This is a genomic window from Streptococcus merionis DSM 19192 (assembly GCF_000380085.1).
In the GTDB taxonomy this organism is placed as follows: domain Bacteria; phylum Bacillota; class Bacilli; order Lactobacillales; family Streptococcaceae; genus Streptococcus; species Streptococcus merionis.
This window is the reverse complement of sequence record NZ_KB904555.1, coordinates 57,672-115,342: the sequence shown is the minus strand read 5'-3', so window position 1 is coordinate 115,342 and position 57,671 is coordinate 57,672. Positions and strand designations below refer to the sequence as shown.

At 40.0% G+C, this 57,671-nt stretch carries 54 protein-coding genes (2 of these 54 cut by a window edge); 31 read left to right on the top strand and 23 right to left on the bottom strand.

Going from position 1 to position 57,671, the window contains the following annotated elements; translation table 11 throughout:
- A protein-coding gene (rpsD, locus tag A3I5_RS0107640) for a 30S ribosomal protein S4 (protein ID WP_018374015.1) crosses the window boundary here: on the top strand, positions 1 to 155 show its end. 457 nt of this gene lie to the left of the window's left edge; only the last 155 of its 612 coding nucleotides appear in the window; the start codon falls outside the window, past its left edge; its stop codon occupies positions 153 to 155.
- 155 nt (positions 156 to 310) lie between these two features.
- Here rpsD and A3I5_RS0107635 read toward each other — a convergent pair whose 3' ends face one another.
- The 3 genes from A3I5_RS0107635 to A3I5_RS0107625 form a co-directional block, all read right to left on the bottom strand.
- Complete coding sequence (locus A3I5_RS0107635; protein ID WP_018374014.1) at positions 311 to 1,480, bottom strand: site-specific integrase; 1,170 nt, start codon at positions 1,478 to 1,480, stop codon at positions 311 to 313.
- 694 nt (positions 1,481 to 2,174) lie between these two features.
- The gene (locus tag A3I5_RS0107630; protein WP_018374013.1) at positions 2,175 to 2,462 is read right to left on the bottom strand and encodes a hypothetical protein; all 288 of its coding nucleotides are present in this window, start codon (positions 2,460 to 2,462) and stop codon (positions 2,175 to 2,177) included.
- 84 nt (positions 2,463 to 2,546) lie between these two features.
- Positions 2,547 to 2,972 carry a helix-turn-helix domain-containing protein gene (locus A3I5_RS0107625; RefSeq protein WP_018374012.1) on the bottom strand — a complete coding sequence of 142 codons (426 nt, stop codon included), beginning with the start codon at positions 2,970 to 2,972 and terminating at the stop codon, positions 2,547 to 2,549.
- A gap of 156 nt (positions 2,973 to 3,128) precedes the next feature.
- Here A3I5_RS0107625 and A3I5_RS0107620 point away from each other — a divergent pair, with 156 nt between their 5' ends.
- From A3I5_RS0107620 to A3I5_RS12110, 26 genes are all read left to right on the top strand, one after another.
- Positions 3,129 to 3,314, top strand: a complete 186-nt coding sequence (locus A3I5_RS0107620) for a hypothetical protein (protein ID WP_018374011.1) — start codon at positions 3,129 to 3,131, stop codon at positions 3,312 to 3,314.
- A 12-nt stretch (positions 3,315 to 3,326) separates the two neighbouring features.
- On the top strand, positions 3,327 to 3,737 hold the full coding sequence (locus tag A3I5_RS0107615; RefSeq protein WP_018374010.1) for a hypothetical protein: 411 nt from the start codon (positions 3,327 to 3,329) through the stop codon (positions 3,735 to 3,737).
- Between the two features lie 421 nt (positions 3,738 to 4,158).
- Positions 4,159 to 4,476, top strand: coding sequence for a hypothetical protein (locus A3I5_RS0107610; RefSeq protein ID WP_018374009.1), 318 nt, complete (start codon positions 4,159 to 4,161; stop codon positions 4,474 to 4,476).
- Positions 4,466 to 4,669, top strand: a complete 204-nt coding sequence (locus A3I5_RS0107605) for a hypothetical protein (RefSeq protein ID WP_018374008.1) — start codon at positions 4,466 to 4,468, stop codon at positions 4,667 to 4,669. Before A3I5_RS0107610 ends, A3I5_RS0107605 begins: the two co-directional genes overlap by 11 nt.
- A 184-nt stretch (positions 4,670 to 4,853) precedes the next feature.
- Complete coding sequence (locus A3I5_RS0107595) at positions 4,854 to 5,120, top strand: MerR family transcriptional regulator (protein WP_018374006.1); 267 nt, start codon at positions 4,854 to 4,856, stop codon at positions 5,118 to 5,120.
- A gap of 11 nt (positions 5,121 to 5,131) precedes the next feature.
- Complete coding sequence (locus tag A3I5_RS12755; protein WP_018374005.1) at positions 5,132 to 5,272, top strand: hypothetical protein; 141 nt, start codon at positions 5,132 to 5,134, stop codon at positions 5,270 to 5,272.
- 4 nt (positions 5,273 to 5,276) lie between these two features.
- A complete protein-coding gene (locus A3I5_RS0107585) occupies positions 5,277 to 5,795 on the top strand; it encodes a hypothetical protein (protein WP_018374004.1) in 519 nt (172 codons plus the stop codon).
- Positions 5,788 to 7,509 (top strand): DNA primase family protein, encoded by a 1,722-nt coding sequence (locus A3I5_RS0107580; RefSeq protein WP_018374003.1) that lies wholly within the window; start codon positions 5,788 to 5,790, stop codon positions 7,507 to 7,509. Before A3I5_RS0107585 ends, A3I5_RS0107580 begins: the two co-directional genes overlap by 8 nt.
- A 362-nt stretch (positions 7,510 to 7,871) precedes the next feature.
- The gene (locus tag A3I5_RS0107575) at positions 7,872 to 8,108 is read left to right on the top strand and encodes a hypothetical protein (RefSeq protein ID WP_018374002.1); all 237 of its coding nucleotides are present in this window, start codon (positions 7,872 to 7,874) and stop codon (positions 8,106 to 8,108) included.
- A 463-nt stretch (positions 8,109 to 8,571) separates the two neighbouring features.
- A complete protein-coding gene (locus A3I5_RS12750) occupies positions 8,572 to 8,739 on the top strand; it encodes a hypothetical protein (RefSeq protein WP_018374000.1) in 168 nt (55 codons plus the stop codon).
- 158 nt (positions 8,740 to 8,897) lie between these two features.
- Entirely contained in the window at positions 8,898 to 9,905 is a 1,008-nt protein-coding gene (locus A3I5_RS0107560) for a hypothetical protein (protein WP_018373999.1), read from the top strand.
- Positions 9,898 to 10,152 (top strand): hypothetical protein, encoded by a 255-nt coding sequence (locus tag A3I5_RS0107555; RefSeq protein WP_018373998.1) that lies wholly within the window; start codon positions 9,898 to 9,900, stop codon positions 10,150 to 10,152. Before A3I5_RS0107560 ends, A3I5_RS0107555 begins: the two co-directional genes overlap by 8 nt.
- Complete coding sequence (locus A3I5_RS0107550; RefSeq protein ID WP_018373997.1) at positions 10,139 to 10,525, top strand: hypothetical protein; 387 nt, start codon at positions 10,139 to 10,141, stop codon at positions 10,523 to 10,525. Before A3I5_RS0107555 ends, A3I5_RS0107550 begins: the two co-directional genes overlap by 14 nt.
- The gene (locus A3I5_RS0107545) at positions 10,509 to 10,739 is read left to right on the top strand and encodes a hypothetical protein (protein WP_018373996.1); all 231 of its coding nucleotides are present in this window, start codon (positions 10,509 to 10,511) and stop codon (positions 10,737 to 10,739) included. The genes A3I5_RS0107550 and A3I5_RS0107545 overlap by 17 nt, the downstream gene beginning before the upstream one ends.
- Before the next feature lie 707 nt (positions 10,740 to 11,446).
- Positions 11,447 to 13,219 (top strand): sensor histidine kinase, encoded by a 1,773-nt coding sequence (locus A3I5_RS0107540; protein ID WP_018373995.1) that lies wholly within the window; start codon positions 11,447 to 11,449, stop codon positions 13,217 to 13,219.
- Entirely contained in the window at positions 13,216 to 13,941 is a 726-nt protein-coding gene (locus A3I5_RS0107535; protein ID WP_018373994.1) for a LytR/AlgR family response regulator transcription factor, read from the top strand. The genes A3I5_RS0107540 and A3I5_RS0107535 overlap by 4 nt, the downstream gene beginning before the upstream one ends.
- A gap of 196 nt (positions 13,942 to 14,137) precedes the next feature.
- A complete protein-coding gene (locus A3I5_RS0107530) occupies positions 14,138 to 15,628 on the top strand; it encodes a carbon starvation CstA family protein (RefSeq protein WP_018373993.1) in 1,491 nt (496 codons plus the stop codon).
- A gap of 586 nt (positions 15,629 to 16,214) precedes the next feature.
- Positions 16,215 to 18,716 carry a leucine--tRNA ligase gene (leuS, locus tag A3I5_RS0107525; protein ID WP_018373992.1) on the top strand — a complete coding sequence of 834 codons (2,502 nt, stop codon included), beginning with the start codon at positions 16,215 to 16,217 and terminating at the stop codon, positions 18,714 to 18,716.
- A 584-nt stretch (positions 18,717 to 19,300) separates the two neighbouring features.
- Positions 19,301 to 20,596 (top strand): ABC transporter permease, encoded by a 1,296-nt coding sequence (locus tag A3I5_RS0107520; RefSeq protein ID WP_018373991.1) that lies wholly within the window; start codon positions 19,301 to 19,303, stop codon positions 20,594 to 20,596.
- Between the two features lie 60 nt (positions 20,597 to 20,656).
- A complete protein-coding gene (locus A3I5_RS0107515; protein WP_018373990.1) occupies positions 20,657 to 22,024 on the top strand; it encodes an ABC transporter permease in 1,368 nt (455 codons plus the stop codon).
- 15 nt (positions 22,025 to 22,039) lie between these two features.
- The gene (locus tag A3I5_RS0107510; RefSeq protein ID WP_018373989.1) at positions 22,040 to 22,669 is read left to right on the top strand and encodes an ABC transporter ATP-binding protein; all 630 of its coding nucleotides are present in this window, start codon (positions 22,040 to 22,042) and stop codon (positions 22,667 to 22,669) included.
- Between the two features lie 106 nt (positions 22,670 to 22,775).
- Positions 22,776 to 23,444 carry a CPBP family intramembrane glutamic endopeptidase gene (locus A3I5_RS0107505; RefSeq protein WP_018373988.1) on the top strand — a complete coding sequence of 223 codons (669 nt, stop codon included), beginning with the start codon at positions 22,776 to 22,778 and terminating at the stop codon, positions 23,442 to 23,444.
- A gap of 100 nt (positions 23,445 to 23,544) precedes the next feature.
- Positions 23,545 to 24,321, top strand: coding sequence for a trypsin-like serine peptidase (locus A3I5_RS12115; protein WP_018373987.1), 777 nt, complete (start codon positions 23,545 to 23,547; stop codon positions 24,319 to 24,321).
- Between the two features lie 90 nt (positions 24,322 to 24,411).
- A complete protein-coding gene (locus A3I5_RS0107495; RefSeq protein ID WP_018373986.1) occupies positions 24,412 to 25,062 on the top strand; it encodes a response regulator transcription factor in 651 nt (216 codons plus the stop codon).
- A gap of 43 nt (positions 25,063 to 25,105) precedes the next feature.
- Positions 25,106 to 26,404 carry a HAMP domain-containing sensor histidine kinase gene (locus A3I5_RS0107490; protein WP_169850524.1) on the top strand — a complete coding sequence of 433 codons (1,299 nt, stop codon included), beginning with the start codon at positions 25,106 to 25,108 and terminating at the stop codon, positions 26,402 to 26,404.
- A gap of 319 nt (positions 26,405 to 26,723) precedes the next feature.
- Positions 26,724 to 29,249, top strand: coding sequence for a Cna B-type domain-containing protein (locus tag A3I5_RS12110; protein ID WP_018373984.1), 2,526 nt, complete (start codon positions 26,724 to 26,726; stop codon positions 29,247 to 29,249).
- 209 nt (positions 29,250 to 29,458) lie between these two features.
- On the opposite strand, the gene ftsX is transcribed toward A3I5_RS12110, so the two are convergent.
- The 12 genes from ftsX to A3I5_RS0107420 form a co-directional block, all read right to left on the bottom strand.
- Entirely contained in the window at positions 29,459 to 30,388 is a 930-nt protein-coding gene (gene ftsX / locus A3I5_RS0107480; protein WP_018373983.1) for a permease-like cell division protein FtsX, read from the bottom strand.
- On the bottom strand, positions 30,381 to 31,073 hold the full coding sequence (ftsE, locus tag A3I5_RS0107475; RefSeq protein ID WP_018373982.1) for a cell division ATP-binding protein FtsE: 693 nt from the start codon (positions 31,071 to 31,073) through the stop codon (positions 30,381 to 30,383). The genes ftsX and ftsE overlap by 8 nt, the downstream gene beginning before the upstream one ends.
- A gap of 50 nt (positions 31,074 to 31,123) precedes the next feature.
- A protein-coding gene (gene prfB / locus A3I5_RS0107470) for a peptide chain release factor 2 (protein WP_145955180.1) occupies positions 31,124 to 32,219 on the bottom strand; the annotation gives its coding sequence in 2 pieces (ribosomal slippage) (positions 31,124 to 32,146 and positions 32,148 to 32,219; 1,095 coding nt in all).
- A gap of 33 nt (positions 32,220 to 32,252) precedes the next feature.
- Complete coding sequence (queG, locus tag A3I5_RS0107465) at positions 32,253 to 33,374, bottom strand: tRNA epoxyqueuosine(34) reductase QueG (protein ID WP_018373980.1); 1,122 nt, start codon at positions 33,372 to 33,374, stop codon at positions 32,253 to 32,255.
- Positions 33,375 to 34,404: 1,030 nt separating this feature from the next.
- Positions 34,405 to 35,631 (bottom strand): MFS transporter, encoded by a 1,227-nt coding sequence (locus A3I5_RS0107455; RefSeq protein WP_018373978.1) that lies wholly within the window; start codon positions 35,629 to 35,631, stop codon positions 34,405 to 34,407.
- 334 nt (positions 35,632 to 35,965) lie between these two features.
- Complete coding sequence (locus tag A3I5_RS0107450; protein ID WP_018373977.1) at positions 35,966 to 36,832, bottom strand: helix-turn-helix domain-containing protein; 867 nt, start codon at positions 36,830 to 36,832, stop codon at positions 35,966 to 35,968.
- Between the two features lie 84 nt (positions 36,833 to 36,916).
- The gene (locus tag A3I5_RS0107445) at positions 36,917 to 38,341 is read right to left on the bottom strand and encodes an ABC transporter ATP-binding protein (RefSeq protein WP_018373976.1); all 1,425 of its coding nucleotides are present in this window, start codon (positions 38,339 to 38,341) and stop codon (positions 36,917 to 36,919) included.
- A complete protein-coding gene (locus A3I5_RS0107440) occupies positions 38,329 to 39,021 on the bottom strand; it encodes an energy-coupling factor transporter transmembrane component T (protein ID WP_018373975.1) in 693 nt (230 codons plus the stop codon). The genes A3I5_RS0107445 and A3I5_RS0107440 overlap by 13 nt, the downstream gene beginning before the upstream one ends.
- On the bottom strand, positions 39,021 to 39,602 hold the full coding sequence (locus A3I5_RS0107435; protein WP_018373974.1) for an MptD family putative ECF transporter S component: 582 nt from the start codon (positions 39,600 to 39,602) through the stop codon (positions 39,021 to 39,023). The genes A3I5_RS0107440 and A3I5_RS0107435 overlap by 1 nt, the downstream gene beginning before the upstream one ends.
- 10 nt (positions 39,603 to 39,612) lie before the next feature.
- Entirely contained in the window at positions 39,613 to 41,334 is a 1,722-nt protein-coding gene (locus tag A3I5_RS0107430) for an ABC transporter ATP-binding protein (protein WP_018373973.1), read from the bottom strand.
- Positions 41,318 to 43,072, bottom strand: coding sequence for an ABC transporter ATP-binding protein (locus A3I5_RS0107425; RefSeq protein ID WP_018373972.1), 1,755 nt, complete (start codon positions 43,070 to 43,072; stop codon positions 41,318 to 41,320). Before A3I5_RS0107425 ends, A3I5_RS0107430 begins: the two co-directional genes overlap by 17 nt.
- The gene (locus A3I5_RS0107420; RefSeq protein WP_018373971.1) at positions 43,059 to 43,667 is read right to left on the bottom strand and encodes a TetR/AcrR family transcriptional regulator; all 609 of its coding nucleotides are present in this window, start codon (positions 43,665 to 43,667) and stop codon (positions 43,059 to 43,061) included. The genes A3I5_RS0107425 and A3I5_RS0107420 overlap by 14 nt, the downstream gene beginning before the upstream one ends.
- Before the next feature lie 752 nt (positions 43,668 to 44,419).
- Between A3I5_RS0107420 and A3I5_RS0107410 the strand changes: the two genes are divergently transcribed.
- From A3I5_RS0107410 to trhA, 3 genes are read left to right on the top strand one after another with little or no spacing between them, the layout of a single operon-like run.
- Complete coding sequence (locus A3I5_RS0107410; RefSeq protein ID WP_018373969.1) at positions 44,420 to 45,271, top strand: metallophosphoesterase; 852 nt, start codon at positions 44,420 to 44,422, stop codon at positions 45,269 to 45,271.
- A gap of 60 nt (positions 45,272 to 45,331) precedes the next feature.
- A complete protein-coding gene (locus A3I5_RS0107405) occupies positions 45,332 to 45,805 on the top strand; it encodes a DUF1836 domain-containing protein (RefSeq protein WP_231869681.1) in 474 nt (157 codons plus the stop codon).
- Complete coding sequence (gene trhA, locus A3I5_RS0107400) at positions 45,792 to 46,439, top strand: PAQR family membrane homeostasis protein TrhA (RefSeq protein WP_018373967.1); 648 nt, start codon at positions 45,792 to 45,794, stop codon at positions 46,437 to 46,439. The genes A3I5_RS0107405 and trhA overlap by 14 nt, the downstream gene beginning before the upstream one ends.
- Positions 46,440 to 46,688: 249 nt before the next feature.
- On the opposite strand, the gene A3I5_RS11805 is transcribed toward trhA, so the two are convergent.
- From A3I5_RS11805 to tgt, 6 genes are all read right to left on the bottom strand, one after another.
- Positions 46,689 to 47,483, bottom strand: coding sequence for a DUF2785 domain-containing protein (locus A3I5_RS11805; protein ID WP_018373966.1), 795 nt, complete (start codon positions 47,481 to 47,483; stop codon positions 46,689 to 46,691).
- A 72-nt stretch (positions 47,484 to 47,555) separates the two neighbouring features.
- Entirely contained in the window at positions 47,556 to 50,243 is a 2,688-nt protein-coding gene (locus tag A3I5_RS0107390; RefSeq protein ID WP_018373965.1) for a cation-translocating P-type ATPase, read from the bottom strand.
- A 225-nt stretch (positions 50,244 to 50,468) separates the two neighbouring features.
- Positions 50,469 to 50,855, bottom strand: coding sequence for a YwiB family protein (locus A3I5_RS0107385; RefSeq protein ID WP_018373964.1), 387 nt, complete (start codon positions 50,853 to 50,855; stop codon positions 50,469 to 50,471).
- Between the two features lies 1 nt (position 50,856).
- Positions 50,857 to 52,563, bottom strand: a complete 1,707-nt coding sequence (gene dnaX, locus A3I5_RS0107380; RefSeq protein ID WP_018373963.1) for a DNA polymerase III subunit gamma/tau — start codon at positions 52,561 to 52,563, stop codon at positions 50,857 to 50,859.
- Complete coding sequence (locus A3I5_RS0107375) at positions 52,563 to 53,063, bottom strand: GAF domain-containing protein (protein ID WP_018373962.1); 501 nt, start codon at positions 53,061 to 53,063, stop codon at positions 52,563 to 52,565. The genes dnaX and A3I5_RS0107375 overlap by 1 nt, the downstream gene beginning before the upstream one ends.
- 49 nt (positions 53,064 to 53,112) lie before the next feature.
- On the bottom strand, positions 53,113 to 54,255 hold the full coding sequence (tgt, locus tag A3I5_RS0107370; protein WP_018373961.1) for a tRNA guanosine(34) transglycosylase Tgt: 1,143 nt from the start codon (positions 54,253 to 54,255) through the stop codon (positions 53,113 to 53,115).
- A gap of 335 nt (positions 54,256 to 54,590) precedes the next feature.
- Here tgt and A3I5_RS0107365 point away from each other — a divergent pair, with 335 nt between their 5' ends.
- The gene (locus A3I5_RS0107365) at positions 54,591 to 55,439 is read left to right on the top strand and encodes a DUF975 family protein (RefSeq protein WP_018373960.1); all 849 of its coding nucleotides are present in this window, start codon (positions 54,591 to 54,593) and stop codon (positions 55,437 to 55,439) included.
- Between the two features lie 301 nt (positions 55,440 to 55,740).
- Here the strand turns inward: A3I5_RS0107365 and A3I5_RS0107360 are convergent, their stop codons facing one another.
- Together A3I5_RS0107360 and A3I5_RS0107355 are read right to left on the bottom strand one after the other, a co-directional pair.
- Positions 55,741 to 56,490: a PHP domain-containing protein gene (locus A3I5_RS0107360; RefSeq protein WP_018373959.1), complete on the bottom strand. Its 750-nt coding sequence runs from the start codon at positions 56,488 to 56,490 to the stop codon at positions 55,741 to 55,743.
- Between the two features lie 11 nt (positions 56,491 to 56,501).
- Positions 56,502 to 57,671, bottom strand: partial view of a hypothetical protein gene (locus A3I5_RS0107355; RefSeq protein ID WP_018373958.1) — the 3' portion only. 465 nt of this gene lie beyond the right edge of the window; the window shows 1,170 of its 1,635 coding nt (coding positions 466-1,635); its start codon lies beyond the right edge, outside the window — the gene reads right to left on this strand; it ends in the stop codon at positions 56,502 to 56,504.

Here is a 57,671-nt window from a genome sequence, read left to right as displayed (position 1 = left end):
TTGAAGCCGTTGAAGCAACTCTTGGACGTCCAGCTTTTGTATCTTTCGATGCTGAAAAACTGGAAGGTTCATTGACTCGCTTGCCAGAACGCGACGAAATCAACCCAGAAATCAACGAAGCCCTTGTCGTAGAATTCTACAACAAAATGTTGTAATACTTATTTGGGTAAGATGGGCTGTAAAGCCTTGATATTAAGCACTTTGGAGCGTTATTCCAATGTGCTTTTTTAATTTTACTACCCTTTTTGTTACCCTTTGCTGAATTTTTGTATAGTAAGAGGGTAGTCCCAAGGTGGAACACCCTTACTATTTATAAATTGCTGATAGCTGTCTCAAAGATAGAGACGGCTTTTTTTGCGCCCTCTTGTGTGGCGTGGACGTAAGTATTTAAGGTCATAGAGATATTGGAGTGACCTAATCTATACTGTAAGTCTTTAGCTTCTATACCAGCATAAAGCATGATGGTAGCGTGAGTATGGCGGAAACCGTGGAAACCAATATCAGGTACGTTAGCAGCCTTAAAATGCTTTTGTAGTCTCTTTCTAAGATTGCAAGCATAAGCGTATTTGGTAGTAAAGACTGAGAAGACCACTTTTTCATACCGCCCTAGTTGCATGGACTGGATACGCTGGCGTTTTTGATATTGTTTCAGCATTAACACGGTAGCTTTGTCTATTTCAATATTTCTTAGCCCTGCCTTTGATTTAGGAGTGTTTGTCTCCAGGTATCGATTGAGGGTCTTAGTGATGCTTACTGTACCGCTCTTTAGGTCAATATCAGACCATTCAAGGGCTAAGGCTTCACCGATACGGCAACCGGTGGCCAGTAGTAGCTTGTATAGGGTGACATCAAAGAGATTCTGATAATCTGATTGATCCAATGTGTCTAAGTAGCCAAGAAACTGTTTTAGTTCCTGATTACTGAAATACTTGACCTTATCTTTTTTCTGCTGTTGCTTACGCGGCACAATAACATCACGGGCTGGATTGTATGGTAATAGTTGCATAGTCACGCCATACTGAAGAATACGCTTATTGATATTGTTATTGTTTAGAAAGCTATAGTTAGCGTATGCTCCTTTAATGCCCTGATTAGCGCTATCAGCCCACTTATTAACTTGTTTTTGGATAACTGGGGTAGTTAGCTTATCCAGCTTGTAAGCGCCAAATACAGGCAATATATGCAGTCTCACGATACCTTCCATGGATTGCTGAGAGTTTGGCTTAATGGTGTTTTTGTAACTTTCCCACCACAGGGAGACAAGCTCCTTATAAGTGGTTGCTATGGGCTTTTCTTTGGTTGTGTGGCCATTCTTAGTAAAAGTATTGATGGCTTCCCTAGCCTTTAATTTAATACCCTTTTTAGTGTTTGCTGTAACTGTTGTTCTTGCTTTCTTACCTGTTACCTGGTCAATGCCTAAGTAGACACTGGCACGGTAGACAGTATCTCCGTTTTTCTTGGTGATTTGTTTGATATTCATGATATAACCTCTTTCTACTATCAGCAGGCAAGCTATTATTAAAGGGGATTTTAGATTGAGGGTTTTCATGAATTTTGGTATAATATCCGTAATCGGATTAATGTCCGAAAATAAAACAATAGAAATTGTGGTATAATAATCTATTTTTTAAAGTCCTGGAGCGTGGAAAACTCTAAGGGCTTTTTTTGCGTCCCAGAAGCTACGAGAATGCCCTATTTCGTTTGTTTTGGGTTGGATGGGGGAAATGTGCCAGGGCAGTCTGAAACGGCTTAGAAGACTTTTTAGAGCCTTGTCAGTTAGTGGGGTTTTGGTATAATGGCTTTGCCCCTTTGGGATAGAAAGGGGGTGAATGCGGATGCAACAACTCATCACATTGTTTCTTGCACCTTTGCTTGTGGCTATCCTCACAGCATTGTTTGAGTATTGGCTCAACTCACGCAAGAAATGAGCCCAAGGCGATAGCTAGAGATAGCTAAAGAGCCAAAAGAAAACCCTCAACGCTGGAACGTTGGGGTTTTTTTGTTTGCAGATGCAAACTCTCATCACTTGTGAGATTATTATAACCCTAGCAAGTCCCCAAAGTCAAGTATGAATGCGCAGATAAACGCAAAATGTGGGAAAAATATGATAGTACCAGAAAAATGGTTCACTGATAGGCGTAGTGAAAAGTAGAACTGTACCCGTATAGATAGGGTTAGATTTTAAGTAATTTCCGAGCCTTCAATAACCTATCACGGAAATAAGATAGATCAGTCTTATGGAATTCTTTACTTTTAGGGATTTCAACAATTGCTAATTCTAACAATTTGACTTCCTTATTGTATTCTTTCTGTTTTCTGTAAAGCGTAGCAAGTTTTCTAACGGCCCCTGGAGAAACAAAGCCAAGTGATATAGCAGTATTTAATTCTTTTTCTGCTAGTGAAAAATTTTTATCAGAGTAGGCTTGTAAGCCTTTTTGTTGGTGTAAAAACCCTTTTTCCATTTCTTTTTCCTCTTTAGACCGCCTTATCCACCTCGATAAGGGCGAAAATCTTGATTTGTTTATCGCCTGATGATGGGAAGGGGGTTAGTTGTCTGTATCTTCTTTTTTAGGTAAATCACGGACAATTTGATTAATAGCTTTTAAATTATCAAATGACAAAAAATCTAAATTATATATAATCTCATTCTTTAATATAGGGATATTGGACATTTCGGTTAAAGCGATTTTGATTTTTGAAGTGTAGTCTTGTGCTAGCAAGTCTTCTTCTGTTAATCCTAGGTATTCTTCAGCCTCTTTTAGTATATTCTCCAGAGTATCAGCTTCCTCATAACCCAACAAATACGCCACACTCACTCCAAAATAATCAGCCAGTGTTTGGGCTTTGTCTGGTTTAATTTGACTTTCTCCATTTTCCCAACGGGATATAGTCATAGCTGATACGCTGGCAACTTCTGCTAAGTCTTCTTGCTTAGCATTTTTTTCTTGTCTCAATTCTTTTAATCTATTCATAACTTATTACCTCAAATTCATTATATAGTAAAAAGATATTATTTTCAATATTTTTAACATTTTTTGTTATTTAGGGGTTGACAATAACAAATAAAGTTAGTAAAATACAATCACTAACAAAAAATGTTAGTTATTATTTAGAAAGGAGTTACCAACATGCTTATTACCTCAAAACAAGCAAAAGCAATCCGCCGAAAACAAGCAGACAAGCGATTGACTGCTAAAGAAGCCGGCGAAGAAATTGGAGTGACGCAGGTTACCTATCGCAAATTGTGCGAGGGTGGCGAAGTCAAGAACAGTGTCTACGCTAAAGCTATGGAATGGCTAGCAGAAGATTATTAAGGAGAGCGACAAATGACACGAACACCATTCACACAAAAGCTACTAGCCCAGATTTACGATGCTAACGGCTTTATTATCTTAGAAGACCTTGAAAATAGTCTAATGGGTTGGGATATCGCAGATATTAAGCAACGGCTAGCGGTATGGCGTAGCCGTGGGGCTATCTCGTACAAGCTAGACAATGAGACGGGCGAGCTGACTAATTTCAAAATGCGAAACAAAGAAATCGAAGAGAAAGAAATCAGCGAGGGCAAGCGCCTGAAGCTAGATACTTACTTTAAGCAGGTACTGGCTACACAGGAAATCATAGAAAAAGCAACCGCTAAAGATAGCGACCGCTTGAAAGCTATGGAATTACAGCAAAAAGCTATGAATAAAACCCCTGATCAAGTCTTTAAGGAGCTGACAGAAATTTACGCATAGACAACAAAAAAAGCCTTATGCAGACGACCAAATCAGCAAGGCTTTAAGACATAACTAAAAACCACAAATAGCAGGCAAGCTATTATTAAAGGGATTTTAGTACAACCATTATACCATATCCAGACGGAGGGCGCTACCCCTTAAAAATGGGAAGAATAAAAGTACTAGGTGCTGGTATTGCCATTAGTGAAAACTAAACCACCCTAAGAAAATTACACACAGCTAGGCTATTATTTTGGCGCAGGCTTACACGACCACGGGGCAACCTGGTAAGTCTGAGGTGGCTAGACCACTGGGGATAGTCTAGGCTATTAAAATCTGTATAAGAAAATCGAGTATAGCAAGAAACAAGTCTTTAAAATCAGGAAAAAGCCCCTAGGGCCATTACACAGATCATTAAAATATAGCGAGGTAAAGCAACATGACAGATACAACTAAATCAACTAAGACAAAACCAGAACAACCTAGGACAGTACTACTCAGCCCCAAACAGTTAGAGGGCTTGGGCGATGAATTAACAGGCATCATGAACAGTCTAGAGATGAATAACATAGTTTTAGATGGCCCAGAGTTTGCTATGGGTAAAGATTCAACTGTGGCGCTTTGGATGATGAGGAAGTACATCGATACTGCTTATTCTCAGAACAAAAAACTTTTCAAAAAATTAGATGAAATCGCCTTTTTATTGTTGAACAATGACAACGCTAGAGAACTGGAGGCTTTGAAGCATGACAAATAAAGCTAATGATATTCTAGTCGATTACGAGGGCTTGCTTGGTCAGTTAGCGGATCTTCAGGGAACTCTTGACTTAGTTGGTACAGGTTTTGGGAATGCTACTGACATGGCCATTATTAACACTGTACGATATGCATTGAAAGACTTAAAGGCAGAGCATGAAAGCCTAAGCAAGAAACACCGTGAGGAGATTTGACATGCAAGAACTCAACCTAACCCCAGAACAGTATATCATACTGTTTTCGGTACTGATCCCGTTAGTCATCTATTTATGGACACGGCCAATTATGCTAACGATTGAGCAACCAGAGGCCGAACCAGTGCAGGAAATGCCACAGGTTACACCGTGGATCATTCATAGTTTTTTGAGGAGGTAAAGCATGCATATATTATCGCGAGAAGCCGAATTGGAGTTTTTAGCCAAAGTTGATGCTCATCTTGAAAAGAGGCTAGAGCTAGAACGCCAACATAATGATGGTTGGGACTTAATTGCTCATGATGACTTAAAGAAAAAACTTGGAATTAGTGCAACGACATTGAACAGATGGGTCAAGCGGGGATTAAGGCCATATCAGTCACCATTTGATAAAAGCAAGAAAATTTATTACCGCAAAAGTGATGTTTATAACTTTCTAACGGTAGACTAAAGGAGTGGAAAATGACTAGATACTTAAAACACCCTGCATTGCGTAATCTGAAGATTGGCCAAGAGAGCAACATTAAGGATAGGCGCTTGACAATTGAGGAAGTAGAAAGGCGTAAAGCTCAAAAGCGTTTGCAAAAGAAGCGTAAGAGGTGATGACATGTACAGAATTATTGAACTCATTATCTCACAGGATAAATTACAGCTATTTAGCTTTCTCAAACAGACACCGACTAGGGTTTTAAAGAATGGCCAGCACTTCAAATTTTTGTATCTTGAACCGCTGGATAGCTGTTTAGTAGATTTCTATTACAAGGGCTTGATGGTCAAGGTTGTAGATAGATTAATCAAGCTGAATAGCTGGCAAGTGGTTAGAGATTATCCGATAGCTTTGGCAAGTGGTGACTTGATAGGTATATTAGACGACTTAGAGGGTAACAAGCTAACCAAGACTAGAGAAGGCCAGTACTTGCCATTTAACGGCTGGTTATTTGATACCATCACCACAGGGCTATACACCAAGCAGGACACGACAGCACTCATTAAGCTGATGTTTTTACACGGCTATGACTTTGAGCAGGTCACACAGGTATTTAGTGCTATTGTTAGACGGAAAGGCCTAGCAGGGCATTTTCTAGCAACAATGAAAAGGATATATAAGGAGGTAGAGCTTGGATAAGGAAGAAATTGTTAATAAAATTTTAAAGGATGACGAACTGCCCAAAACGGTAGATGGCAATCAAGTCCCAGAAAAAGAAAAGGTTGAGACATATTTTAAGACTTTTAAAAATGTAAAGGGACAGCTCTATAATGAGATTGAGCGTCTGAGAAAAGAAGCTTATGACCAGGCTTATGAGGAAGCCAAGAATGACCCTGACTATATCATTAAGATTAAGGAAATTGAACAGGATGAAAAGGACTATGCCAATGGGGAGAGGCGACAACATCCGCACGGCGATCTGAGACGGCAGAAGGCTGAGAACGACATTAAGAAAAAAGCTCAAGAAGCCGAAAAGAAAGCTATTCCTAAAGATCCGCTAGGGGTTGCCCTGATGCTTAAAAAATCCATCCGTTTCATCCGTATTCAACCAGCAACCAAAAACCAGCGTGCGCCACTGTATTTTTACAATCCAGACAAAGGTTATTACTTAGAGGATAATGAGCTGATGAAGGATTTAATCAGCTTAATAAATCCAGTCTTTAGCGAAAGACAAGCCGAAGATGTATTATATAAGATTGGCCGTAAAAGTCCACTGAGGACGAATCAGAATGAATTTACAGCGTTTGGCAATTGTCTCTATAATCACCGTACTAATCAATTCAGTGAATTTAATCCAACAGTTGCGGTCATCCGAAAAATTGACACAAATTACAACCCGAATGCCCAGCAACCAAATATTAACGGCTGGACGCCTGAAGGGTGGTTACTAGAGCTATTTGACCAAGATGAAGAAAGTTATCAGTTAGCTTTACAAATGATTAGGGCATGTGTGACTGGTTTACCGCTTAAAAAAATCTTTTGGCTCTATGGAGAGGGTGGAACTGGTAAGGGAACGCTTCAGCAACTGATCATCAACTTGGTAGGCTTGGACAATGTGGCCAGTCTGAAAATCACAGGACTAGAAAAAAGCCGGTTTACGACATCCATTTTACTAGGCAAGTCCGTTGTGATTGGGGATGACGTGCAGAAAGATGCTATTATCAAAGATACGTCTGAGCTATTCAGCTTGACTACTGAGGATCTTTTGACCATTGAAGAAAAAGGCAAGAAGCCCTATAGTCTTAATTTACAGATGACGGTTATTCAATCGTCAAACGGTTTTCCACGTATGGATGGGGACAAAGGGGCAATAGATAGACGTTTCAGGGTGTTACCGTTTACTAACGCCTTCAAAGGCAAACCTAACAAGGCTATCCGAGAGGATTATATCAAACGTAAAGAAGTTCTGGAGTATCTTCTAAAACTAGCTATTGAAACGCCAGTCATGGACATCAACCCAAAAGCCAGCAGGGAACTGCTTCACCAATTCCAGCAGGATATGAATCCCGTTATTAGTTTTGTAGATGAATTTTTCACGGACGAACTAGAAAGCGAGTTCCTACCCAACTATTTCATCTGGTGGCTATGGGGTGAATACCTAGAATATTATAAACACCATTCTAGCCTGAAGGTGAACGCTTTGCATCGGGAGATTAGGAAGCATTTACCGTCTACGTTTGTGGTGCATTCCAAGATGACACCAGCGGGCAGGGAGTTGCCTCTAGGATTTCAACCAAAGGATGATATACCAGGGTGGGCAAACCATAACTTATTTAAAAGTGGTAGGACACGCCCAGAGCAACAAAGAAAACCCAGACTTGAACGGGGGTACCTTAAAATCAAGAGGGAATGACTTTATACGGTTATTAGTTTACTTTAGCACCTTTTTAAAAAAGGCGATAAAATCAAAACTCAGTCATATCAAGGGTTTAGCTTATACTTTATACGGTTTATCATGTTTATACAGTTATTTTTGATATTAAGAAAAAATAGCCAAGAGAAAGGCCGAGAGCTTAATAAATAAAAAAGCGCTCAAAAAACCGTAATACTGTATAAACCTGATAAAACCCTTGGGGCGCAAGGGGTTGAAAAGAGCTAGTTTTCAAATAACCGAATAAAACAACCGTATAAAAATAGATAGGTATGCTGTCGTTCTTTTTTCAAGAATGTCACAAAATCGTAAAATTTTACATAATTAAAAAATGGAGGGACGAAATGAAGAAATATCACTATCAGACAGGAGCAAAGCAGTTTGACATAATCGATAAAATCAAACTAGGAATTCAAGGCTATATTATTGGTTTATATCCACAGCCCGATGTTGAAATCACGCTGACCAAATTGTCCACAGGCTGGCGACTGGTTGCTGAATATGAGGCAGACAAGGATCTGACCGAAAGCCTAGAAAGAATTGCAATCACATACAAAAGAAATGGAGGACTGACATGGTAACAAATCGCTACCACAGGCATTTTAGATTTGTCGCGGATATGTTGGCTTGTAAACCATGCGATTATAGGCTATATGGTGGGTACATTTAAAGACCCGCAGTATCAGATAGACTACCGTAAGGGTCAGTTATCCGTTACATACCAGCACAGGCGCAATCTGAACAGTATTTTTGAGCGGATAGCTGAAGCATGCGATACAGCGAAAATGAACAAAACTAACCAAAACGAAACACATAGGAGGGGTTGAAAGTGAAACGATTTACGTATGAGGTAATATTACCGAAGTCAAGCCAGGTGAGAAATTTTATAAATGAAGTTGAAAATTATATACAAAAAAATTGTGGTGAAGAGGCTAAACCTACAACATTCACTAAGCTAATTGCTAGAGAATACCGAGTACGGTTTTCCTATTCTTTTACAGAGAATATCAATGACGAACTAGATAAAATAAAGGAGCGGTACTGATGGATCATGAGGGATATCTAAAAGGATTATTGAAAAAAGGCTTTATTTTGTACCCTAAAAATGATATAATAGGAACAGCTGAAATCCCAAGGTTTGGTGAGGTCACCATTAAATATAAAAATGGCCAGCCCTACCAAGTTTTGACGACAATTAGCAGAAATTTATAATAAATTGCAAAAGAGGAAGAACCTGACGCAATCGATAAAGCAGATCAAGTCTGTTTTATTTGATATACGTCGGGTTCTTTTTTGGAGCTAGGAGGTGTTGAAAATGTAGCGAGTTAAAATCGATGCAGTAAATCAGTAAAAAAAGAGAGGTAAAAAGAATGGTTGAACTAGGATTTACAAAAACAAAAGAGTATAAGAAGATTTTGGAAACTTATTTGGAGGCTTTGAATCAGCTTTCTAAATATCAGCAGTGGAGTACCATCACGGATAAAGTAAACGAAGATATGGAGCGGCGTCAAGGGGTACTTGCAAAAATGTACAAAGAATACAAGGCAAATAGAATCGCCGAAAACGAAGGGAAGTTAACGGAGATTGAGAAACGCTTTAAAAATAGCCGTAATGTTTACGACAATCCACAGGCGGAGCTATTACGTCGGCAAGATTTTGATATGGAATTATCCTTGATGGACACCTACCAAGTCAAAGAGATGTTAGAAGACCCTAATCGTGATTTGTCTAGGTATGAGCTGAAAAAGATTGAAACAGCTTATAGAGACAACATAAGCATCCTTTCCGCTTTACAAAAACGAGTACCAGAGGAAGACGCTTTTTATTTAAACGATCCTGAGTACAGCAGAATGGCTGAAGAAAATAACGTTATAAGAGCGATAAATCATATGGGGCTAAGCTTTTTCTATGTGCCTGATAGTGAACAACCCAATGGTTATCAGTACTTAAATTTGACCCTTGTAAAGCAGCCTTACAATATTATTGCAGGTTATAAACGCATTGAAGAGGTTAACCGTCTATTGGGCGAGTTGGATAAGGCAATTTCTTCTGCTCGTTCTGGTTTGTTAAGCCTGACCAAACGCGAGGTACAAGCACCAAAATATGAGTTTGAAGAATTTGATGAACGTATTTTCAGAGATAGTGAAAATTTTGATATAACTATTCGTTTTAAGTATCTAAAAGAACGTTATGATGACAAGACTACAGACCGTTGGGACTTTAGACGAGATGATTATAACCCTACAGCACATTTACAATTCTTAGAACGTCGGTTAGCATCGAAGTTGAAACGCGATCCAGAGTTTGCACATAGATATAGACAGGCCGAAAACGCGGCAACTTACAAACCGTCAGAAAGTGGGGTAGTAGATGAATGAGCAAGCACTCTTAAAACGACTGAAAAAGTTGAGGCAGCAGTTGGAACAAGAACAGACGGAGAGTACGGAAGAAATCATACAACAATGGTTTGACTTCTTACCTATGCTTCTCTTAAATGATGAAATTGCTGGTAAATTGGAAGATTTTCCACACCGCCTAGATTATGAGACATTTAGGGCTAGCAAGGAGTGTAGGCAGGCTATTCAAACGATTTTAGAGGAGGTGGCAGGAAGTGGGGACAACTGACAAGCTGACACCCAAACAAGAAAAGTTTCTCTTAGCATTGATGACTTCTAAGACGATTGATGAGGCAACTCAAAAAGCTGGTATAGCTCGTACAACAGGATATAATTATATGAAATCCCTGACGTTCCGAAGAGCTTATCGAAAAGCGCGGACGGACGTTGTACAACAAACCACAGCCCTTTTACAATCTGCTAGCGTTGAGGCGGTAGAGGTGCTAAGGGAAATCATGCTAGATAAGTCTGTCAGTCCTTATGCACGCCAGCAATCAGCCCAAACAGTTCTTACCATGGCATATAAAGCCCATGAGGTTGAAAATGTCTTGGAGGTTGTGGAGGAGTTAGAAGCGAGATTTGAAGATGAACCAAGCGATTAAAAAGAGATTAGCAAAACTAAGAGAACAAACAACGCAAAAGGCTAACGGTGTTGTTTTCGTGACACACCTAGACCCTGGGCATTATGAAGTTAGACATCAAAACCATACTAAAGACTTTACGGAAACCGTCTCAGTTTATCGATCAGAGGAAGAGGCACGGCAAGCCGTTGATAAGATTTTACAACAGGGCGATTATATTCCATTCTGGGGTTAAAAAAAGCGTAGCTGATTGCCACGCTAGCCTTGCCTGCTGAACTCGTTTTATACTACCTTTTTAACTACCCTTTGAGTTTCCCTTATGTTTCTTTAAGTGTTAGAAAATGAGGTGAAAAGGCTTAAAAAGTTTATATGGTTGCCGTTGGTTTTGATGTGTTTTGGTGCGTGGATAACAAAATGCTTTAATTTCAAAGATTACCTTACAGAAAGCCTACAGCAGTGGGCTTTTTGTTTTGTCTTAGGGTGTTGATTTCTTATCTGGGGGTCATTTTTTCCTTTAGTTGTAGCTGGTTTTATATGTAGAGATGTGAAGAATGCTTTTTCAATGCGTTTCCAAGCAAGTCTAATAAATATTTTTAGTGTGAGATTTTAAAGAAAAACAAGGTTTTCACTGTCAAATGTGTATCTTTACGGCTTCTAAAATACTTTTCAACATAACTTTGGGTCATATCTGTCTTTTAGGAACTGTCTGACAAGTGGGGTGCCTTGATTCAGGAGGTTGTTTTTCGATCGTCAGGTTGATTTTTTGAAAGGATGTTGATGATATTGAAAAAACCAATGATGAGGAGTAGAAATTTAGCTTTGGATGAAAGTGTCAAGCTTGAAACAGGTTCTTAGGTTTTTTGCAAATTTTAAGGCGATTTGTTAAGATAAAGGAGACCTTAACTTTTGTGGTAGCGTTTTCGGGATAGGTGGTAGTGTGGTATGGATTTGTTTTTATTGATGCTGGAACGTGGTGGTCTGATTATTATTCTGGCCTATCTTTTGGTACATATTCCTTATATTAAGCAGATGGTGAATCGGCCGAGAATGGTTAGGAGTCAGCTGACTTTGCTGTTGCTGTTTAGCTTGTTTGCGGTAGTGGCTAACTATACTGGGGTTGAGGTGACTGAGAGTTTTGATCTTCTCAATCAGACGACTAGCCAGATTCAGACGACTTCCTCTCTAGCCAATACCAGAGTGTTAGCTATTGGGGTTGCGGGTCTTGTAGGTGGTCCTTTTGTCGGGCTCGGTGTGGGGCTGATATCAGCTATTGTGCGCTATCTTCAAGGAGGATTGGCACCTCAGATCTACGCCCTTTCCTCTGTACTCATTGGTTTAACATCAGGTTTGGCTGGAAGATATTTTGGCAAACGGCAGCGGCAAGTTGGGATTGTGACGGTTCTCCTTTTAGGGGTAGGCATGGAAATGCTTCAGATGCTCTGTATTTTGCTGCTGAGTGCTGACAGGGTTCAGTCTTTGAACTTAGTGCGTCTCATTGCCCTGCCTATGATGGTGACCAATAGTCTTGGAATGGCCATTTTCATCTCGATTATCAATGCAACGCGGCAATTGGAAGAGCAGGCTAAAGCTGTGCAGACCTATGAGGTGTTAGAATTAGCTAATCAGACGTTACCTTATCTGCGACAGGGGTTATCAGTGGCTTCCTGTCAGCCGGTGGCAAAGATTATCCAGCAGTACATGCAGGTGGCGGCGGTTAGTTTGACGGATCGTCAGCGCATTTTGGCTTTTGTCGGGCAAGGAGAAGACCATCATCTGCTAGAAGGTGCGATTCTCACGACATTGGCAAAACAAGCAATTGATTCTGGCCAAGTCTTGTTGGCTCATCGGCGTGAGGAGATTGATTGTCATGTTTCGGCCTGTCCACTATCGAGTGCGATCGTGATTCCGCTTAAGGTTAAAGAGGAAACGGTTGGTACGCTGAAGCTTTATTTTTCAGAGCGCCGCAGTATGACCCATGTTGAGCAACAATTAGCTCAGGGCTTGGGCAATGTCTTTTCCACCCAGTTAGCGCTGGGCCAAGCAGAGACAGCAACGAGGCTCTTACAGGATTCTGAAATCAAGTCCTTGCAGGCTCAGGTCAACCCTCATTTTCTGTTTAATGCGCTGAATACCATCTCAGCCTTAATTCGGATGGATAGTGAGAAAGCGCGTGTTCTAGTTCAAGATTTCGGTAAATTTTTGCGGGCCAATTTACAGGGAACCAGGCAAAATCTTATTCCCTTGGCTGAAGAATTGGAGCAGGTCAATGCCTATTTGGCGCTTGAAAATGCCCGTTTTCCCGAAAAAGTGTCTTATCACTTGATTCGGTCTGAACGCGTTGATGTGAAACAGACCATTCCACCCTTTGCCCTTCAGGTTCTGGTTGAAAATGCCTATAAACATGCCTTTAGGAATCGTAAATCTGGCAATGTGTTAGAAGTGGTGTTGGATCAGACTGACGCAGGATTGACAATAGAAGTTAGGGACAATGGTGTAGGGATTTCTCCAGAACGTCTGGCCCAGCTTGGCCAAGGGAAGCTAAGGTCAGTAGAAGGGACGGGATCGGCTATCGATAATTTGACTCGCCGCTTAGGACTTCTGTATGGACAAGGCGCTAGCCTTCGCTTTGTTAGTGATGAGAAAGGGACTGTTGCTACCATAAAGATTCCCTTGCAACAAGTAAGGCATAAAGAGACATCCGAGGAGGTTGTATGAAGATTTTAATTGTTGATGATGAGCCTTTAGCACGAGCGGAGCTCCGCTATTTGTTGGAAGTCTACGATCAGGAGTTAGAGATAGAAGAAGCAGATGGGATTGCCTCATCTTTGGCCTTGTTGGTTCAGCAGGGCTATGATGTGCTATTCTTGGATATTCACTTGACTGACGAGTCAGGGATGGCTTTAGCTGAGATGGTCAATAAGATGCCTAATCCTCCAGTGATTATATTTGCAACAGCTTATGATCAATACGCTCTTCCAGCCTTTGAGCAGAATGCCCGAGATTATTTGTTAAAACCCTACGAATTTGAGCGGCTAGCTCAAGCCATGGATAAGGTTAAGGGAGAATCGGAATTGCGTGGCACAGGCCAAGCTTCTCCAGAACAGCTCTATGCAACCAGTCATCCCATTGAAGACGATGGCCGCATTCATATGGTCGCAACGGATCATATTCTGATGGTAGAAGCGCAGCAAGGTAAGAGTCTCGTGCTTACAAAGGGACGACGATATGAGAGTTCTGATCCTCTCTTGGTTTGGGAAGAACGATTGGATCCAAATGCCTTTATGCGAACCCATCGCGCCTATCTCGTTCAGCTCGAAAAAATTGAAACCATTGAGCCTTGGTTCAACCAGACCCTACAACTCCACCTAAAGGGAGGTTACAAGGCGCCAGTCAGCCGTAATCATGTGAAATCATTGAAGCAGCGGTTAGGAATATAGTTGTCAAAGTCGGGAAAATCTCGGCTTTTTGAGTGCAGGTCATTTTCTATTAGGCAGGTTAGCTGTTCGTAGAGCTATTTAAGCATTTCATCAGCAGATAGGCGCATCTGACTATGAAAACGCTTTATAAGCTATCTTTCTTTGCTATACTGAGGTCAAGAAAAACAAGACATTCAGTATTCAAGGAGGTTTAGCCATGATTACATTTCTCGGAGGAATAGCCCTTCTGGTCTTAGCCTATTTTACCTACGGCTTTTACATTGAGAAAAATTTCCAGATTGATGAGAAACGTCGAACACCAGCCGAAGCGCTCAAAGATGGTTACGATTTTGTGCCCATGCCAAAGTGGAAAAATGGCATGATTGAGCTTTTAAATATCGCAGGAACAGGACCGATTTTTGGTCCGATTATGGGAGCTCTCTATGGGCCAGCAGCCTATCTCTGGATTATCTTGGGTTGTATCTTTGCAGGTGCAGTGCATGATTACATGATTGGAATGATTTCCTTGCGTAATAACGGGGCTTATCTACCAGAATTGGCTAGTCGTTATTTGGGAAAATCCATGAAGCATGTGATTAACATCTTCTCCATGCTTTTGCTCATTTTGGTAGCGACAGTGTTTGTGGTGACGCCTGCGAATCTAATTTATTCGATTTTACCAGATGGAACAGTGAGTGTTGCAGTTATTATTGGTTTGATTTTTGTCTATTACTTAATCTCTACCGTCTTACCAATTGACAAGGCTTTGGGGAAAGTCTACCCAATTTTCTGTGTCATTCTCATGATTTCGACCATTGCAGTCGGCTTTAGACTGTTAACGGGTGGCTTTGAGATGCCGAACTTGACAGTGGCAACCTTTAAAAACCTCCATCCGACAGGTCTCGCTATTTTTCCAGCTCTCTTCTTCACCGTATCTTGTGGCGCTATCTCAGGTTTTCATGCGACGCAAGCACCGATGGTTTCGCGGACATGTACTAATGAGCGTGAAGGGCGTTTCACTTTCTATGGCATGATGATTACAGAAGGCGTGATTGCCATGATTTGGGCAGCAGCGGCCATGAGTCTCTTTGATGGGAAAACCCTGTCTGAGATAATTGCAGCAGGGACTGCTTCTGCGGTGGTTAATCAAGTCATGGTCATGCTTTTAGGAAGTGTGGTGGGGACATTTGCCATTGTCGGTGTAGTTGTTTTACCGCTGTCATCAGGCTTGTCAGCTTTTAGAAGTCTACGAACAATTTTAGCGGACTATCTTCACATCAAACAAGACACCTTGCCAAAAATCTTTGCGGTGACCATTCCATTGTATGTGGTTTCCTTTGTCCTGACCACGGTAGACTTTAACCTCCTTTGGCGGTATTTCAACTGGGCTAATCAGGTGACAGCAGTTATCGGGCTCTTAGTTGCGACTCGCTACCTAGTCCTAAAACAGCGCAATTACTGGGTAAGCTTGGTTCCTGCTATCTTCATGCTCTATGCAGTAGTCATGTATATCTTGAGCGAACCTTTAGGACTTGGCCTTGGACTAACTCCGATCAGTTATGGTCTAGGATTTCTCCTGACCGCTGGTTTGATCTACCTCTTCTGGCACTCCGGTCAAAAACAGCTCCGTCGCTTGTCGCCAGAATCTTTCCTCCTTAACGATCAACGTCCAATCCAATTTTATAAAACTTTGGATGCAGATCTCTAAGGTACTTATTTTCGGTAAAGCTATAAAAATGGGAGTGAGACAACGAAGTCGATTTCAATGAAATCCTGACTTCTGTCTCACTCTCGTTTTTCATCAAGAAAAGTAGGCAATACAATAAAGTCCTGAAAAACGTGCAGAAACTTAAAAACTAATCGGACAGTCAACTAAAAGCAGGATTGATTTTTGCAGGACAAATACATGAAGAAACTCTTATTCGGAAACTGAAAATGTTTCAAATGTCGTATTTTTTTAGCGTCTAAGAAGTTGATTGTAATAGCAATTTGCAAACTGAGAACGGTCATTTATGAAAGAGAATGTTTTTTTCAATGCGTTTCCGAACAGGTCTATCTGAAAAATGCTAACAAAGATATTTGGGATATTTTGATAGAAAGTCAGCACAAACTTCTAGAAAAAGGTAAGTTTCCTATCATGAAATAGTATTTCTATTAAATTTTAGGATTGGTTTTGCTATTTTAAAGTTATTCTTCATACGTTTGATGTGTCCTTTTGTTTCAAGCATTTAAAATCTTTTCATTAAATGGTATAATAGATGCTACAAAAGAATTTTGGATAGTTGGAGAATGCCATGAGTTTTTACAATCACAAAGACATCGAGCCTAAGTGGCAGAAGCACTGGGCGGACAATCATACTTTTAAGACGGGAACAGATGCGTCAAAACCTAAGTTTTATGCACTTGACATGTTTCCTTACCCGTCTGGAGCAGGTCTTCATGTTGGTCACCCAGAAGGCTATACAGCGACAGATATTTTGAGCCGCTTCAAGCGTGCCCAAGGTTATAATGTCCTTCACCCAATGGGTTGGGATGCCTTTGGCTTGCCTGCTGAACAGTATGCTATGGATACGGGAAATGACCCTGCTGAATTTACAGCAGAAAACATTGCCAACTTTAAGCGTCAAATCAATGCCCTTGGCTTTTCTTACGACTGGGATCGTGAAATCAATACGACTGATCCTAATTATTACAAGTGGACCCAGTGGATTTTCACGAAATTGTACGAAAAAGGCTTGGCCTATGAAGCAGAAGTGCCAGTTAACTGGGTGGAAGAGCTTGGAACAGCCATCGCCAACGAAGAAGTTTTGCCTGATGGCACCTCTGAACGTGGTGGTTACCCGGTTGTTCGCAAACCGATGCGCCAATGGATGCTCAAAATCACTGCCTATGCTGAGCGCCTACTCAATGACTTGGAAGAGCTAGATTGGCCAGAGTCTATTAAAGATATGCAGCGCAACTGGATTGGCAAGTCAACCGGTGCCAATGTGACTTTCAAGGTGAAAGACACAGACAAGGACTTCACCGTCTTTACCACTCGCCCAGATACCTTGTTTGGCGCAACTTATGCCGTCCTAGCACCAGAACATGCCCTAGTTGACAGCATTACGACAGCAGAGCAAGCCGAAGCTGTTGCCGACTACAAACGCCAAGCTAGCCTCAAGTCGGATCTTGCCCGTACCGATCTTGCCAAGGAAAAAACGGGCGTTTGGACAGGCGCTTATGCCATCAATCCTGTCAACGGTAAGGAAATGCCAATCTGGATTGCCGACTATGTGCTTGCTAGCTATGGAACAGGTGCCATTATGGCAGTGCCAGCCCATGATGAGCGTGACTGGGAATTCGCTAAGCAGTTTAACCTAGACATCATTCCAGTTCTTGAGGGTGGCAATGTCGAAGAGGCAGCCTACACTGAAGACGGCGCACACATCAACTCAGACTTCCTCGATGGCTTAAACAAAGAAGACGCCATTGCCAAGATGGTCGCTTGGTTGGAAGAAAACGAAGTTGGCAACGAAAAAGTGACCTACCGCCTGCGCGACTGGCTCTTCAGTCGTCAACGGTATTGGGGTGAGCCAATCCCGATTATCCATTGGGAAGATGGCACGTCAACAGCCGTACCAGAAAATGAATTGCCACTGGTGCTTCCAAAAACTTCTGATATTCGTCCGTCCGGAACAGGAGAAAGTCCTCTGGCTAATCTGACCGACTGGTTGGAAGTTGTCCGTGAAGATGGTGTCAAAGGTCGCCGTGAGACCAATACCATGCCACAATGGGCGGGTTCAAGCTGGTATTACCTCCGTTACATCGACCCACACAACGATGAGAAACTGGCTGACGAAGACTTGCTCAAACAATGGCTGCCAGTTGACATCTACATCGGTGGTGCTGAGCATGCGGTGCTTCATTTGCTCTATGCGCGTTTCTGGCACAAATTCCTCTATGACCTTGGTGTCGTGCCGACAAAGGAACCTTTCCAAAAACTTTTTAACCAAGGAATGATTTTGGGAACCAGCTACCGTGACCACCGCGGTGCACTTGTCGCAACGGACAAGGTTGAAAAACGCGATAGCAGCTTCTTCCATATCGAAACTGGTGAAGAGCTAGAACAAGCCCCAGCCAAGATGTCCAAGTCTCTTAAAAACGTGGTCAACCCAGATGATGTGGTGGAACAATTCGGTGCCGATACCCTTCGTGTCTATGAAATGTTCATGGGTCCACTTGATGCCTCAATCGCTTGGTCCGAAGAAGGTCTTGAAGGCTCACGCAAATTCCTTGATCGTGTCTATCGCTTGATTACCTCTAAGGAAATCTCAACTGAAAATGACGGTCGCTTGGACAAGGTTTACCATGAGACGGTTAAGAATGTGACTGAGCAGATCGAACAGCTCAAGTTCAACACAGCTATTGCTCAGCTCATGATTTTTGTCAACGCAGCTAATAAGGAAGATCAGCTCTATGTGGATTACGCCAAAGGCTTTGTGCAACTCATCGCCCCATTTGCGCCGCACTTGGGAGAAGAACTCTGGCAAGTCTTGACATCATCTGGTGAGTCCATTTCCCATGTGGCTTGGCCAACTTATGAAGAGAGCCTCTTGGTGGAATCAGAAGTGGAAATCGTTGTCCAAGTCAAGGGCAAGGTCAAGGCCAAACTCATGGTGCCAAAAGATGCCAGCCGCGAAGAGCTAGAAGCAATCGCTCTTGCTGATGAGAAAGTTCAGTCTGAAATCGCCGGTAAAGACATTGTCAAGGTAATAGCAGTTCCAAACAAGCTCGTGAACATCGTTACGAAGTAACATTTGCCTCGTTTATTTGACCATTTCTCCTCTCTAACAGTTTTCCAAGCTGTTGGAGCCAAATAAATTCATGAATTTGTTTTCTATTTTCATAGTCTCTTTTCAAATAGATACAATTCATTGAACGAAGAATAAAAAGCATCTCGAATAGTATTGCAATCAGCTAATACTTTTCCGAGGTGCTTTTTGCTGTACACCCAGATTTGTTCAATGAAGTTGTGCCTTGAAAAACTAGGAGATAGCCCTGTTGAAAACCGAAAATATGTCAAAAATCAATTCCCTCTCTAGTCTAAGAAACCGTATTGCAGGAAATGAGAATTGCTTACCATTCGTTTACGAGCAGCAATAACTGTTGGCATATTTGAGACAAACAAAGATAATATTCCCCTTTCATAAAGGACATCAGTTCTGTCTCTGATTTGCTTTGACTGTAAATCGAAAAAAATAGTTATCCATTTCATATCGTATTCATAATTTCTTTGTAATATAGACGCAGATACAAAAAATTTTAAAGATATAAAATCTAAAGAATTACAAGCATGTCAACCATTTATATACTTTGTACCAGATAGGAGGGAGTTTGTATGTCATACTTAAATAGAGCTTGTTTATACATCAGAAGAAAAAAATTACGAACGGTTTTATTGTCTAGCATCTTACTACTGACGAGCGTTTTGTTTATAACAACCATCTTTCTTAAAGATAGACTTGAACAAAATCATATGGTTTTTAAGAGAGAGTTAGAAAAACAGCAGATTCTATCTTTAAAAGAAGGATTTTTTGAGGATGAAGTGAGCCCTTTTTCACAAGAGTATGTCAGGTCATTACAAAGTAAGGTTACAGATGTAGCATTAAGAGGACAAGTTTTAGAAAAATATGAATTTGACAAAGTGACACCGATACCGAGCCCTGAACAGTTCAATGAAGATGACTCGATGTTAACATTAGCTAATATTGAAAATTTAAAAAGAAGCAAGGTGTTTGCGCAAAAGGGGTTATCACTAGTATCTGGTCGAGAATTAGATGAAAAAGAAACAGATAAGGTACTCATACATGAAAAACTTGCTCTGCAGAATCACTTGTCTATCGGCGACACTTTGCAACTGAAACAAAAGGGAGAAACCTACACATTAAAAGTAGGGGGAATTTTTAAAAGTGATAGAACTTATCAGGCTGTACAATCATCAGGAGCAATTGAAAATACCGTTTTGACCAATTTATCAACGATCAAAAAAGTGAATCCTGATTATCGCTATGCCTACATTGTTGCTGAGACAAATGAGATCGCACAGAAAAGTCTGTTAATGGAGGCTATTTCACAAAGTGGGATTGATGACTCACGTTATGGCTTGCAGATGCCAACCATATATCATGCTTATCAGTCTCTTTTAGAAACGCAACTAAAAACAGTAAGCACAGCACAAGTCATTAGTATGGTTGTCAGTGTAAGTATCATCTCTTTATTTTTACTGGTATGGGTCAACGAAAGAAAGCGAGAAGTCGGTATTTTACAAGCCATAGGTATTTCTAAGTCAGATATTATGTTTCAGTATTGGATTGAGACAATTTTAGTAACCTTGGGTGCTTTAATAGTAGCGATAGGGATAGCTTATGTGTTAAGTCAAGTCCTTAGTCAGCGTTTAATTCAAACGGCTATCGCATCTGGACTGGAAAGGGCTGATAAGGGGCAAGTCCCAGCTGTTCAATTGCTGCAAACCTTAAAGCATATCCAACAGCTTTCAGTGACACAACACATTTCCTTTATGACTGTAGGGAAATCTATTATCGTTGAATTATGCACGGTGAGCTTATCGGTTTTAATATCCAGCTGGTCTTTAATGAGGCTTTCTCCAAAGAAAATACTGAGTTTAATGTCCTAAAGATTTACGATGGTAAACGAAATGAATTGTGATAAGTAGTAAGATAGAAAGGAAGAAGAGATGTTAGCAGTAACAAGAGCGCTTATATATATGATAAGGCAATGGAAAAAAACAGCCTTGATGTTTGGGATATTTTTCGTTATAGGGACAGCTATCTTATCAGTATTGGCTGTTTCTAAATCAGTAGAATCCTCAGCTAAATTGGCTAATCAAAACAAAGAAAAAACGGTAACATTAGCGACAAACCAAAGTGTATTAGTTGGTGATGCTTATGGCTCAGGCGAGATCCCTAAGAAAGCCATTGAGGAGATTGGTAAGAGAAAAGAGGTTGAAAGCTATAGTGCCAGACTATCAGCATTTTCAAAATTGGAAAATGTAAAAACGGTACCGCTAAATAGTGGAGAGTTTGCCGATGTTGAACGTAGCAATGCCACCACCGTAACTGGGCATCATGACAGTCAGACCGATCCCAGATTTGTCTCAGGTTTGCTTCAATTAGTATCGGGAAGACATATCCAAAAAGGTGACAAAAATAAAATCTTGGTTCATGAAGATTTGGCACAGCACAATCACCTCAAAATTGGCGATACCATTGAGTTTTCAAGAGATCCGATGCGTTATAGAGGGAGCGATACCTCAAAGATAACGGGTGAAATCGTAGGTATCTTTAAGGGGAAAACAACAAGGCCTCCTGAATACGAAGAAGAATCGATCAGCAATACGATCATGTCAGACATTGGCTTGGCTCAGAAAGTATTTGGCTATCAAGAGAATAATGAACTGTACACAGAAGCTGTTTTTAAACTCAAAAATAGTGCAGATACACAGCAATTTATGGATACAGTTAGAAGAGAAAATACATCCATTAGTTGGCAAAAATATAAATTTTACGAAACAAATCCAGCGCTAGCTAACTATAGCCGCAGTATCAAAACAATGCAGTCCATGACTAGCACCATGTTCGTTGTAACAGTTCTAGCAAGTGTTATTATTTTAACGATTATTCTATTCTTTAATGTCAATGGTAGAATGAGGGAAATCGGGATTCTACTTTCTGTTGGTAAATCGAAAGTGAATATTTTAACACAGTATTTCCTTGAGAATGGTATCATTGCAACAATTGCCTTTATCATCAGTTGTTTTATAGGAACATCGGTAGGGCAGGCGCTTGGAAATCACTTAATTCAACAAGTTGCTAGAAGTGTTCAACGAGATGTCCAAAATCAATTAGGTGGCTTTTCGCTAGGGGCAGATAGTGACTCGGATGTTTTATTGCAAATCGTTAAGAACGTCACTGTCACTATACAACGCACAGATATTGTCCAATTGTTTTCAATTGGAGCAGTATGTATTGTGATTGCGTTACTGATTGCAAGTGTTCGGATATTCCAATTGAAACCAAAAGAAATATTAAATAAGATTTTTTAAAGGGAGGGAGAAAACATGCTAGAATTAAAAAACATTTGCTATAGCTATGCAAGGGCGCAGCATGACGTTTTAGATGATGTGAATTATACATTTAAACCAGAGATCTTTTACTCGATCATTGGAACATCAGGATCTGGAAAGACGACCCTACTGTCTTTGTTGGCAGGATTAGACACGCAAACAAGCGGGGAAATCCGGTTAAACGAGAAAAACATTCAGGCGATTGGCTATCAAACGTATCGCAAAAAACATGTGTCGTTGGTTTTTCAGAATTATAATTTATTAGATTATATGACCCCGCTAGAAAATATTCGTCTGGTCAATTCAAAAGCAGATGCTAGTTTGTTGCTTCGTTTAGGGTTGCAAGAAGAGCAATTAAATAGAAATGTCTTGCAATTATCTGGAGGTCAACAACAACGTGTTGCTATTGCGAGAGCCTTAAGTGCAGGAACAGAGTTGTTGTTATTAGATGAGCCGACAGGCAATTTGGATGAAAAAATTGCCTTGGAAATTGTTGAGTTATTAAAAGAAATTGCCCATCAAGAGAAAAAATGTGTTATTATGGTGACGCATAGCCAGAACCTAGCAAAAATAGCAGATGTGCAATTAAAGATACAATCAAAGAAATTAAGAGAAATCATTTAGGAAATAAATAGTATTGTGGTGCTCGTTAAAAAGATAGAATGCCCACAAGCTCTATTTATTAGTGTTAAAACAACGAATATCGATTATTATTTAGGAGGCATTTTATATGTTAGCATCCTTATCTTGGGAAAATAAAAAAAGACCTATTGAGGCCATTGCTCTCGTGATTGTCTTTTTCGCTACGAAAATAGTACTTATTCGCTATATGCTGGGACTGCCCTTTCTACAACAAATCAATGTTCCTTACCTAGCGGAATGTCTTATCGTATGCCTTGATATAGTCATACTGCTAGTCTTACTTTATGTGTTAAAAAAACGGCAGTTCACCTTATCTGAACAGCCGCTCAAAAATGGCATCAAACAGCTGGTCATAATTGGTCTCATCGCTTTTATTCTGATTTCAATCAATGAGATGATTATGAACAAGTTCCTGCCTGTTCCTCCATTAGGGAAATTGCCTTTTAGTGAACAGCTTATAACATTTTTCATTGAGTTTCCGATGGTTATTATTTCTGGGCCAATATTTGAAGAAATTTTATTTAGAGGCTTATTGTTAAAATATGCTTTTCCCAAACAACCGATTATCGGGCTAGTTGTTTCAAGTTTCTTATTTATCTTGGCTCACTCACCGATGGACTGGACAGCTTATTGGTACCACGGACTGCCAGCTGTTGTTCTTGGCTTAGCATACAATTACACGAAAACGCTCAAAGTTCCTGTAGGGGTTCATATGGCGATTAATTTTGTAGCCCATGTTAAGACGAAATTCTTCTAAAAAATAATGATGGGAATGAGGCAGCTACCTGTGATGCCTTCATCCTCACCCACAAAAGCATGTAATCAAAAAATATAAATATGTAAAGGATGGTTTTAGAATGAAACAAAAACATTATCTTCGACTTGTTGCTGCAAGTGCTCTACTGTTTACTGGTTTAAGCTTGGTTGCTTGTTCTCCCAAAACAGAACAGCCCAAAAAGTCGTCAGCACAGACAACGAAAAAGACAGCACAAACCTCAAAAAATAAGGGAAGCCGCAAACAAATCACCGATATTGCCTCTAGTCCATATAATGGCATTGCCCTCATTCAAGCTAAGGACAATCCAAAAGGATTTGGAACGGGGAGTTTTATCTCACCAGATACTCTGATTACAAATCGTCATGTTTTAACAGCGATTGAAAAGGCAGAAAATGCCGTTGTACGTACCGTGGATGAAAATAACAAACAGATCGATCTTCCTGTCGAGTCATTTGCTATTCCAGAAGATGAAAGTATGGACGTTGGTATCGTAAAATTGAAAGAACCAATCACCAACAATGATCAATTGAAACACATCAAACCTTTCGATCTAGCGGATGCTGAAACAATTGATAAAGTAAAAGCTAATCAAACGATCCGAACAGTTGGCTATCCTGGTGATAAGGATTACGGAACTCTGTGGGATAGTGAGGGTACCATCACAGAAAAAGATGGGAACTTCCTAGGCTTTACAGCTCCGATTGCTGGTGGATCGTCTGGCTCACCACTGTTTAATGCTAACAATCAACTGATTGGACTTTCGAATGCTTCAACAGGGGATCTCAAGAACCCGATGTCTTTTGGCTTCCTGTTTGATTCGAAATTAAGCGAATTCATTGCGCAGCACACTAAGTAAAGTGAGAGCTGACAGCAACAAACGATAAACCGACAAGGATGATACTGTCGGTTTATTGGACGTTATTTTTGATAAGAAAATGGGGTAGGTATGAAAAGACAGCTATTAATCATAGAAGATGAAGATGTTATCAGAGAAGGGGTGATGGCATTCTTATCGGATAAAGGGTATTTGATAGATGGTAAAGATAGCATCAGCCATATTAGTGAGATTAATGTGGATCACTATGATTTGCTCATTTTAGATGTCATGCTTCCGAAACTAGATGGCTTTACGATTTTAAAACAAATTCGTCAAGTGTCGAACATCCCTATTTTGATGTTGACAGCTCTTTCTAGTGACTATGATCAAATAAAACTTTTTGAGTTGTTGTGTGATGACTATCTAGCAAAACCCTTTTCTTTAGTCGTTTTAGAAAAACGAATACAAGCCCTCTTTCGAAGAACAGCCAGCCCGAATAAATGGCGCTATCAGGATGTCGTTGTGATCTTCGATCAGTTTAAAGCTTACAAAAATAATGACGAAGTCAATTTGACAGCAAAAGAGATACAGGTTTTACAAATGCTTGTCACAAATGCCAATAGCGTCTTATCACGAGAGCAGATCTTAGATGGCTTATATGAACTTGAAGCTCCGTATGATAGGATTGTTGATGTTTATATTAAAAATATTCGCAAGAAACTTCAGATTGATTGTATTAGAACGGTGACGGGTGTTGGTTATGTTTATGAAGAAAAATAGTATTTTTAGAAAGGCCTTAGCCTATAACCTGTTCTTATTTCTAATGATTACAGTCATTATTCACCTGAGTATCTATATCGGATTGCCCAAATTATATTTTGATCGAAAAGAGTCCCAGCTAAAATCGGATACGCAAAAGATTGCCCAGTATGTCCGCTCTCATAATCACACAGAAACCCTGCAATTCTTAAATGAGTATGCGATTAATAGTAATTATTCTATCCAATATATGTCTCAAAAGGAAACCTACCATCTGCCGACCTTTACGCGCTACCCAATGAGTGTAGAGACTGGTGGAGACACTGAGGACATTTCTTTGGATTTGGCTAAAATTCAAACAGGCCAGGACGTCTTGATTGAGCGGCAGTCGATGACAAACGGTGACAATCAACCGATTACCTTCAATGTCATCGGATCGGCAAGTCCGATTGACGAGGCAAAGACAACCATTTTAAATCTATTCCCCTATACCTTGACGATCAGCGTGTTGACATCGATAGTGATTGCCTATGTCTACGGGCGCATGATTACCAAACCGATTAAGGATATTCAAAAAAGCACTAAAAGAATGGAACTGCTTGAAGAAGGAATCAGTATCCCGATTAAACATGACGATGAAATTGGGCAACTGGCATTTTCCATTAACCAACTCTATGAACATTTGCTACAGACCATTACACAATTGGAAGAAGAGGTTGCTTTTGTCCGAAAACTTGAAAAAGAAAAAATTGATTTCTTTCGTGGGGCGTCCCATAAACTAAAAACACCTCTGGCAAGAGTGTCTATTCTCCTTGAAAATATGCGCTACAATGTTGGGAAATACAAGGATAAAGAAAAATATTTAATGGTTTGTCAGGAAGAGATCGTTCATTTGACAGAAATGGTGAATGAATTATTAATGAACACAGACTTTTCCTATGATGAGAAACAAAGGATCAATGTCAAAGATATTATTTTACAGCAAGTCGGTGAGCTCCAGTTATTGGCTAACAGTAGGCAGTTAACCTTTGATTTACAGTTGTCGGATATCTCTATTTTCACGAATCGGCAAGCCATTGAAAAGGTCATTGAGAACCTTTTGCACAATGCTGTAAAATATAGCGAAATAAAGACAAGCATTTTAATTGAATTGCAAAACAATAGACTAATTGTCCAAAATAAGGGTAATGGATTGACAGAAAGGGATATTGAACAGTTCTTCCAACCCTTTTATAGTACGAATCAGCAAAGCACAGGCTTGGGTCTCTACCTAGTCTCAACCTTGCTATTACGCTTAAATTTAGAATTTGACATGAGGGTTTCTGGAGATACCGTGTCCTTCGTTATTTTGTTTAATGAATGAGACAAGTCTCGTAGTAGTTGTTTTACCAATGTTTAGTAAACCATAGAAGGAGAATAAAAACTTTCGGTAAACCTAGGTAAACGAACTATTTGTGTTATGCGTTTGACCTGAACCATAGAGTCAACTCATGCCTTATTTATAATGGAACGGGTGATAAAATTTACAAAAAAAACATATATAGCTATGGACGATACAGACAATTTGTGATAAAATAGTAAACTGGTTTGAAAGATATTTTTTTACGATTGCTTCAAGAATATCCTATTTTGTAGCAATCGTGAAGAGTAAGTTTTAATTTTAAATGACAGAAGGATGAAAAATGAAGAAAATTATTAGATTTTTAATTGCTTTGTTAATAGTCTTTACCACATTGATTGGGCTGGATCATGCTTATGCCAAAGAAAAAGCTGTCTCATCTACCGTCACTTACAAGCTTAAAGAAACTCTAAAGAGTAGTCCAGATAGGGGCCATACTGTAAAAAATAAGAGGTCACGAAGAGCTGCTGACGGAGATAATCAAGAGAAGATCTCTATTCCGGTAGAAAAAAGATGGATCGGTCGGGCTGCATATGAAGTTAAAATAAAGCTTTTGGCAAACGGTGTGGAAGCATCTGAGGTGACACTTAGCTGGAGGAATTACGATGATGATGAGAAGCCTTGGAAGTATACCTTTGAACGCTTTCCCAAATATGACGACAACGGGAAAGAAATCATCTATACCGTCAAAGAAGAGATGACGAATGAGTATTACAAGGAGATATACAAAAGCAAGATTACTGGTGATATGGTAAATGGATTTGTCATCACAAATACCAATATCGCTAAAAAAGATATCTCTGTTGTAAAGTATTGGAATGAAGATGCACCTGAACCTGTGCCATCAATGCTTTCAGGTGGTGCTTCTAGTGGTTCACCTGCTTTAGGAGAAAATAGCCAATTACCAAAGAATCCAATCCCAGATTCGGTCACATTTCATCTGTTGGCAGATGGTAAAGAGATTGCTAAAGGGACCTTATCAAAAGAAAATAACTGGAGACAGAATTTTAAAGACCTTCTAATATATGACCAAACGGACGGCCATGAGATAAAGTATTCGGTAAAAGAAGATAAAGTAAAAGGCTATAGAACAGAATATGAAGACCATGGAGATGGCTTCCTTTATATCATCAACAAGTCTGTGATTGATATTTCGGTAAAAAAGAAATGGGTTGGAAAAGAAGGGGAATCTGCAACAGTAAGCCTATATAAAGAATATCCAACGCGACAATGGAGCAATGAAAAAGGGGACTTTGAAGTTGTAACCCGAAAAGAAAAGGTGCAAACCATTAAATTAACCAAGAAAACTGGTTGGAAGCATACCTTTGAAGATCTAGATGAATTTGTTACCGATATGGGGAAACTAAGAGAGTGGGACGAAGCTGATGGAATAAACGATAACGGTGATGACACAGCTGATAATGATGAGATGAATGATAACGATGATGACGCAGGTGATGACTTTGACGCTGGTCATCCGTCATTTCCTCAAATAAATTATCCTTTGAAAATTAAATACACTATTGAAGAAGAAAAAGTTGAGGGTTATGAAACAAATATCACAGGTGACGCTGACAATGGATTTGTGATTACCAACACTCATCAAGCTTCCATCACTACCACGGAAGCCCCAACGACAGAGACTACTACAACCACGGTTCCAACGACGACCGAGTCACCGTCCACTACCACGACGACGGAACAACCAACAACAGAAACTACTACAACGACAGTTCCGACAACGACCGAGTCATCGTCCACAACCACGACGACGGAACAACCAACAACAGAAACTACAACTACTACAGTTCCGACAACGACCGAGTCACCGTCCACTACCACGACGACGGAAGCCCCAACGACGGAAACTACAACTACTACAGTTCCAACAACGACCGGGTCACCGTCCACGACTACGACAACGGAACAACCAATGACGGAAACTACAATAACGACAGTTCCAACGACGACCGAGTCACCGTCCACGACTACGACAACGGAAGCTCCAACGACGGAAACTACAACTACTACAGTTCCGACAACGACCGAGTCACCGTCCACGACTACGACAACGGAACAACCAATGACGGAAACTACAATAACGACAGTTCCAACGACGACCGAGTCACCGTCCACGACTACGACAACGGAAGCTCCAACGACGGAAACTACAACTACTACAGTTCCGACAACGACCGAGTCACCGTCCACGACTACGACAACGGAACAACCAATGACGGAAACTACAATAACGACAGTTCCAACGACGACCGAGTCACCGTCCACGACTACGACAACGGAAGCTCCAACGACGGAAACTACAACTACTACAGTTCCGACAACGACCGAGTCACCGTCCACGACTACGACAACGGAACAACCAATGACGGAAACTACAATAACGACAGTTCCAACAAGTGCTTCAACGACAGCAACGACAAGCAAACCTAAGAAGCCAATCAAAACGACCACCACAACGGAGGCACCAACAACAGAAACCACTACAACCACAGTTCCAACGACAACTGAGTCACCGTCCACTACCACCACGATGGAACAACCAACGACGGAAACTACAACAACCTCAGATCCAACAACGACTGAGTCGCCGTCTACCACCACGATGGAACAACCAACGACGGAAACTTCGACAATGACAGTTTCAACAAGTGCTTCAACGACAACCAAACCTAAGAAACCAGGCCGTACCTTGCCAAGTACTGGTGAAACGGTTGGTATAGCATCATTGGTTGGTGTTGTACTTCTAGGATTAGTAGGATTTGTCAGCTATCGTCGTAAGAAAAACTAGACGATAACTAATCACGAACTGATTGGCATTAAGAGAGGAATGAAATTCATTTTCATCCTCTTTTTATGTGGTCTTAAACATAGGTTATCATATGAAGCAGTTACCATTAAACTCTATTTTTCAAACAAACTAAAAACGCCCCGTATCAATATCAACTCAAGATTCTAGCAAAAGCTAGGACTTGAAATGACATTCATACGAGGTCATTTTTAAATCTTCAAATAGCGTCTCATAGATAATACAGAGCCAAATGAACCGATGATAATACCAATAACAAATAAGGCAATAATCATGGCGGGTATAAAGTAGGTCGGATCAATCATGGACAAGTTTTGAGGAATCAAACTTGGATTGAGTCCGCGGTAAGCGACATCATAACCAAAGTAAACGAGTAGAGCTGGTACAACTGCACCTAGCAGACCTACCCAGCCACCTTCTAAAAGAAATGGTCCGCGGATATAGGCATTTTTAGCTCCTACCAAGCGCATAATCTGAATTTCTCGACTGCGGGAAATAATGGTGATACGCACGGTATTTGATATCAAGAAAACTGCTGTAAAAAGCAACAATACTGTGGCAACTGCTCCCCAGATACGAATGTTCTGAGCTAACTTAAAAAGATTGTCGGTGTTAACACCACCATACTCAACCTTGGCAACACCATTGATTTTCTCAATTTGTTTAGCCACCGTCTTAACAACATCTGGTGATGAGGTATCAACGACATAGGTATCATAAAGCGGATTGGCATCGCCATCAAAAAGGCTCCAGGTGTCACCCATTTTTTGTTTGAGCAGTTCGAGCTGATCATCCTTGCTTGAGAAAGTGACAGATTCTACATTCTCTAGCTCTGTAATTTGATCATAGACGACATGGTAGTTTTCATTGTCAACAGTTTCTCCCATATCATTTACCGTGGTTTCTTGATTATCTGTTGAATCCACACGTAAAAAGACATTCACTCGGACATTATTCTCAATGTCAGTAGCAATTTTAGCCGTGTTCAAGATAACAGAGGCAAAGACACCGACTAAGGTCAAGGTTATGGTCACCGAGGAAATGGCCGCAATGGTCATCCAGCCATTACGTTTGAGACTTAAAATCGACTCCCAGAGGTGACGGAAAAATCTTCTAATCATTGTATCCGTATTCTCCTTCCGCTTCATCACGCACGACGCGTCCATTTTCAATGGCAATCACGCGATGACGAAGTGTGTTTACAATCTGGCTATTATGGGTCGCCATTAAAACAGTCGTTCCTTGTAAATTAATACGCTCCAACAGGTTCATAACCTCCCAAGAATTTTCTGGATCAAGGTTACCTGTCGGCTCATCTGCGATGAGGACTTTGGGATTATTAGCAATGGCACGCGCAATAGCAATCCGTTGCTGCTCCCCACCTGACAACTCATTAGGGAAAGAGCGGACCTTATGCTTAAGACCGACAAGATCTAACACTTCCATAACACGCTTTTTAATCACTTGTGGACGCTCGCCAATAACCTGCATAGCATAAGCGATATTTTCATATACCGTTTTTCGTGGTAGAAGTTTATAATCCTGAAAGACAACCCCCACTGAACGACGCAAAAACGGAATCTCTTTCTTTTTGATGTTTAGCAGGTCAAATCCTGCAACTTTTAAGCGTCCCTTATCAACTTTGACTTCCCGATAAAGACTACGGATAAAAGTTGATTTCCCCGCACCAGAAGGACCTACAATATAGGCAAATTCTCCTGGTTCGATACTGACGCTAACCCCTCTGAGGGCAGTTGTTCCGTTGTCGTATTTTTTGACAACGTCACGCATTTCGATAATTCCCATAGCTATTATTCTGTTTTAAAAAACAGTTCCTTTCTTAAGAATCGCTGTCATCAGCTAATTCGCCATTTGAGGTAGGCATCAATAAAACCATCGATGTCACCATCCATCACCTTATCGACCTGTGCCACTTCAAAATTATTCCGATGATCCTTCACCATAGTGTATGGTGTAAAAACGTAGGAGCGAATTTGGCTTCCCCAAGTGATTTCCTTTTTATCCCCCTTGAGAGAATCAACCTCAGCAGCTTTTTTCTCCTGTTCCAATTGGTAAAGCTTGGCCTGAAGCATTTTCATCGCGCGATCGCGATTACCGTACTGAGTACGATCTACCGTCGATTGGGTAACAATTCCTGTCGGAATATGGGTTAAACGCACCCCAGTTGATACTTTATTGACGTTTTGACCACCAGCACCACCTGAGCGGAAAGTGTCCATCTTAACGTCGTCATCTCGGATTTCTACCTCAATGGTATCATCCAACTCTGGCATGACTTCCACAGAAGCAAAGGATGTATGACGACGCTTGGCTGAGTCAAAAGGTGAGATACGAACCAAACGGTGAACCCCCATCTCAGACTTCAAAAGACCGTAAGCATTGGTACCAGTAAAGGCAAGGGTCACTGACTTAATCCCAGCCTCATCGCCAGCCTGATAATCTAGCACCTCTACACCAAAACCTTTGCGGTTGCCAAAACGCTGATACATGCGAAAAAGCATATCTCCCCAGTCTTGAGCTTCCGTCCCACCTGAACCTGGATGAATTTCCAAGATAGCATTGTTGTGGTCATAAGGCTCACTAAGAAGGAGGGTCATCTCATAGCTGGTCATCATCTGCTCCAGCTCTGATAGCAGCTCCGCAATATCCTCGCGAACACTCTCGTCCTCAGATAACATCTCTAAGTAGAGCTCACTCTCTTCGTGTAACTCGTCCATTTTATGAAACTGATCATAAGTGGATTTAAGCTCATTGAGCTCCTGAGACGTTTTCTGGGCAGCAAGGTTATCGTTCCAAAAATCAGGCTCTGTCATCTTGTTCTCCAAGATAGCAATGTCCTCTTCCAGGCGATCTAAGTCAAAGAGACCCCCTGAATGAAGCTAATTTGGCACGGTTGTCATCAATTTTCTGTCTGATTTCAGCAGTATCCATAAGACCTCCATTCTAGTCTATCACGCTATTATATCATACTTGATCGTATTTTGCCAAGAAGGCACGCTGTTCTTTCAGAATCCCTTCATGTTCACTTTTTATGGAAGCGACCATTTCGATCATGGCTGGGTTAGGATTTTTTGCCAATTCTCCCAGCGCCCAAATCGCTGTCGCTACGTGGATGTCATTTTGACCTCTATCAATGATTTCTAAGATTTTGGGAATGTCAGAGCGGTCATTGGCATTCGCAAGAGCAATAATGGCATTGCGCTGGAGAATATTTTTCCCCCGCCAAGAGCCAGCCACATGACCAAACTTTTCCTTGAATTGCCCATTTGATAACTTCAAAAAGGGGAGCAGTTCTGGATGGGCTAGCTCTGGATCAATCTCCGTAGCCAAAGGATTATCAATCCCCTTATTATAAGGACAGCAAATCTGACAAATGTCGCAACCGTAGATAACCGTTTTGATTTTCTTGCGAAATTCTAAATCCATCATGCCCTTATCCTGAGTTTGGAAAGATAGACAACGCTTGGCATTCATGGTGCTGTCACCAATCAGGCAAGATGTCGGACAGGCTTGCAGACAGCGAGTACAATCCCCACAATCATAATCAACAGGACTATCTGGCTCGATTTCCAAGTTAGTCACCAATTCTCCCAGAAACATGTACGAGCCAAATTCCTTTGAGATGACAAGACCGTTCTTACCGATAAAGCCGATGCCAGCTCGCCTTGCAACCGCGGTATCAACTAGAGCGCCCGTGTCCACCATACCTTTGAACTCAAAGTCAGCCGTCAGGGTTTCGATCCCACGAGCTAGCTTATCTAGCTTCTCCTGAAGCACATGATGGTAATCGAGCCCCCAAGAGTTGGGCGTAAACTTGCCACGCTTGTAATGGCTCTTGGGCGGCTTGATTGGCAGCTTATGGGGATAAGCCACCGCAATGGAGATAATAGTCTTCGCAGACGCCAAAGAAAGGCGCGGCTTAATCCGCTCCTCGATATTTTTATGTTCAAAGCCAGAGTTACGCCCCTCTTCGACTGAAGCTTGAAGAGATTTCTCCAAATAAGCAAAATCATCTGCTGTTGTAAAACCAATCTTGGAAATCCCAATTTCCCTACTCAGTTCAATAATTTTTTCCTTGAGTTCCATAAAGTTATTCTAGCAGAATTTTTAGCAAATGCAATCAAACAGCATATAAGCAAAAACGCTTATTCTCTTCATTACAATGGGCTGGGCTCAAGTCCAACCTCACCTCTCATCTGTTTGCGTCAACATCTCAGCGCAGTGGTTGGGAGTAAGACTTGTTGGCCATGCCAACTTAGTCTTGCCCCTGCACAGATCATTAGGCGCTTTAGCGCCAATGAACCACTGCTGATTGGCAGATTTGTTCGTATTTTACACTCTAAATCCGGCCTAATCAACTGTGCGGGGGTGGGAAAACGAACTCTTTTTGATTGTTCGAATTCTTTCCCACTCCCAGGTTTGAGATTTACTAAAACACACTAATAACATCAACGATTCGTCTCTAAAAATAAGCCAAACGCGTTGGCGTGTCTCCAGCTGCCATTGTCTTTTTGCAAAAATAGTGATAAAATAGAAGATATAGAAAGCGTTTTCTTTGTTTTGTGGACTGGAGGGCTAAATGTATGAAACAAACACTCAAACCTTTTTTTATCCTATTCTTTCTAGACCTTATTTTCTTGTTGTTTTCAGGATATTTACGAGATTTTTTCTGGTTGTACGCGAACTGTTCCATTCTCTTCTGTCTCCTCTGGACACTCTATACGTCTTCTAAGTCTACAGCCAAAATGGCTTATACTAGCTTTTTCCTTTCGATTTTACAGCTATCGGTTATCCTTTTACTCTTTGTTTTTTTGATGGCGATGTACTTTGGAACCTAAGTGGTCATAGCCCTTTCACACCAAAAATCATAACATCTTAATCAAGCGACTTGACTCAATAGAACAACCGCTTCTAAACCTAGTCTTACAAGCCATTGAAACACGGTTTTCAAGCTTTGATATCGATCTAACTCTGGATAGCCAAGCAAGTCATATTAGCTTATCATTTTGATAGCACCACAAATTTAGTTTATCAATAAGTTGTAAAAAGACTAGGGCAAACACTCTGCCTTAGTCTTATTTTGCTATAAAATTTTAACAAACCTATGACAATCGACTTAATCTAAATCTTTAGTACGATTCAGAATAAAAAATACAACCATAATAATGATTAGTAAGGCTACTGAGGCTGATTTAAAGCCAACCGTACTAGCCACACCGATAATTCCCATTGTGATAACACCCGGTATAACAAGACTAACTGCAGCTAGCCCTGATTGCACGGTTCCTATCATATTTTCCGGTATCAACGTAAACATATACTTGCTTATGCGAGGACTAACAACTCCTACAGTAACTGCACAAAAGAGAGATGAAACGAGTACGACTAAGTAACTTTCATAAAAAAATCCAAGAACAATAGCCAGTCGCGTTAACTGACCAATAAATAGCGTCAGTCTCGTAGAAAAAGTTTTCAAATAAGAACCGCTCAAGAGATTTCCCAAAACTGATCCAAGAAAGAGGAAAATAGACAAAATAGCAATAGACTGCGCTGTTTCTAGTGAATAAAATGGAGAATCCAATAGTAGCAAAGTAGCCATAGGTAGAAGGCTACTCAGTATCACTTGACTAAAAACAGATATCAGTAAAAGTTCAATAATGACTGGATATTGCTTCAAAGCTAGCAAGGACGTTTTTATATGGTTGACTAGTGACTTTATGGACGTCTTTTTATGAACGACATCTATACTTTCTTCAACTTCCATGAGATGATTTTTTATGGTTAGTATTCCCAGTAAAGCGATCAAAAATGTTAGTGCATTCACTGCAACAAATGCTTCAATTGATAAAATACCAATTAGCAGAGCGCCAACCGTATTACTGAGAACATTGACCGTATTCGCCGTAGCTTGTCTAAAGCCCATTGCTGATGTCATATCTTCATCGATAACTCTTATATAAATTGGTGTTATCATGGCGCCCGCAAAATAGCTTAATGTATCTGAAATGATATTGATACTACAAATCACAAAAACAGTGAAGAGGTTAAACTCACTACTTCCTATTATAATCGTTAATAGCGCATATAATGCAAATTTGATACCAGCAATAACAGTATATTTTTTAATTCTGTTGTTTTGAAAATCAGCAAGAGCACCCGTAAAGACTTGTAAAATTTGAGGAACAGTTTCCGAAATTGTAATACATAAAACGGCTAGCGGTGCAAAAGCGTACGGGGAAACATAATTTATTAAGGCCAAATAGAAAATGGTGTCTCCAAATGAAGAAATCCATTGGTTTATTAACATCGTTCTGTAATCTTTATTTTTAAAAAATATATTCATCACAACACTCTCTACTTTCTACAGCTCAAACGTGAACGAGTAGCCCAACAATACCCAGTAAATACCCAAAGTTCCGACACCAAAATCAAAATAATCCTCATGCCTATTTTCACTTTGAAAAACCAATAAATTATTTTTTCGGTAAATCCCGTCTTAAATTTCCTAGATTTATTTTAGCACCTTAAAATTACATTTTCAATACTTTATATAAACTTTTTTTATTTTTTTTTGATTTTAGTATCTTTTAGTATTTTTTTGTTACCTAAAAAGCGCCAACTTATTCAAACTATAAAAAACGAGACTGAGTACGTCCCAGTCTCAATAATGGCTATTCTTAAAAATTTTCAGCTAGGTAATGTTCTACTGTTAAAGCCATTTCCTGATTTTCATCTAAGTTTTTGTACAAAAAATACGCCTGCTCAAAATAGTCTTTGACTACTGCTTTTTCCGAAAAATTCTTACTAACATTTCCCAACAATATATACAAATCTGCAAGTAAATACGTCGTTTTATAATCTTTGCACAGCTTAATCGTTGCTGTAAGTCTTTTAATGGCCTGCTCTACATCCTTTTGTAGCCATAAGTAGCGACCTAAATTATAATGAAATTTTATAGAAAGTTCCAATTCTTCTATCGTTGTCAAGCTAAGTTGTTGTATCTGATTAGCCAATCTTTCTTGAATTGATTCAAACTTGACTAAATTATCTGTATCATGGTAGAAATTAAAAAGCGTATTTGAAATTTGAAGATAGTTTAAGTCTATTGTAGTGAGCGACTGTAAGACTTTCTCCAACTTCAGAGTTGCTTCCTCTTTTCTGTTGTAGAAATAAAAATCAACCAAAGCCCCTATCCACTCCATGTATATTTTATCTGACAGCGATAAACGGTGTGAAGTCTCTTTCTCCAATTCATAAATATATTTCAGTGACTCATATTTTCGATGTCCGATAAAAGTCTTAGCGATTTTTTTAAATTCAGTAAGCTCTGTACTTTCGTTTGAAATTTGTTCGTCAAAGAAGTAGTCCATGCTAACATTGAGCTTTTTCGCTAACTGGTGTAATAATTCTGAACCTGGAGTATACTCCCCATTTTCCAACCGGCTGATTTGACCTTGTTTACAAATCCCTTCAGCTAATTCTTTCTGGGACAATTTCAATTCTTTTCTTCTGTCTTTTATTCTAGTTGCTAGTAAAGTTCTCATGATCACTCTCCCTATTCTTTACATTACTAATTTTCATACTTATTAAAGCCCTATGTACATATTTTTGTCTTATTAAATTTCTTTTTATTTCATTTGAATATTAGTGTAATGATTATTAGTATTATCCATTGCTTTAAAGTCCTCTAAATTAAGGACTGCATCCGCTACCTCATTTAGGAATTCAGTGTCATGAGATACAATGAATATGATGTTTTCTTCATTACTCATTTCTTTAATCAGCGTTGCAATCTTTAGCATATTGTTATAGTCCATTCCACTTGTTGGCTCATCAAAGTACACGAAGTTGGAATTTTTGCACAAAACAGAAGCGATTGCCACTCTTTGTTTTTGTCCACCTGATAAGCTCATAGGATGCCTATCCTTTAATTCATTCAGTCCAAGCCCTAAAAGAACTCTATCTGTTTTCTCCTTGCTTAAATCCCTAACGCCTAATTTTAATTCTTCCTCAACAGATTCTGTAAAAAGCTGATGATTTACATCTTGCATAACTAAGCTAGAGTTTTTTGTTCTTTCTTTTTTGCTTAGCTTTTGGCCTTTAAAAACAATTTCACTTTTATCTTTTTTATTTAACCCTGTCATTACACGTAAAAAAGTTGATTTCCCACATCCATTTCTTCCAACAATGCCATAAATTTTGCCCAAATTAAAAGATACATTATCAAGCCTTAGTTCACATTTATCTTCAAAATCAATCTTCATCGTTTTAATCATGAAATCCTTACCCGTTGGTCTTTGACTTTTCGTTAAAGGTGTCTTTTGTCTTGAACGAAGTCCATATTTAATCAAATACTTGCTTGACAAAGACAAAAATTCTTCTTTACTAAAAGTTTGATTTATTTTTCCTTGTTGAATCAAATAAACACGATCTATTAAATCCATTAAGTAGTAAATTCTATGTTCTGCAAGTATAAGTGTTACATTTTTATCTTTTAGAATTTTAAGCATATCTGTAAGAACTTCAATATGTTTATCGTCTAAGTTTGATGATGGCTCATCAAGAACTATAATTTTACAACCTGAAATATAGCAAGACGCCACACATAAAATTTGCTTTTCTCCACCGGATAATTCAAAAATACTTCGTCCCAGTAAATGCTCTATAGGAAAAATCTTTAACATTTCTTCCATACGAGCATCCATCTCTTCTTTTGACACTCCTATATTCTCTAAGTAAAACAAGAGTTCAAGTGTTGTATTAACATTAAAAAAATGAGTTTTTGGATTTTGAAAAACACTGGCTATTACTAAAGATATTTCATACAGCTCCAAGTCTTTTATTTCTTTATTGTTTACCTTGATGCTTCCTTTGCTACTTGCATTTTCAAAGGCAAGAGCCAAACCGTTGATTGAATTAATAATGGAAGATTTTCCACTTCCACTTTCACCAGTAAGTAAAATACATTCTCCCTCTTGAGCAGTAAGAGAAATATCATCTAAAACCTTGTTGTTTTCCCCATAGAATAAGGAAAGATTCTTTATTTCAAGCATAACCACCCTCCTACAACTATTGCTGTCATCATTAGAGCGTAAAGAAAATCAATTACACCAACACCTACTCTAATATATCTTGTCTTCTTTATAGGATTGGCAATACATTTTGTTTCTGCTGCTTTTGATATATCATCTGCAATATTTGACGAAATAATTAAAAGAGGTACAGCTACATACTCTAAGTATTTCAAAGGATTTTTTGTCTCTATTCCCCTTATTTTCATTGCCATTTTGATACTATTCTTTTCTTCCACAAAAGATGGGAAAAAACGAAACATAACCGCAACAGGTATAGATATAGCACTCGGCATTTTTAAAATATCCATAGATGAAATAATACTCCCTACATCTGATGTTTTAATCAAAAATTTCCCTGCAATATATGGAATATAAAACATACGAAGCACAAAAATTAAAGAAAAAAACATCTTTATTACAAATGGTAACTGAGCTAATATCTTAAAAGTAGGTGCAAGGAATAAGATGCCAAACATAACTATATTTTTTACTGCATCTTTTTTTAATCCATTCATGAAATACATAATGGAAATTATAATTATGACTGTCCACTCCAAGACAGGATGAATTGAATGTACAACAGTCAGACCGAGCAATCCCACAACGAAAAATTTCGTTATGGGATTAGGATTAAGTCTATTGTTATTCACAGCCCACATTAAACAATACCTGCTTTTTTAAAGTGTTTCTTAAGAAGTGCCTTTCCAATATATGCTCCGATACTTCCACCAACAATAGCACCAGCGTAAACCAACGCCATATGTGGATAGGTGATTAACTTTTCTAAAGCATCTACATATTCCTTACCCATCATCATTGATAATTCAATATATTTTTCTTTTGCCCATAGCATTTGCATAAGCGATCCGCAAATCCATGTATTAAAAACCGCAAAAGCAAGCATATTGTACTTGAAAGACTTGTAGCCACCTGCTCTTCTTATCATTTCTGCAATAAACATTATGGTAATAGCATGAACGGCTATTATATAGGTATGCCCCATAGCAAACATTAATAATGGAGAAAGTACTCCTAGTATAAATAACGCCCAAGGTTTTTGTACCTTTGCCATAAATAACATAACGATTGTACCCGTTACAATACCAAGAAGGGTTGGATATACTAAGAATAGAATTGGAACCATTCCTATCATTCCCACTCCAAACATCACAATAAAGTAAATAACTGCAAATACACCTATAGTAACTAGATCTTTGATTTTTAGTTTGTTTTCTTTCATTTTCTTCCTCCTAATAGCTAAATTCTTCTGCTAATTTTGTTTTTTGAATTAAGTTTTTATATACCTTTGAGGTCTCTTTTAGTTCTTCATGTGTTCCCTCTTTTTCAACAAATCCATCATCAATAACAACAATCTTGTCGATATTCTCAATGGATTTTAGTCTATGGGAAATAATAATGACAGTTTTATCTTTGATTAGCATATTTAAGCTATCTTGAATTTTCTTTTCATTATCAACATCAAGACTAGCTGAAATTTCATCAAGGATCAATATTGGGGCATCCTTTAAGAAGGCTCTTGCAATGGATAATCTCTGTCTTTCTCCACCTGAAAGCTCCGCTCCATTTTCTCCAATTGGCGTATTAAAACCTTCAGGAAGTTTTTCGATAAAGTCCATACAATTAGCAAGCTTTGCTGCCATTTTGACTTCTTCATCCGTTGCAGTTTCTTTACCAAGGCGAATATTTTCTAAAATACTTGTATTAAATAAGGTAACATCCTGAAATACTATAGAAATATCTTTGAATAGTGAATCCGTAGAAATGTTTTTAATATCTTTTCCATCTATTAAAATACTTCCTTTATCATAGTCATAAAGCCTTGATATAAGTCTTAAGATAGATGTTTTACCTGATCCAGACGCCCCAACAAGAGCTGTAACCTCACCTTGCTTAGCAGTAAAGCTTACATCCTTTAAAACCTTTGTATCTTCATCATAAGAAAAGGCTACATTTTTAAATTCGATGTTATAATGACTAAAACTTGTATCTTCTCCACCTTGAATAGGTGAATTCTTCATTTCCTTTATACGTCTTACTGCAGGCTCAATATAAAACATTTCAATCATTCCTTCTTTCGAAATATCAAAAAGTTCTTTTACCTTGATGGTTCCAATGATGTATCCAATTAAATATAATAAGCTAATTTCTCCATGAATGAGCAAGTTAATGCCTACTGCTATAACTACAGCAACGCTTATATATGAGAAAAGTGAAGATACCCCTAAATCCAGCATTGAGCCAAGCTCTATGTTGAAATGAATTTTTTCACTTTCTTCCATTCTTTTATATAAACCATTTTTGACCTTCTTAGACTGATTAAAACTACTTATTTCCTGTTGTAATTCAATGGTTTCCTGAAACAAATCGGAATTATCTCTCAAAATATGGAAATATCTATCATAAGCTTTTTCTTTTCGCCTCCTTGCTAAGGGTATAAAAGCAAAACTAATCAATGTTGGTATAATAGCTGCAAGTCCTAGCTTCCAATTTCCTATTACCATCATTACCCCCATTAATGGGAAAAATATCAGCATTCCCACAACTTTTGGAATAGAATGGCTCATAGCATGTTCGATTCTTTCCACATCAGACATAATTGCCTGTGATAAATCCGATAGATTATGTTTAGAAAAGTACGCAATCGGAAGATCTGCTAAATTTTCTGCTATTCCCTTTCTTAAATCAGCTGATTCTTTGTAGGTCGCATTATATAGACTTACATACTCATTTGATAAAAGAACATACATAACCCCTAGTGTTATCACAGCAACACTGATATATTGCCAAATACCTGTCACATTTCCTAAAATAAGTTGATTTGAAAGTGCCATTAAAATAAGCATAGGTGCCACATTAATGACATAGGTCAAAAAGCAACAATAAGTAGCTTTTGTTAAATTCTTTGCACCTTGCTCAGACAAAGAATAACGCTTCTTATAATAATTCTTCATTTGACACCCTCCAATCATTAGCAGTTTCATATAGGCTAACAAGTCTACTGTATAAGCCTTGTTTCTCCCTTAACGTTTTATTATTGCCTCTTTCCATAATTTTTCCATTTTCTAAGACAAGTATTTCGTCAACATTAGTAATGCTCGTTATTCTATGAGCAATCATAATGACAGTTTTATCCTTCATGAGATTTTTGAATGCTTTTTGAAGTTCATATTCATTATCAGCATCAATAGATGCACTTGCCTCATCCATAATGACAATCGACGATTTTTTAAGAATTGCTCTTGCAATTGCAATCCTTTGTTTTTCGCCACCTGATAGATATACTCCTTTTGTACCTATAATTGTATTTTCTCTATTCCTAAACTTAGAAATAATTTCATCACAACCAGCAAGACTCATCGCCTGCATCACTTCTTCTCTGCTTGCCTTTTCATCTGCCAATGCAACATTTTCATAAATGGTCTTTTTGAATAATTTACTATCTTGAAAAACAAAAGAGATATTTTTAATAATTGCTTCTTTTGTATATTCCTCCAATGGATAACCACCTATTTTAATCGTTCCACCATCCACTTTGTAAAATCCAGATAGAAGTTTAGCAATTGTCGATTTACCTGAACCAGAATGACCAACTAATGCATATGTTTTTTTCTCCGGCAAAGCGAAAGATAAATTTTCTAATACCTTGTTCTCACCATAAGAAAAGCTCACATTATCAAATTCAATTTTTGAATTTTCAAATTTTTCTCTTTTTCCATACGAAAGCTTATTTTCTTGCATTTTCTTATAAAGATTTTCCAAGTTATCTACTGCATAATTTGCCGAAAATATATTTTGACCTGCCCACATAATTTTCATAAAAGCCACCATCATAACACCGCTTAAAAAGAAAATCATAATGAGTTCTACCGCAACCACTTTAGGTTCGCTTAAATCGCCTAAAAAGAAACTTAACGGAATTGTGATAATTGCAATCAAGCCTAAAAATATAAGCTGATATGTAACATAAGGTTTTTTACAAGAAATCGAATAGTTATAGGCATATTTTGAATAATTCATAATCGCTTCATGAAGCGCTTTAAAAGTTTTAATCTTATTTCCAAATATTTTTACTACCTGCATACCTCTTACGTACTCAACAGTTTCACTACTGAGTTTTCCGAGAGAATCTTGGTATAATTTCATAAACTCGCCATTTCCCATCATGCCTTTTAAAATAAGACCGCTTACAATGCTTAGGGTAATAATAACAACACCCACTCGTAAACTAATAGCAAATGCTAATATGAGGGCAAAAATTGGAACTAAAAATGCCTGTGTATTATCAGGTAACATATGAGCAACTGCCATGTGTGTATTCACTGCATTATCATCTATTGTTTTTCTTATAAGCCCAGATGAATTTAAATCAAAGAAGCGGAAACTTGCGTCCGTTAATCCATCAATTCCTTTTTTTCTTAAATTGGTCTCTAATCTAAAAGCAAGTTTATGTGATACTAGCCCTGACAAAAGATAAAGAACAGCACTTAATGTTAGATAACTAACGATTCTTATAGAATGTATACTCGCATGTTCAAAATTGCCACTTACCACAATATCGTTGAAAAACTTATATATATAATAGTAGCCATATACCATAAAAAAAGCTGAAATGCCTGATATAATAATTGACAAATATCCGATTGGCTTTTCATTTGGTACATAGGAAAATAATTTTTTATAAACCTTCATTTTTTAACTCCTTTCCATTTTTAAATATTAAAATAAGCATTTGTTCTAATAGATTTCTATTTTTCTTGAAGTTTTCTCTAGCTTCAAGAACATCAGAACCAAGAATTATTGCATTAATAAAGTCTGTTACAAATTGAAAGGTATCGAGATTAAATAACCGGTTCGGAGCACCTTCAAAAATTATCTTACAGCTTTCTTTTGACTGTTCCTGTAACTCCACCATAAGTCCTTTAAATTCAGGATTTCTTTTGTTAGCAATTAAAAACTCAATATAAAGAGGCATATACGGATTATCGTCAAGCATTTTATCCACCAACTCCTTTGCCATAAGCTCATCACTTACAAATTGATTATCTGTCCCCATATGATCTTTGATAATTTTGTTTCTATATTCAATACCAAAAATCATAATGTCCTTAAAAATTTCAAGCACACTGCCATAATAGTGGTAAACTCCACCCTTAGATAAAGTTGTTCCAGCAATAATTTCTTCCATGGTTGTCTTTTCAAAGCCTTTTTCCATGATAACCTTGGCCGCCGAATCCACAATCTCTTTTTTTCTTTCGGCTTCGCTCAATCTTTTAGCTGCACACATTTTTCTTCCACCTTCCCATTACCGACGATACCGTCGGTATTTTATATTATACATCACTTAGCGTTATCTAACAACCCCTTTTTTGAAACTTGTTATCATAAAAAAAAAGAGACCGACAGATTTTACTCTGCCTGTCCCAATACTTACCTTTTCCGAAAAGTCTTTTAATAGTTCTCTAGATTTTTTATATCTTGTTTTATATCTTACATAAGAGCTAGATGAGATGTTTTTCCATTTTGGCCACTGAGTGAATCGTCTATTGAAATAAAGACCATCGTCTACAAGGCTATCTTCAAAATACCCATCATAGTTAAAAGAGGAAAATAAAAAAGAGAACTATGCTATGACAGCATACTGAGTCCTCTCAAATAAACAAAAACGATCCCATAACCTGCTTTATTTAGTTTTGAATAAGCGCTAGAAAATAGGCAATAAAGAGCAATAACCGCACAAAAAATAAGTAGCCTGTTTGTCTAAACTAAAACCATGTGGGGATTTTTTCATGCGAGCTCTCCCTTTGTATTACTATCATTTTATCATGTCAAAAAAAGAAATTCAAATGCAATATTTCAATATAGCAATCAAGAATTTTAAAGCATTGACAATCTATCTGGCCATGGTGCTAGTGAGATTTTCTATGATTATAGGCGCTCTAAAGCTACTAAAACTCATCAATATTAAACAAGCCACATGACGTTGGAAGCCTTGTTTCCCGACTTTATCACTAACATGTTTTCTGATATAATACCCTTATGACCAAATTAGCGATTATGAGTGATTTGCACATTGATGTGAATCATTTTGGAAATTTTGAATTAGAGACTTTAGTATCTGTCCTGAAGACTGAAAAGATAGCTCATCTCCACATAGCTGGTGATCTTTCTAATGACTTTAGGCAAATCACGAGACCGTTTCTTGATGCCCTGTCGCAGGACATCTCGCTGTCCTATAACCTTGGAAACCACGATATGCTTGGAATGACAGAGAGGGCTATTCAGACCATGGACGGTCAAGTGATTGACCTTGAGAGCAAATCCTTGGTTCACCTAGCTGGCTGGTATGATTACGGTTTTAATACCTCTAAGACGGAGTCTGAACATCTGGCTAGCAAGAACTTTTACTGGTTTGACCGTAAACTAGACCGTGGCTACACGGATATCGAGTTGGCAGAACAGAGCCTACAGAAACTTGAGGATTTATTGCAGCACGCGCAGCCGTCCACTATTGTAGCTATGCACTTCGTCCCACATGCCTCTTTTATCCCAGTTCATCCTTACTTTGCACGCTTCAGTGCCTTTCTAGGCAGTCCGAAATTTCACAAGGTCTTTCTCAAATACGGTATCAAAAACGTTGTTTTTGGCCATTTACATCATAAACACGATGAAATCATTGATGGAATTCATTACCAAGCTAGGCCTCTGGGTTACAAACGAGAATGGCAGATGGTCCAAGACTTTCTGAAACTATATCCGCATTATGTAGACGGTCCAACTTATGAACTTGCCAAGCGCTATCGCACGATCAAAGATTTGCCAGAATTTCAAACATTCTACAGGGAGCATTTGGCCAAGGAATTTCGACAGTCTATGACTATTTTTCATTAAAAGCAAGTTCCGACTTGTTTTTTTATTTTCAAAGTTATATAATCTAGTTATAAAAACTAGATGAACGGATTGTTTATAATGAAAAAACTTCCCTACTGGTCTGATTTACCCGTAATTGAGCTCTATCTGGATCAGGTATTGCTTTATGTCAATGACACGACTAGCCTGCTTTTCAATATCAGTGACCAAAAGCCCCTGACCGCCTCCATGGTCAATAACTATGTCAAACACGGCTACGTCAAGAAACCAATCAAGAAAAAATACGGTAAAACTCAGCTGGCACAACTCATCGCTATTTCGCTGTTAAAAGAAGTTTTCAACATTCAAGTCTTGACAGAAACAATGATGACACTTGCTGAGCAGCATGACAAAGAAAGTCTCTTTGACGCTTTTACATCTTGTCTCAATGCAGAAAATCTAGAAAACATTGACATCCCAGAAGTTGTTGAACGTGCTTGCGCAACCTTGAAACTCTATTACTCTACACTTGATTTATTAGTGCCACAGGAGGACACCACCCATGAACATGACTAAACTCAGCCGCCAACTGACCTTCGGTGAGGAAGTTGCTAACAGTGTGACCCACGCTATCGGCTCCCTTGCCATGCTAGTTCTCTTGCCGATTTCTGCGACCTACGCTTACCAGCACTATGACTTAAAAGCTGTTGTGGGCATGTCAATTTTTGTCATCAGTCTCTTTCTTATGTTTCTTTCATCAACGATTTATCACGCTATGGGCTACAACACCCCTCAAAAGTATATTTGCAGGCTAATTGACCATAGTATGATTTACATTGCTATTGCTGGTTCTTACACACCTGTCGCTCTCTCCCTCATCGGTGGTTGGCTGGGCTATACTATCATTGGAATTCAGTGGGCGATCACGCTCTTTGGGATTTTTTACAAAATTTTTGCGAAACAAATTAACCCCCGCTTTAGCATGGCGCTTTACCTGATTATGGGCTGGATGATTATCCTTGTCATTCCTGCTGTTCTGGACAAAGCTCAACCAGCTTTTAGCATTCTCATGCTCTTTGGTGGTCTTGCTTATACCGTTGGCGCCATCTTCTATTCTCGCAAACGCCCTTATTCTCACATGATTTGGCACCTTTTTATCTTGCTCGCATCTGTCTTGCAATACATTGCCATCGTTTATTTCATGATTTAAAAGTCATCAAACACTTCATAAGAGTCTAGCTATCGCTGATTGAGTCAAGAATGGTACAGTAGTTCAAATGATATGTCGCTTACGAAAAACTCTTGCCCTGTACCTATATCAAAAAAACGAACAAAGATTAGATTTCCATTTCTGATAATCAATCTTTGTTCGTTTTTGTATCTGTTTTAATTAGTGAGGATTACTATAAAAAATTTCCACATTAAAATCTTTCTGTTCTTGGTTCTTTCTCATTCTCTACTAGAGAGCAATCCATTTGTAAAGCGTTGCTTTGGCTGATTGGTCTAATTTCTGAGCTTGGTCAAGATCAACGTAAATCGTCAGGGCAAACAATCTGAAGGAGAGGCGTCTGTCATAATCTAGATCACTCTCTAAAGGTAAATTCAATTGCTCTAACCATCCCAGTACTGGTTCAATTTTTACCTTTCCTGATAAAATAGGTCTAGTCACTACTGCTGCAAGGCGCAACTCTTCATCACCCAAAAAACGTCTAGAGCGATTTTTAAAAAGATATTCCAAAATTTCTAGGACTTGCTGAAAATTTTCCATAGAAAAATCTGGATGCACGACCGCTTCTGCCAGTAAATCTGCCCCATGAGCAAAGGCATGAACCCAACCGTATTCAGAATGAAAGGCCGTATCATCCTTTTCCACTTGCAAATAATCCAGCGCAGACTGCAAGAGATACACTCGTGATTGGTCGTCCAACTGTCCTTTGTAAATCGAACCTTCTCTAGCATCTGCCCAAAGGAGGAGCACTTGTAGAAGAGCTGTGAAAGACCGCTTCAAGGTCGCCTCACCGTGCTTATCAAGCTGAGCAAAAAGAGTGTGCTTCTCACGACACCAGTATCCCAAGAGTTGAAACTGCTCAACTGATAGACTCTCTTGATCTAACATCTTACAAAAACTGAGATAAACCAGATTATCTCGAATATCAGGATCCCAATGTCCGATATTTTCCAAACACCAAGCTAATTCAGCCTGATTATAGGTAGACTGGTTTTGAGATAGTTTTTCCTGCAAAATATTTTTCATCAAAATAGCTTCCAATCTTTAAAAGTAGCAGCTGGGGAACCAACTGCTACTAGTATATCATCATCCATCACCTTAGATGGCTTTTTTGTCCTGACCAAGGATACGTTGGATGAATTTGACAATTTCCACGAGGGCAAACATGGCAAAACTTCCGGCTACAACAACAAACCATTGTGACAGATCAAGGTGTGTCACATGGAACACTTCTTCCAAGAATGGCACGGTCAATGTCACTATCAAGAGCAGAAGAGAGCCGATGATCGCCCAGTTAAAGGTCTTGTTCTTGAATGGTCCTACCGTAAAGACGGATTGGTAAACGGACTTAACATTAAAGGCATGGACTAATTGGATCAGACCAAGAGTCGCGTAAGCCATCGTAAGAGCATCAGCATGAATCTCACTATAGGTTGAATGAACTGGATTGGCAATCGCATAAGCATAGACGCCAAGTACCAAAGCCGCTTGGAAGATACCTTGGTAAGCAATGGCTCCCAGTACACCACCTGAGAAGAAACTAGAATTCCGTCCACGAGGTTTGTGTTTCATAACACCAGGTTCTGTTGGCTCCATACCAAGCGCGATGGCTGGAAGGGTATCTGTTACCAAGTTAATCCATAAGAGATGGACTGGCTCAAGCACGTCCCAACCAAAGAGGGTTGCCAGGAAGATACAAAGGACTTCTGCTGTGTTGGCTGACAGCAAGTATTGAACTGTTTTTTGGATATTAGAGAAGACCTTGCGTCCTTCTTCGACAGCAACGATAATCGTTGCAAAGTTGTCATCGGCAAGAACCATGTCAGAAGCACCTTTAGATACTTCCGTACCAGTAATCCCCATACCGATACCAATGTCAGCTGTCTTCAGGGACGGCGCATCGTTAACCCCGTCACCGGTCATGGCAACAACCTTACCTTCATTTTGCCAAGCCTTGACGATACGAACCTTATGCTCTGGAGAAACGCGAGCGTATACGGAGTATTGCTTGAAGACCTTTTGGAATTCTTCATCAGTCAGCTCGTTAAGCTCAGCGCCTGTAAAGACATGGTTTTCAGTGTCGTTTGGATCAATGATACCGAGACGTTTGGCAATTGCTTCAGCTGTATCTTGGTGATCCCCTGTAATCATGATTGGACGGATTCCAGCTTCTTTTGCGACACGCACCGCTTCTGCAGCTTCTGGACGCTCAGGGTCAATCATCCCAACTAAACCTGCAAAAATAAGGTCGTTTTCAACAACTTCTGAGGTCAATTCAATAGGAACTGCTGAGTCATACTTATAGGCCATCATGAGGACACGAAGGGCTTGTTTGGCAAGAGACTTATTGGTCGCTAAAATATCTTCACGATCTGCATCGGTAATCGGGCGAACTTGACCGTCAACGTCAATCTGGGTGATCCGTTTCAGGAGTTGATCAGGAGCTCCCTTAACAGCAACAAAAATGCGGCCATCTGCTTCTTGATGCAGGGTAGACATGAGTTTACGGTCTGAGTCAAACGGGATCTCAGCCACACGGGGCTCAGCTTTAAGAGCACTACGGACATCAAAATCCTTGTCCCAACCAAATTGTACCAAAGCTGTTTCAGTAGGATCACCGATCAGTTTGCCTTCTTGGTCAAACTTGGTATCGTTGGCAAAGTTCATGACGCGAAGGGTCTTGCTGTCATGAGAAATTGGCTCAGCAGCGTCAGCCATAGTACCGTTTTGGTAGATTTTCTCAACGGTCATCTTGTTCATGGTCAGTGTACCTGTCTTATCAGATGCGATAATCTCAGTTGACCCAAGGGTTTCTACTGCTGGTAACTTACGGATAATGGAGTTCCGTTTGGCAAGAACCTGCGTCCCCATTGAAAGGACAATGGTAACTACGGCAGGAAGACCTTCTGGAATCGCTGCAACCGCAAGGGCAACCGCCGTCATCAAGGATTTGAGAGGCGCTTCACCACGAACAAAGACCGATACGACAAAGGTAATTGCAGCAATAACCAAGACAGCATAAGTCAAGACCTTAGACAGCTGATTCAGGTTTTGTTTAAGCGGTGTATCAGACTCATCAGCATTGGCCAACATGTTTGCAATATGACCAACTTCGGTAAACATACCCGTATTGGTCACCACACCAAGACCACGGCCATAGGTAACGTTTGAGTTCTGATAACCCATGTTCAGACGATCCCCAATACCAGCGTCCTCCGTAAGCTCTACTGATAAGTCTTTGTCAACTGGCACAGACTCACCTGTAAGGGCTGATTCTTCGATTTTAAGAGAATTAGCCTCCAAAAGACGCATATCCGCTGGCACAACATCGCCAGCTTCCAACATGACAATGTCCCCAGGAACTAACTCTTTTGAATCAATTTCCTTGGCATGGCCATCACGCAACACGCGCGCACTTGGGCTTGACATGGACTTGAGTGCGTCAATAGCTGCCTCTGCTTGCCCTTCTTGGTAAACACCAAAAGCAGCGTTGAGGACAACTACTAGAAGGATAATAATGGCATCTGTCAAGCCATGTACTCCCTCAGTTAACACTGAAAGGCCAGCAGCCGCTAAGAGGATGATAATCATCAAATCCTTGAACTGATCCAAGAATTTTTGGAAAACTGTGCGTTTCTCATCTTCTTGCAATTCGTTACGGCCGTAAGCAGCTAATCGCTCTTGCGCTTGGGCACTTGTCAAACCTTGTGGAGTTGCTTCAAGTTTTGACAAGACTTCTTCTTCGGATAAGGTATAAAACTTATCTCGCAATTGTTCTTTTGACAATAGTCTTCTCCTTTTTCTAGCCTCTTTTCCAAAAGAAAAGAGACCTGTTTTGTTAAAACAAGTCTCGCTGTTTAAGATCATGCCGGAAAAAATCGGATTGACGACATAATCACGACTCGACTGAGCCGTCGCTACTCCCTTGATATAAAAGATATTATACCATTCTGAGAGGGAAAATCAAGTCAAGAAATCTTTTTTTCGTGTTTTTACATAAATTTTCAAACTCTATTTCCATCCAATGACCATTTTGTAGGATGCAAAAAGCTGATTTCCCTCTAGTGGTCTAAGATGATAGTGCAGACTGAGCTGCTGAAGAGATAGCTCCAGCTGATAGTGATGCGTGTCTGTGACAAACTGCTGGATCCCCATTGGTGTTGGCAAGCTGACAATGGCTTTCTGATCTTTGACAAAACGCATAATCGACTTAGGCTCTGAGAATCGCGTCATGACCAGCTCTGTTGCATCAAACTTGAGAACGACCTTTTCTTTTTCATCATTTTGATAAAGAAGATAGGTCTGCCCATTTTTTTCCTGAACTTGAACATCAAACTCTTGGAAAATGACTTCCATCTCTTCATCGATTTGAATCTCATTTCGCAAGTGAATTTTCATTTTAGTCTTCCTTTATTTCGATGCTATCAGCCAGAAAGGCAAAATTTTCAGGAATATCACTTATTGTAGCCTCTGTCTCTTCCGTCTGGCTGCTAGTATTTAAGCCAGCGGTCTCTTCACTTTTTTTACCACGATTGCTTGAGAATTCGGCGCGGATTTCTTTCCAATCTTCCTGGGCAATTGCCAAAATTTCGGGTGAAAATCCTGCCGCCTGACTGAGAATATTGCCAAACATGATATTGAGATTATCGCGTTTCATGGTCTGCTCCGCGTTAAAACGCGATTCAAAGGCTAAAATGGCATGGTTTTCGTTGGCAGCCACGGGTTGCGATCCTGTGAGGAGGGCACGATCAGCACCAGATAAGTGTTCAATGACTTCTGACCAAGCATTTTGCAGACGGGTTAAGTTTTCACGTGCAAGCGTTGGGTGCTCAACGGCTTCTTCCAAAATGCGGTTAACCTTGCCACGGTCAACCTGATAACCACCGCGCTTAGGCGTAGGCGTCGGCTTTGAAGCTTGCGGTTGAGAAAGACTCATGGGATTGGATTTGACCGTTTTTAATTGCTCCTGTAGGGCTTTTACTTGGTTTTGTAGAGTTTCAACTTCTGTCAGAAGAGTTGGAGAGACGCTATTGCTATCCCCCACGAAACTTTCTGCCAAGCGAATGGTCATGACTTCTGCGTAAATTTTCGGTTGTGCACTGGTCTTGATTTCTCGAAGCCCTTGATTAACCGTATCAATGTAGGCAAAAATCTGCTCCTGATCCATGTTCAAATTCTCTAAAAATAGCTCTGAAACTCTGACTTTATCAGAACCTGACTTGGCCAACAGCATATCACGAAGATAGATGAGGAGATCCACCGCAAACCGGTTCATACTCTTGCCCTCTGTAAAGATCGTTTGGAGTTGGCTAAGCGCTTCCTGAGTATTTCTAGCTATAATAGCTGAAACGTATTGGTCAAGAGCTTTTAGACTGATAGATCCTGTGATTTCCTCGACCGTTGCTAGTGTTACTGTGGCGTCTGTCGATAAGCTGAGTGCCTGATCCAAAATGGATAAGGCATCACGCATGCCTCCTTCTGCCCGACGGGCGATCATAGCTAGGGCGTCGTCTTCATAGCTGACCGTTTCCTTGTCTAAGACATGAGCCAAATGGTTTTTGATGGAGTCTGTCTGAATGGCCTTGAACTCAAAGCGTTGAACACGGGAAAGAATTGTCGCAGGAATCTTATGCAACTCTGTCGTTGCTAGAATAAAGACAACATTCTCAGTTGGTTCTTCCAAAGTCTTGAGCAGAGCATTGAAGGCACCAGTTGACAGCATGTGAACTTCATCGATGATATAGACCTTATGCTGAGCCAAACTGGGAGCATAGGTCGATTTGTCCCGAATATCACGAATTTCATCGACCCCGTTGTTGGAGGCTGCATCAATCTCAATGACATCTTCTAGGCTGCCATCTGTGATACTCTTGCAAATGTAGCACTCATTGCAGGGTTCACCGTCTTTTTGATTTGGACAATTCATGGCCTTAGCAAAAATTTTTGCAGCACTGGTTTTTCCTGTTCCTCGAGGACCAGAAAAGAGATAGGCGTGACTGATTTTTCCAGATGACACGGCCTGACGCAGAGTCGTTGCGACGACTTCCTGACCTACCATTTCTTCAAATGTCTGACTACGGTATTTCCGATAAAGGGCTTGATACATCAAATGCTTTCTCCCAATCCAAACAGGCTAAAGTCCCAGACGGTTTTCTGAACCAGCAGATGGACAAATTTCTCCAAATATTCCTGATCAATGGCATCATAATCCGCTTTAAGACGTGAATCCAAATCAAGAACACCCAATAAGCGATCGTTCTTGAACATGGGCACTACAATCTCGCTCATCGCTGTTGAATCACAGGCGATGTAGTTTTCATGCCTTGTCACGTCATCAACAATCAGGGTTTGGCGTTTAAGCGCAGCCTCCCCGCAGACACCCTTGCCCAGACTAATATGGACACAAGACACGCCACCTTGAAAAGGGCCCAAGATGAGTTCAGTCCCATCAAAAAGATAGAAACCTGTAAAGACAGAATTAGGTAAGGCTTGATTGAGAAGAGCTGAGGCATTGGACAAATTGGCCAAGGCATTGGTCTCCCCATCTAATAAAGCCTCTAGCTGAGCCAAAAGTAAGTCATAATGAGCTTTTTTAGCTGAAGTCATCCGCTTCCTTCCTTTCTAAGATACAGTAACTACAAACAAGAAGCATTTCTTAAAAATTACGGCCGTTTTTGCCATAACCGTACTTTTCCATAAAATCCTGACGAAACTCAAGAAGATTGTCATCCATGATGGCCTGACGGACATTTTTCATAAGGTTTATTAGGAAATAGAGATTGTGGTAACTGGTTAAACGAATGCCGAAGGTCTCGTCAGCCTTGAGCAGGTGGCGAAGATAGGCACGGCTGTAATTTTGACAGGTATAGCAATCACACTCTGGATCAAGCGGGCCAAAATCCTCAGCAAACTGAGCGTTTTTGACTACCAAGCGACCACGACTGGTCATGGTTGTTCCATTGCGGGCAATTCGAGTTGGCAGGACACAGTCAAACATATCTACACCGCGAATAACCCCATCAATGAGAGAATCAGGTGCTCCTACTCCCATCAGGTAGCGTGGTTTATTTTCCGGCAAGAGCTGTGTAGTGAAGTCTAGCACAGCATTCATCTCCTCATGGGACTCTCCAACTGCTAGCCCACCGATAGAGTAGCCAGGAAAGTCCATGCTGACCAAGTCTCGAGCCGATTGACGGCGGAGATCTTCAAAACCAGCTCCCTGAACGATACCAAAGAGCCCTTGGTCATGGGGACGACGATGAGCCTTGAGCCCGCGCTCAGCCCAACGGCTGGTCCGCTCGATAGAGTTTTTCACATAATCATAGGGTTGGTAAAACTGCGGACACTCGTCAAAAGACATCATGATGTCTGACCCTAGGTTATTCTGAATGGCAATGGCCTTTTCTGGTGAGAGGAACATCTTCGAGCCGTTGAGATGGTTTTTAAAGGTCACTCCTTCCTCAGTAATGTTACGACTGTCAGCCAGAGAATAAACCTGAAAACCACCGCTATCGGTTAGAATCGGTTGATCCCAGTTCATGAATGTGTGAAGGCCACCTGCCTTAGCCACTAATTCGTCTCCAGGGCGCAGCCAAAGATGATAAGTGTTAGCCAGAATGATGCCAGCTCCCATCTGCTTGAGTTCTTCAGGTGACTGGGTTTTAACCGTCGCTTGTGTGCCTACCGGCATAAACATCGGTGTAGGAAACGTGCCATGTGGAGTGATAATTTCCCCAAGACGCGCACCTGTGTGCTTTTCTTTTTTGATCAATCGGTATTGAATCGGTGAATCTGTCATTTGTTTGCTCCTCCTAGGAAAAACAGTCCTAGTTAATATTCAGACTTGATTATACCATATTCTTGGGTGATAAGCATTTACTTTAAAAGTAAATTTTACTATAATAGAAACTATATTTGAGTAAAAACAGCATTGTCTCAGACAAGTTTATAGTGACACTGGATTTGGGCTGCTAAAGGAAGCAACCGCTATTAGGTGACGTGTCTAAGTGAGCTCATTCATTTGAAACAAAAGTAATAATCTGTATCACAAGTAAGATAACTTTGACTCAGGAAATCAGTTTTTGTTTCTCCTGTCGTGCTGTTTCTCAAAATTCATTTCTAGGAGGAGATTTTATGGAAAATTATGATATTCGTGAAAAGGCCAGAGAGGCCTTAGCAAACTTAAAAGGGAAATACCTTTTATTTCTCATTCCTATTTTGGTGCAGATCCTCAGATTTGTTATCCAATACACTCTCAATGATCGAACAGCGTCACTTGGTACTTCACCTGAGGAGATAACAGCGGCATTAGAAGCCTCCACTTCCACCTTGACTGTCAGCTTCTTTTCAGGCCAAATTTTTAACCTGATCCTAAATATTCTTATGGCATTCATCACGCTAGGTGCTCTATGGACGATGCTTGAAGTCATTCGTCATCGAAAAACAGAAGTCTCTTTCAAGGATAGCTTAAAAACTTTTTCAGAAGACCATTTTGGAAAAGTATTCGTCACCTTTCTTCTAAAAAACTTATATCTTCTTTTGTGGTCACTACCAGCTATCCTAGGACTTTTTAGCTTTGTAATGGGTGCTACTTTAATTGCTTTTGACTATATCAGTCAAGGCCGAATCAGCCCCTATTCTGAAATAGCAGGCTGGATGATGCTTGGTGGATTTGTTGTCATGTTACTTGGTTTGATTCCTCTGATTATCAAATCCTACAGCTATGCCATAACTGAATTTATCCTATTTGACCAAATTGAAAATGGCTCCTACACATCAGCCAATGCCTGTATCACAGCAAGCAAACACCTGATGAAAGGCTATAAGTTCCAACTTTTCCTATTGCAATTTAGCTTTATCGGATGGTGGCTCTTAGTTCTTGTGACATTTGGCTTAGCTGGATTTTATGTTATCCCGTACTTCCATACCGCCCAAACTGTCTTCTACAACGAACTCACAAAACACCTTCAAATCGAATTTTAATCCAAGATATGAGGGCGTGTAAAAAGCGACTGAAAAACAGGAAATCTGACGAAGAGTGCAAACACTCTAGGAAGATTTATCTTTTTTCCGAGCTTTTAGCCCGTGTTCAATTCCAAGATATAAAGCCCGTTAAAAAAACGTTGAAAAATGGCGGTAAGGCAGGGAGTGAGACGGAAGTCGATTTCATTGAAATCACGGCTTCTGTCTCGCTCCCTTTTCTAATCTCTCATTTACATTCTTATGCCTGAGGAAATTGAGGGTGAACTAGCTTGCTTTCAGAAAAGGCATACCAGATTGCACTTTATTTTAGGATGGCTTCTTCTCCTATCCCAAATTCCTCCAAAAGTGCTTCTATTTTGTCAAAGGCTAAACGAAAATGCTCTAACTTATGGCCATCTGATCCAATCGAAATGCGACTACCACCTAAACTGCTAATCAGGGTCAGCGCATAGCGGTAGAGATGTTCGTGGCCATAGAGGTACATAGATTTGCTATTGAGTTCAAAAGCTAGCTTGTGATCGATCATCTTTTGAAAAATGCGGAGGAGTTGCGCTTCATAGACTTGCAAATCTTCAACAGTCAGCTCAAAAACACGAAAGCCATAATCAAAATGAGCTAGAACATCTGCCTCGACCCGCCCAATGGCGGTCTCAAGCTGGTCTAAATAGGCTGGAATAACACTGTGAGCTGGCTGAGCTTTCATGTAAGGGTCTAGGTAATCGTATTGACCATTGTGGTGAACAGAGAGAAGTTTCAAATCATAGTCCTTATCTGCCAAGTAGGCCAGTAAGTCGGCTTCCCGAGGGGCATAATAGCCGATCTCAATCCCGCGCTTGATGCGAGAGCCATAGATAGCTTCCAGCTCTGCTATTTCTCGACAATAACGCTCATAATCAGGGACATCATCCATCAGATGCGAAGGGTCTGGATAAGGGTTTGAGAGATCTAAATGCTCGGTCGTTACAATCTCACCAGAATAGTGTTCCAAATACTCAGAGAAATTCGCTGTCGCGTCGTAAGAAAAATTAGTGTGAAGATGATTATCACGCATAGAGACTCCTTTCACTGCCTGAGGCGGAAACGTTTTGGGGCAAATCGCATGACAGCCCAAAGGCCAATAGGGACGTAAAGCCCCATAATAATGAGAGAACCCCAGAAAAAACTAAGTGGCGTATCCTCATAGATACGATAAAAATGGAAAGATAGCCAGTAAACCAGCCCGTTGATAGCTTGGTAGGTAAAACTCTTGGTCTTGAGCGACTCGGTAAAGGGCTGAATCAGGTAATAGAGAATCAGGTGGTGTAGACTGAAAAAGAGCATCAGCACCGTTTCTAGTCCCGACAAGAGTGCCAAATCGAGCAACGACCGCCCACCTGCAATGATGTATATGACTGCTAGTCCAGCTAACACAATCCCAAGCAAAGGCAGATGCAATCGTATCACCTTGACAAAGCGGATTTTCAGGGCCGTTAACACCTGCTCAGGCTGCCGGTAAAAGGGGTATTTAAGCAACTTGCGATCCAAATGGTAAAAGCAAAAACGCGTAAAGGTTTCTCCTGAGTAAAGCAGATAGCTGACCGCCAGACTAAAAGGAAAAACATAAGGCAAAAGCTCTGTAAATGTTCCTGGTTTATCAAGGTCAGCAAAATTCACTGCCCAAAGGGTCAGCCCTACTCCTGCTACCATCAAAACGCTGATGATCGTTTTCCTAATCTGCATTTTCTTTTTCAAATGCGGACCTACACGATCGTAAAAAATCTGATTAAGATAGGTGATACCAGTTGTCGTCCGATGGGAAACTGCTCTATCAGCTAAGGAAGACAAATCATAGTCAGCCTCCTTGACTTGCAAATCAGCTGTCGCAACTGCTTCTTGATCCGTAGTCTTGAGCTCTGTAATCAGGAGTAGTCGCTCAGCTATTTTGTCAATCAAAGGCGTACGCCACAAGAGATAGCTACTGACTAGTATCAGGAAAAATCCCAGCAGTCCAGCGCCTTGGCTCGTTATCCAAGCTAAGGGCTGGGTATAGCCGATCAAGAAGAGAAGCACTCCCAGTATAGGAGCAAAGCCTGAGATAGTAATCATCACTGCAACAGGACGCTTGGCTGGCTCAGTCTTGTCCAACTGGTAAAGATGCAATATAGCATATCGGAGCAGCACTCGGACACCTAGAGTTAAGAGGGTAAAACACCAAGCCTTAGTCAGCGGCTCACCCATGAAATGGCAAAACCA

Coding starts and splice junctions, on each gene's coding strand:
- tgt (WP_018373961.1), bottom strand. CDS start 54,255: ATGACAGATTCACCGATTCAATACCGATTGATCAAAAAAGAAAAGCAC.
- A3I5_RS0107495 (WP_018373986.1), top strand. CDS start 24,412: ATGAAAAGACAGCTATTAATCATAGAAGATGAAGATGTTATCAGAGAA.
- A3I5_RS0107455 (WP_018373978.1), bottom strand. CDS start 35,631: ATGAATATATTTTTTAAAAATAAAGATTACAGAACGATGTTAATAAAC.
- A3I5_RS0107505 (WP_018373988.1), top strand. CDS start 22,776: ATGTTAGCATCCTTATCTTGGGAAAATAAAAAAAGACCTATTGAGGCC.
- A3I5_RS0107420 (WP_018373971.1), bottom strand. CDS start 43,667: ATGTGTGCAGCTAAAAGATTGAGCGAAGCCGAAAGAAAAAAAGAGATT.
- A3I5_RS0107515 (WP_018373990.1), top strand. CDS start 20,657: ATGTTAGCAGTAACAAGAGCGCTTATATATATGATAAGGCAATGGAAA.
- queG (WP_018373980.1), bottom strand. CDS start 33,374: ATGGAACTCAAGGAAAAAATTATTGAACTGAGTAGGGAAATTGGGATT.
- A3I5_RS12110 (WP_018373984.1), top strand. CDS start 26,724: ATGAAGAAAATTATTAGATTTTTAATTGCTTTGTTAATAGTCTTTACC.
- A3I5_RS0107545 (WP_018373996.1), top strand. CDS start 10,509: ATGAACCAAGCGATTAAAAAGAGATTAGCAAAACTAAGAGAACAAACA.
- A3I5_RS0107375 (WP_018373962.1), bottom strand. CDS start 53,063: ATGACTTCAGCTAAAAAAGCTCATTATGACTTACTTTTGGCTCAGCTA.
- A3I5_RS0107615 (WP_018374010.1), top strand. CDS start 3,327: ATGACACGAACACCATTCACACAAAAGCTACTAGCCCAGATTTACGAT.
- A3I5_RS0107630 (WP_018374013.1), bottom strand. CDS start 2,462: ATGGAAAAAGGGTTTTTACACCAACAAAAAGGCTTACAAGCCTACTCT.
- A3I5_RS0107595 (WP_018374006.1), top strand. CDS start 4,854: ATGCATATATTATCGCGAGAAGCCGAATTGGAGTTTTTAGCCAAAGTT.
- A3I5_RS12750 (WP_018374000.1), top strand. CDS start 8,572: ATGGATCATGAGGGATATCTAAAAGGATTATTGAAAAAAGGCTTTATT.
- A3I5_RS0107610 (WP_018374009.1), top strand. CDS start 4,159: ATGACAGATACAACTAAATCAACTAAGACAAAACCAGAACAACCTAGG.
- A3I5_RS0107450 (WP_018373977.1), bottom strand. CDS start 36,832: ATGAGAACTTTACTAGCAACTAGAATAAAAGACAGAAGAAAAGAATTG.
- leuS (WP_018373992.1), top strand. CDS start 16,215: ATGAGTTTTTACAATCACAAAGACATCGAGCCTAAGTGGCAGAAGCAC.
- A3I5_RS0107540 (WP_018373995.1), top strand. CDS start 11,447: ATGGATTTGTTTTTATTGATGCTGGAACGTGGTGGTCTGATTATTATT.
- A3I5_RS0107560 (WP_018373999.1), top strand. CDS start 8,898: ATGGTTGAACTAGGATTTACAAAAACAAAAGAGTATAAGAAGATTTTG.
- A3I5_RS0107445 (WP_018373976.1), bottom strand. CDS start 38,341: ATGCTTGAAATAAAGAATCTTTCCTTATTCTATGGGGAAAACAACAAG.
- A3I5_RS0107575 (WP_018374002.1), top strand. CDS start 7,872: ATGAAGAAATATCACTATCAGACAGGAGCAAAGCAGTTTGACATAATC.
- A3I5_RS0107555 (WP_018373998.1), top strand. CDS start 9,898: ATGAATGAGCAAGCACTCTTAAAACGACTGAAAAAGTTGAGGCAGCAG.
- ftsX (WP_018373983.1), bottom strand. CDS start 30,388: ATGATTAGAAGATTTTTCCGTCACCTCTGGGAGTCGATTTTAAGTCTC.
- A3I5_RS0107410 (WP_018373969.1), top strand. CDS start 44,420: ATGACCAAATTAGCGATTATGAGTGATTTGCACATTGATGTGAATCAT.
- A3I5_RS0107635 (WP_018374014.1), bottom strand. CDS start 1,480: ATGAATATCAAACAAATCACCAAGAAAAACGGAGATACTGTCTACCGT.
- A3I5_RS0107535 (WP_018373994.1), top strand. CDS start 13,216: ATGAAGATTTTAATTGTTGATGATGAGCCTTTAGCACGAGCGGAGCTC.
- A3I5_RS12755 (WP_018374005.1), top strand. CDS start 5,132: ATGACTAGATACTTAAAACACCCTGCATTGCGTAATCTGAAGATTGGC.
- A3I5_RS0107440 (WP_018373975.1), bottom strand. CDS start 39,021: ATGTGGGCTGTGAATAACAATAGACTTAATCCTAATCCCATAACGAAA.
- A3I5_RS11805 (WP_018373966.1), bottom strand. CDS start 47,483: ATGAAAAATATTTTGCAGGAAAAACTATCTCAAAACCAGTCTACCTAT.
- A3I5_RS0107625 (WP_018374012.1), bottom strand. CDS start 2,972: ATGAATAGATTAAAAGAATTGAGACAAGAAAAAAATGCTAAGCAAGAA.
- A3I5_RS0107425 (WP_018373972.1), bottom strand. CDS start 43,072: ATGAAGGTTTATAAAAAATTATTTTCCTATGTACCAAATGAAAAGCCA.
- dnaX (WP_018373963.1), bottom strand. CDS start 52,563: ATGTATCAAGCCCTTTATCGGAAATACCGTAGTCAGACATTTGAAGAA.
- A3I5_RS0107490 (WP_169850524.1), top strand. CDS start 25,106: ATGATTACAGTCATTATTCACCTGAGTATCTATATCGGATTGCCCAAA.
- A3I5_RS0107585 (WP_018374004.1), top strand. CDS start 5,277: ATGTACAGAATTATTGAACTCATTATCTCACAGGATAAATTACAGCTA.
- A3I5_RS0107620 (WP_018374011.1), top strand. CDS start 3,129: ATGCTTATTACCTCAAAACAAGCAAAAGCAATCCGCCGAAAACAAGCA.
- A3I5_RS0107430 (WP_018373973.1), bottom strand. CDS start 41,334: ATGAAGAATTATTATAAGAAGCGTTATTCTTTGTCTGAGCAAGGTGCA.
- A3I5_RS12115 (WP_018373987.1), top strand. CDS start 23,545: ATGAAACAAAAACATTATCTTCGACTTGTTGCTGCAAGTGCTCTACTG.
- A3I5_RS0107360 (WP_018373959.1), bottom strand. CDS start 56,490: ATGCGTGATAATCATCTTCACACTAATTTTTCTTACGACGCGACAGCG.
- A3I5_RS0107385 (WP_018373964.1), bottom strand. CDS start 50,855: ATGAAAATTCACTTGCGAAATGAGATTCAAATCGATGAAGAGATGGAA.
- ftsE (WP_018373982.1), bottom strand. CDS start 31,073: ATGGGAATTATCGAAATGCGTGACGTTGTCAAAAAATACGACAACGGA.
- A3I5_RS0107605 (WP_018374008.1), top strand. CDS start 4,466: ATGACAAATAAAGCTAATGATATTCTAGTCGATTACGAGGGCTTGCTT.
- trhA (WP_018373967.1), top strand. CDS start 45,792: ATGAACATGACTAAACTCAGCCGCCAACTGACCTTCGGTGAGGAAGTT.
- A3I5_RS0107365 (WP_018373960.1), top strand. CDS start 54,591: ATGGAAAATTATGATATTCGTGAAAAGGCCAGAGAGGCCTTAGCAAAC.
- A3I5_RS0107530 (WP_018373993.1), top strand. CDS start 14,138: ATGATTACATTTCTCGGAGGAATAGCCCTTCTGGTCTTAGCCTATTTT.
- A3I5_RS0107520 (WP_018373991.1), top strand. CDS start 19,301: ATGTCATACTTAAATAGAGCTTGTTTATACATCAGAAGAAAAAAATTA.
- A3I5_RS0107510 (WP_018373989.1), top strand. CDS start 22,040: ATGCTAGAATTAAAAAACATTTGCTATAGCTATGCAAGGGCGCAGCAT.
- A3I5_RS0107405 (WP_231869681.1), top strand. CDS start 45,332: ATGAACGGATTGTTTATAATGAAAAAACTTCCCTACTGGTCTGATTTA.
- A3I5_RS0107435 (WP_018373974.1), bottom strand. CDS start 39,602: ATGAAAGAAAACAAACTAAAAATCAAAGATCTAGTTACTATAGGTGTA.